This is a genomic window from Streptomyces sp. NPDC052496, from assembly GCF_040679095.1.
Taxonomy (GTDB): domain Bacteria; phylum Actinomycetota; class Actinomycetes; order Streptomycetales; family Streptomycetaceae; genus Streptomyces.
In genome coordinates this window covers 57,672-98,845 of the sequence record NZ_JBFAUH010000032.1, presented here as the reverse complement: position 1 = coordinate 98,845, position 41,174 = coordinate 57,672, and the positions used below count along the sequence as shown (strand labels likewise).

30 protein-coding genes and 1 pseudogene (1 of these 31 only partly in view) are annotated in these 41,174 nt (G+C 74.3%); 18 read left to right on the top strand and 13 right to left on the bottom strand.

The window, feature by feature from the left end:
• Positions 1-214: 214 nt before the first annotated feature.
• A complete protein-coding gene (locus tag AB0L45_RS33525) occupies positions 215-388 on the bottom strand; it encodes a CsbD family protein (protein ID WP_365846780.1) in 174 nt (57 codons plus the stop codon).
• 299 nt (positions 389-687) lie between these two features.
• Here AB0L45_RS33525 and AB0L45_RS33520 point away from each other — a divergent pair, with 299 nt between their 5' ends.
• From AB0L45_RS33520 to AB0L45_RS33500, 5 genes are all read left to right on the top strand, one after another.
• Positions 688-1,755, top strand: coding sequence for a type I phosphomannose isomerase catalytic subunit (locus AB0L45_RS33520; RefSeq protein WP_365846778.1), 1,068 nt, complete (start codon positions 688-690; stop codon positions 1,753-1,755).
• Positions 1,756-2,073: 318 nt separating this feature from the next.
• Positions 2,074-3,141 (top strand): polyprenyl synthetase family protein, encoded by a 1,068-nt coding sequence (locus AB0L45_RS33515; protein ID WP_365846776.1) that lies wholly within the window; start codon positions 2,074-2,076, stop codon positions 3,139-3,141.
• Positions 3,142-3,220: 79 nt separating this feature from the next.
• Complete coding sequence (locus tag AB0L45_RS33510; RefSeq protein WP_365846774.1) at positions 3,221-4,120, top strand: UbiA family prenyltransferase; 900 nt, start codon at positions 3,221-3,223, stop codon at positions 4,118-4,120.
• Between the two features lie 14 nt (positions 4,121-4,134).
• Positions 4,135-4,770: an ABC transporter ATP-binding protein gene (locus AB0L45_RS33505; protein ID WP_365846772.1), complete on the top strand. Its 636-nt coding sequence runs from the start codon at positions 4,135-4,137 to the stop codon at positions 4,768-4,770.
• Positions 4,767-5,591: a hypothetical protein gene (locus AB0L45_RS33500; protein ID WP_365846771.1), complete on the top strand. Its 825-nt coding sequence runs from the start codon at positions 4,767-4,769 to the stop codon at positions 5,589-5,591. Before AB0L45_RS33505 ends, AB0L45_RS33500 begins: the two co-directional genes overlap by 4 nt.
• On the opposite strand, the gene shc is transcribed toward AB0L45_RS33500, so the two are convergent.
• The 6 genes from shc to AB0L45_RS33470 form a co-directional block, all read right to left on the bottom strand.
• The gene (shc, locus tag AB0L45_RS33495) at positions 5,588-7,615 is read right to left on the bottom strand and encodes a squalene--hopene cyclase (RefSeq protein WP_365846769.1); all 2,028 of its coding nucleotides are present in this window, start codon (positions 7,613-7,615) and stop codon (positions 5,588-5,590) included. The two genes, AB0L45_RS33500 and shc, sit on opposite strands and share 4 nt — an antisense overlap.
• A gap of 128 nt (positions 7,616-7,743) precedes the next feature.
• Entirely contained in the window at positions 7,744-8,118 is a 375-nt protein-coding gene (locus tag AB0L45_RS33490; RefSeq protein WP_365846767.1) for a DUF2752 domain-containing protein, read from the bottom strand.
• 2 nt (positions 8,119-8,120) lie between these two features.
• Entirely contained in the window at positions 8,121-8,516 is a 396-nt protein-coding gene (locus tag AB0L45_RS33485; RefSeq protein WP_365846765.1) for a CD225/dispanin family protein, read from the bottom strand.
• Between the two features lie 99 nt (positions 8,517-8,615).
• Positions 8,616-9,080 carry a hypothetical protein gene (locus AB0L45_RS33480; RefSeq protein ID WP_365846763.1) on the bottom strand — a complete coding sequence of 155 codons (465 nt, stop codon included), beginning with the start codon at positions 9,078-9,080 and terminating at the stop codon, positions 8,616-8,618.
• Positions 9,077-11,641 (bottom strand): CHAT domain-containing protein, encoded by a 2,565-nt coding sequence (locus AB0L45_RS33475; RefSeq protein WP_365846761.1) that lies wholly within the window; start codon positions 11,639-11,641, stop codon positions 9,077-9,079. The genes AB0L45_RS33480 and AB0L45_RS33475 overlap by 4 nt, the downstream gene beginning before the upstream one ends.
• Positions 11,642-11,663: 22 nt before the next feature.
• The gene (locus AB0L45_RS33470) at positions 11,664-12,425 is read right to left on the bottom strand and encodes a hypothetical protein (protein ID WP_365846759.1); all 762 of its coding nucleotides are present in this window, start codon (positions 12,423-12,425) and stop codon (positions 11,664-11,666) included.
• 192 nt (positions 12,426-12,617) lie between these two features.
• Here AB0L45_RS33470 and AB0L45_RS33465 point away from each other — a divergent pair, with 192 nt between their 5' ends.
• Both AB0L45_RS33465 and AB0L45_RS33460 read left to right on the top strand, forming a co-directional pair.
• Positions 12,618-15,413, top strand: a complete 2,796-nt coding sequence (locus AB0L45_RS33465) for an AAA family ATPase (RefSeq protein ID WP_365846757.1) — start codon at positions 12,618-12,620, stop codon at positions 15,411-15,413.
• Positions 15,414-15,764: 351 nt separating this feature from the next.
• A complete protein-coding gene (locus tag AB0L45_RS33460; RefSeq protein ID WP_365846755.1) occupies positions 15,765-16,691 on the top strand; it encodes an ANTAR domain-containing protein in 927 nt (308 codons plus the stop codon).
• Between the two features lie 13 nt (positions 16,692-16,704).
• Here the strand turns inward: AB0L45_RS33460 and AB0L45_RS33455 are convergent, their stop codons facing one another.
• From AB0L45_RS33455 to AB0L45_RS33440, 4 genes are all read right to left on the bottom strand, one after another.
• Positions 16,705-17,703 carry a 3-oxoacyl-ACP synthase gene (locus tag AB0L45_RS33455; RefSeq protein ID WP_365846753.1) on the bottom strand — a complete coding sequence of 333 codons (999 nt, stop codon included), beginning with the start codon at positions 17,701-17,703 and terminating at the stop codon, positions 16,705-16,707.
• On the bottom strand, positions 17,700-23,486 hold the full coding sequence (locus AB0L45_RS33450; RefSeq protein WP_365846751.1) for a condensation domain-containing protein: 5,787 nt from the start codon (positions 23,484-23,486) through the stop codon (positions 17,700-17,702). The genes AB0L45_RS33455 and AB0L45_RS33450 overlap by 4 nt, the downstream gene beginning before the upstream one ends.
• Positions 23,487-23,555: 69 nt before the next feature.
• Entirely contained in the window at positions 23,556-26,618 is a 3,063-nt protein-coding gene (locus tag AB0L45_RS33445) for an amino acid adenylation domain-containing protein (protein ID WP_365846749.1), read from the bottom strand.
• A gap of 277 nt (positions 26,619-26,895) precedes the next feature.
• Positions 26,896-28,797 carry a helix-turn-helix domain-containing protein gene (locus AB0L45_RS33440; protein WP_365846747.1) on the bottom strand — a complete coding sequence of 634 codons (1,902 nt, stop codon included), beginning with the start codon at positions 28,795-28,797 and terminating at the stop codon, positions 26,896-26,898.
• 257 nt (positions 28,798-29,054) lie between these two features.
• Here AB0L45_RS33440 and AB0L45_RS33435 point away from each other — a divergent pair, with 257 nt between their 5' ends.
• The gene (locus AB0L45_RS33435) at positions 29,055-29,390 is read left to right on the top strand and encodes a hypothetical protein (RefSeq protein ID WP_365846745.1); all 336 of its coding nucleotides are present in this window, start codon (positions 29,055-29,057) and stop codon (positions 29,388-29,390) included.
• Positions 29,391-29,435: 45 nt separating this feature from the next.
• Here the strand turns inward: AB0L45_RS33435 and AB0L45_RS33430 are convergent, their stop codons facing one another.
• Both AB0L45_RS33430 and AB0L45_RS33425 read right to left on the bottom strand, forming a co-directional pair.
• Positions 29,436-29,594, bottom strand: coding sequence for a hypothetical protein (locus AB0L45_RS33430; protein ID WP_365846743.1), 159 nt, complete (start codon positions 29,592-29,594; stop codon positions 29,436-29,438).
• Positions 29,595-29,697: 103 nt separating this feature from the next.
• Positions 29,698-29,922, bottom strand: coding sequence for a DUF5133 domain-containing protein (locus AB0L45_RS33425; RefSeq protein ID WP_365846788.1), 225 nt, complete (start codon positions 29,920-29,922; stop codon positions 29,698-29,700).
• A 198-nt stretch (positions 29,923-30,120) separates the two neighbouring features.
• On the opposite strand from AB0L45_RS33425, the pseudogene AB0L45_RS33420 reads away from it, so the two are divergent.
• The 10 genes and pseudogenes from AB0L45_RS33420 to AB0L45_RS33375 all read left to right on the top strand — a co-directional run.
• Positions 30,121-30,660, top strand: a pseudogene (locus tag AB0L45_RS33420) (SDR family oxidoreductase); the annotation flags it as partial.
• Between the two features lie 58 nt (positions 30,661-30,718).
• A complete protein-coding gene (locus AB0L45_RS33415; protein WP_365846741.1) occupies positions 30,719-32,038 on the top strand; it encodes an erythromycin esterase family protein in 1,320 nt (439 codons plus the stop codon).
• Between the two features lie 124 nt (positions 32,039-32,162).
• A complete protein-coding gene (locus tag AB0L45_RS33410) occupies positions 32,163-33,446 on the top strand; it encodes a helix-turn-helix domain-containing protein (RefSeq protein ID WP_365846739.1) in 1,284 nt (427 codons plus the stop codon).
• A 267-nt stretch (positions 33,447-33,713) separates the two neighbouring features.
• The gene (locus AB0L45_RS33405; RefSeq protein WP_073762659.1) at positions 33,714-34,475 is read left to right on the top strand and encodes a DeoR/GlpR family DNA-binding transcription regulator; all 762 of its coding nucleotides are present in this window, start codon (positions 33,714-33,716) and stop codon (positions 34,473-34,475) included.
• A gap of 249 nt (positions 34,476-34,724) precedes the next feature.
• Positions 34,725-36,041 carry a sugar ABC transporter substrate-binding protein gene (locus AB0L45_RS33400; RefSeq protein WP_365846786.1) on the top strand — a complete coding sequence of 439 codons (1,317 nt, stop codon included), beginning with the start codon at positions 34,725-34,727 and terminating at the stop codon, positions 36,039-36,041.
• 115 nt (positions 36,042-36,156) lie between these two features.
• Positions 36,157-37,017: a sugar ABC transporter permease gene (locus AB0L45_RS33395; protein ID WP_365846784.1), complete on the top strand. Its 861-nt coding sequence runs from the start codon at positions 36,157-36,159 to the stop codon at positions 37,015-37,017.
• On the top strand, positions 37,014-37,880 hold the full coding sequence (locus tag AB0L45_RS33390; protein WP_365846737.1) for a carbohydrate ABC transporter permease: 867 nt from the start codon (positions 37,014-37,016) through the stop codon (positions 37,878-37,880). The genes AB0L45_RS33395 and AB0L45_RS33390 overlap by 4 nt, the downstream gene beginning before the upstream one ends.
• Positions 37,877-38,869 (top strand): zinc-dependent alcohol dehydrogenase family protein, encoded by a 993-nt coding sequence (locus AB0L45_RS33385; RefSeq protein WP_365846735.1) that lies wholly within the window; start codon positions 37,877-37,879, stop codon positions 38,867-38,869. Before AB0L45_RS33390 ends, AB0L45_RS33385 begins: the two co-directional genes overlap by 4 nt.
• Positions 38,870-39,442: 573 nt before the next feature.
• A complete protein-coding gene (locus tag AB0L45_RS33380) occupies positions 39,443-40,390 on the top strand; it encodes a GNAT family N-acetyltransferase (RefSeq protein WP_365846733.1) in 948 nt (315 codons plus the stop codon).
• Positions 40,387-41,174 carry the 5' portion of an extracellular solute-binding protein gene (locus tag AB0L45_RS33375; protein ID WP_365846731.1) on the top strand. The gene runs 535 nt beyond the window's last position, so the window shows 788 of its 1,323 coding nt (coding positions 1-788); the start codon lies at positions 40,387-40,389; the stop codon falls past the right edge of the window. The genes AB0L45_RS33380 and AB0L45_RS33375 overlap by 4 nt, the downstream gene beginning before the upstream one ends.

Genomic DNA, 41,174 nt, shown 5'->3' with positions numbered 1-41,174 from the left:
GGGGGCGCGCGGGCGGCGCCTGTCGTGTGGGCTGCGCGCTCCCCCATCCCGCGCGGGGGGGGGCGGGGGGCGGGTTGGGCCGCGCCCCCCCCCCCCGGAACTCTGTCGCGCACACGAATCCGCTGAATACGCGTGCATTTCCAGAGGGTGGTGCAGGGGGCACAAAGAGTCGCATCAGGCGCTTGCGCCGAAGGGCAGGGTCACACCGGGGACGTCACCGCTTGAATGCGTCCTTGGCCTTCTCGCCGGCCTCGCGCACATCGCCCTTGGCGCGTTCCGCGCGGCCCTCCGCCGTCATGCGTTCGTTGCCGACCGCACGGCCGACGTTCTCCTTCACCGCGCCCTTGGCGCGCTCGGCCTTGCTGGAAGCCTTCTTGTCGGCGGTCATGGTCGCGCTCCTTTTCGGTCGAGCCGTTTCCTTGACAGTCAGTCGCGTGCCCGGGCACCCGGCCGGTAAACGGGCGGATTTCCGTGCGGAGGAAATTCCCTGCGCCGAAGGGACGCGGGCGGGCGTTTTCGGGCGGTGCTTCGGACACGGGATACCGGCACGGGATTCGGCCGGTGTGCGGCGGGCACCTGATACGCGCCACGCCGCGCCGCCGCGCACGCCGTACGGCAGGGCCCGGGGCGCGCCAGTGGTCGGAGTAATGGATCCGGACCGGCGGAAAGCAGGGGTGTACTCGGACGATGAACTGGTATCCGATGCGGCTGACCACACCGGTCAAGCAGCACGTCTTCGGCGGCCGGGCCGTCGCCGAGCGGCTGGGCCGGACCGGGCTGCCCGACGGACCGGTGGCGGAGACGTGGGAGGTCAGTGATGTCGAGGGGGAGCACTCGCACGTCCTGAACGGGTCACTGGCCGGCCACACGCTGCGGGAGCTGGCCCTGAGCCACCCCGACGACCTGGTCGGGCGCGGCTGGCGCGGCCCCCGGTTCCCGCTGCTGACCAAGTTCATCGACGCGCACCGGCCCCTGCCGGTCCATCTGCACCCCGACGACGCGGCGGCCCGCGAGCGGGAGGGCGAGCCGAACGGCAAGACGGAGGCCTGGCACATCCTGTACGCGCCGCCCGGTACCACGGCGCTGGCCGGCGTACGGCCCGGCGTGGACCACGACCGGCTGCGGCAGGCGCTGCTCGACCAGGATTTCGACGCCGTGCTGCGGCGCCTGCCGGTACGCGCGGGCCAGACCCTGTACGTACCGGGCGGCACGCCGCACAGCTTCGGGCCGGACACCCTCGTCTACGAGATCGAGCAGACCTCCGACCTGCAACAGCACGCGATGCGCCACCGTATGGAGGACGGCGCCCCGATCGACGACGGCCAGTGGCGGGCCAACGTCGAGGCTCTGCTGTGCGAGTGGAAGCCGGAGCACCGGCCGGACTTCCACCCCGGGCTGCGGCTGCCGCCGGAGGGCGGGGCGGAGCGCCGGATGCTGTGTGCCGGGCCGTACTTCGCGCTGGAGAACTGGCGGGTGCGGGCGCCGGGCACCGCGGTGCCGAGGTTCGACACGTGTGTGGTGCTCAGCAACATCGGGGCCGCGACGGAGGTGACGTGCGGGCCGGTCCGGGAGATCCTCGGCCCGGCCGAGACGCTGCTGCTGCCGGCCGCCACGTCGTCGTGCGTCCGCGTCCACGGTCCCGCCGACGTCCTGCTCGGCTACCTGCCCGACCTGGAGCGCGATGTCCGCGCGCCGCTGCGCGCGGCGGGCCACTCCCCCGACGCGGTCGCCGCGCTGGGCGAGGGCCTCGGCTGACCGGACCGCCGGGCGGCCTCCCCGTCGAACGCCTACGACAATCAGGTAGAAAACTGTCGCGTAGGGCGTTTCGCCATGGACTTCGGTGTACATCAAGTATGGCCCCGTTTCGTACGGAGGCATGTGCGCGTGATGACCGAAGGACTGGATGAATGCACAGAAAGCACTGCTGGTCGGCCGAGATCCCGCCGACCCTGACCGCCCTGCCGAGCCATGTCCGCAGCGGCCGCGAAGGCCCTCCTGGGCGTTTCCGGGGACCGCAGCCGCCGGGTCCGGCGGCGCCCGAACCGGCCCCCGGACCTGGGACGCGCCTGTCCGATGCGTACTGAGACGCTTCCGGTCGAGTCCGACTTCTTCGCTCCCCGTGCCGCCATCGACGACCTGCTGAGTTCGTTCCTGACCGAAAGAGCGCAGAGCTCCGCGGTCCCCGGCCAGTCGGCGCTCGTCCTTCTGCTGCGGGACTTCATCGACGGCGGCAAGCGGGTCCGTCCGCTGCTGTGCGTGGCCGGCTGGCGTGCGGCGGGCGGGGAGGGTGACCCCGCGCAGGCCGTCCGGCTGGCCGCCTCCATCGAATTGGCGCACGCCTGCGCCCTCGTGCACGACGACATCATGGACGCGGCCGACAGCCGGCGCGGGCGTCCCTCGGTGCACCGGCTGCTGGCCGAGCGCCACCCGCTGCCGGACATGGCGGACCGTTTCGGCATCAGCGGCGCCATCCTGGTGGGCGACCTCGCCCTGGTCTGGTCCGACGAACTGCTGCACACCACGCCGATGCCCGACGCCCACCGCGTCGCCGTGCTGCGCGTCGTGGACCTCGCGCGGGCCGAACTGATCGCCGGCCAGCACCTGGACCTGCTCACCACCGGCGATCTCGACGTGAGCATGGAGACGGCGCTGACCGTCGTCCGCTACAAGACCGCCAAATACACCATCGAACGGCCCCTCCAGGTCGGAGCCGCCCTCGCCGGCGCCGACCAGCGGGTCATGGACGCCTGCACCGCCTACGGGGTGCCCCTGGGCGAGGCGTTCCAGCTCCGGGACGACGTGCTCGGGGTGTTCGGCGACCCGGACCGGATGGGCAAGTCCCGCCTGGACGACCTGCGTGAGGGAAAGTGCACCAGTCTCATCGTCCGCGCCCTGCGGGTCGCCCCTTCCGCGCAGGCCGGACGGCTGCGCGCGCTGATCGGCGACCCCGGACTGGGCGAACCGGAAGCCGCCGAGGTCCGCGAGATCCTCACCAGCACCGGGGCCCGGGCCACCGTCGAGCGGATGATCGAGGAGCGCTACCGGCAGGCCCTGGAGGTCCTGGACGCGGCGCCGTTCACCCCGGACGCGGTCCGTACGCTCAAGGCCGTCGCGGAGGCGGCCGTCCACCGCGCGGCGTGAGCCGGGCGGGCCGGTCCGGCCACCGCACCGCCGGGCGGGCGGACCGGGAACCACTGCCCGAACAGTACGGAGCCGCCCCATGACGACCCCGACGACGAGCGCTCCCACGACGGTGGCACAGTCCGTCTGGCGGGAGATCCGCCTGAGCTGGCTGTTCATCCGCGTCGACCGCTGGACCACGGTCTTCCCCGCCACCTGCTTCGTCGTGGCGGCCACCGTCCACGCCCGGCTGTCCCTGACCGCGGCCGCGGTCACCGCAGCCGCGGGAGCGCTGTACTTCTGGCTGTTCATCTACGAGCACACCCTGGCCAACCAGCTGGTCGGTGTCGAGGAGGACCGCCACAACAAGCCCTACCGGCCGCTGGTCACCGGCGAGAGCACCATCCGGGGCGCCCGGCTGCGCCTGGCCGCCGTACGGATCGCCTTCCCCGTGTACGGCTACTGCCTGGGCGTCCTCAAGTGGGCGCTGATGTGGCAGATCCTCTCCCTGCTCCAGCACGAGTACGGCTGGGGCCGCCACTGGCTGGGCAGGAACCTGTACGCCGGGATCGGGGTCATCGCCCAGCTGATGGCCGCGTGGGAGATCGTCACCGCGCTCACCCCGGACGCCTGGCGCTGGATCGTGACGCTGACGGTCACGGTGACCTTCCTGATGTCCGTCCAGGACCTGCGCGACATGCACGGCGACCGCGCGGTCCGCCGCTCCACGATGCCGCTGGTCTTCGGGGAACTGCCGACCCGGATCTTCCTGTGCGCCGGCTTCGCCGTCGGTCCCGTGTTCATCCACTGCTTCCTGATGGCCCCGGCCGGCGCGCACTGGTGGCTCGTCGCCACCGACGTGTTCCTCGGCGGCCTGAGCCTGCTGCTGGCGGCCCGGGTGCTGGTGCTGCGCGGCCCGGAGCACGACCAGCGCAGCTACCGCCTGGTGGAGCAGTGGTACACCTTCGCCCTCGCCGCCTCCATCTACACACTTCGCTGACGAAAGGGCCCGATGTGCCGCCAGAGGGTACGCAACGGCAGTCACGGCTGCGGATCGACGGCGTGTGGAAGGCGTACGGCCGCAGACAGGTCCTGCGCGGCGCCGATCTGGACGTGCCGCCCGGGGCGCTGGTGGGTGTCGTCGGTGAGAACGGGGCGGGCAAGAGCACGCTGCTGCGCATCGCCGTGGGGCAGCTCACGCCCGACCGGGGGACGGTCGAACGCAGCGGGGCGGTCGGGTACTGCCCGCAGCGCGCCGTACTGAACGACTCCTTCACCGTCCTGCAGCACCTGCGGCTCTTCCAGGTGGCCTACCGGCTGCCGGACCTGGCGCGGGCCCACGAGCTGATGGACGTGCTGGCGTTCGCCGACTGCGGACGGCGGCGGACCGGGGAGCTGAGCGGCGGGACGCGGCAGAAGCTGAATCTGCTGGTCGCCCTGATGCACGACCCGCAGCTGCTGGTGCTGGACGAGCCGTACCAAGGCTTCGACTGGGACACCCACCAGCGTTTCTGGGCGCTGGCCGCCCGGCTGCGCGACGCGGGCCGCTCGATCGTCGTGGTCTCGCACCTGCTGCACGACCTGCATCACTTCGACGCGGTCGGCCATTTGCGCGAGGGCCGCCTGGACGTCGAGGAGCCGGTCCGATGAGGCCGTACCCGGCGGCGTTCGCCGAGATGCTGCGCTGCACCCTGCTCGGCCAGCTGCGCAACCGTACGGCACTGCTCCTGGCGGTCGCCTTCGTCCCCGCGTGGATCGCCGTGGCCCGCCTGTGCGCTTCGGACCGGGCGGTACGTTTCCCCATGGGCTCCCTCGGCACCGACGCCGTCGCGCCGGCCAGCGACATCAGTCAGATCGTCAACGCGCTCGCCGCCGTCACCCTGGTCACCGGGTTCGTGACGTTCATGGAGACGTACAAGGCCGGGGAGATGGACCGCCGGCTGCTGCTGGCCGGTTACCCGCGCCTCCCGATGCTGCTGGCGAAGGTCGCCGGGGTCGCCCTCATCACCACGGTGCTGGCCCTGTACACCGTGGCCGTGCTGTGGGCCTCCGTGCCCGTACGGCAGTGGGGCCCGCTGACTCTCGGCCTGCTGGGCGCCGGTCTGGCGTACGGCGGCATCGGGCTGCTGCTGGGGTCGCTGGTCCGCGGTGAGCTGGAGGGCTTCTTCCTCGTCATCATGCTCAGCCTGGTCGACACCGGCCTGCAGAACCCGGTCTTCACCGTGGTCGACCTGTCCGGCCTCGAAGCACTGCCCCTGTACGGCGCGAACCAGCTGGCGCTGGCCGCGTCGTTCACGTCCCGCACCCCCTGGTCGTACGGCCTGTTCTCGCTCGCCTGGTCCGCCGGCACCAGCGCCCTGGCCCTCCTCGTCCTCCACCTCCGCACCCGCTCCCACTGCGCGGACCGGGCCGCCGCGGCCACCGGGGTGCCCGCCCAGGTGACCGCGGCCGGGCCGCCGGGCCGTCTCTAACGGCCGTCTTCCGGACCCCGGTGGTCGTCTTCCGCGCCCTGGTGGCCGTCTTCCGGGTCCTGGTGCCGTGCGTAGCGGCCGAGGGCCATGAGGGGGAAGACGTGCCGGTAGTTCCCGTAGTGGCAGGCCACGGCCCGGGGGACGAGCACGCCGGTGAAGTGCGGTTCTTCCCAGGTGCCGTCGTCCGTCTGCTGTCCGGCCAGCCGGCGCACCCCGGAGCGCACCGCGTCGCTGTCGCGTTCGCCCGCCGCGAGCAGTCCGAGCAGCGCCCAGGCGGTCTGGGACGGTGTGGAGGGGCCGCGCCCGAGGAGCGCCGGGTCGGCGTAGGACTCCCAGTCCTCGCCCCAGCCGCCGTCCTCGTTCTGCACCGACGTCAGCCAGGTGACGGCACGCCGGACGGCGGGGTGGTCGCCGGGTGTGCCGGCGGCGGCGAGCGCCTGGAGGACGCAGCCGGTGCCGTAGACGTGGTTGACACCCCAGCGCCCGGACCACGCCCCGCTGTCCTCCTGCTGTTCGAGCAGCCAGCGCACGGCGCGGTGGGCGGCGGGGGCATGCTGCATGCCGAGGGCTGCCAGCGTCTCCACCATGTGGGCCGTGACATCGGGGGTCGGCAGGTCGGCGCAGTACTCGCCGAAGTCGAAGAAGGGCAGCTTGCTGGGCAGGGTGCTGGTGTTGTCGGCGTCGAAGGCCGCCCACCCGCCGTTCCCGCTCTGCATCCCCACGCTCCACCGCACCGCCCGGCGCACGGCGTCGTCCAGGCGTGCCGGTTCGGGGTGGTCGACGCGGAGCAGCGCGAGGACCACTTCGGCGGTGTCGTCGAGGTCGGGGTAGTTCTGGTTGTGGAACTGGAAGGACCATCCGCCAGGGGCGAGGTGGGGCCGCCGGACGGCCCAGTCGCCGGGCCGGTCGGTCTGCCGGTCGAGCAGCCAGTCGGCGGCCTTGACCAGCGCGGGGTGGCCGGCGGGCAGGCCGGCGTCGCGCAGTGCGGTGGTGGACAGGCAGGTGTCCCAGACCGGACTGTGCACGGTCTGGAGTCTGCGTACGTCCTTCTCGGGCCAGGAGGCGCAGTCGTCCAGGAAGCCGAACGCGGCCTGGAGCGCCGGGTGGCCGGGCGGGTAGCCGTTCAGGTGCAGGGCGAGGATCACCCAGGTGGTGATGGGGGTGCACGCTCCCCAGCTGCCGTCCGCCTCCTGCCGTTCGAGGAGCCAGCGGGCCCCCGCGTTCATGGCGGTCCTGCGCACCGGGCCGGGGATGACCCGGCGGCCCGCGCGCAGCAGGGTGTTCACGCGCTGGAAGACGCCTTCCCAGCTGAGGACCGGAGCCGGCGTACGGCCGGTGTCGGTGCCGTCGGACGGGGCGAGGAGTTCGTCGATGCCGAAGGGGACCGGCCGCACGAACCGGTGCGCGCTGATGATGCTGAGCGAGACGAGCGCCTGGCGCATCACGAAACCGAAGGAATAGATGTTCAGCGGCGCCCACTTGGGCAGCGCGATGATCTCCGGCGGGACCTCGGGCAGGCCGTCCCAGCCGTACAGGCCGAGCAGGGCGAGCCAGACGCGGGGTTCCAGCTGGGCCGCTGTGACACCGCCCTGCGCACGTACCCAGGCCGCACACCGGAGCATGTGCTCCTCGTCCGGGCCGTGTCCGGCGAGCCGGAGCGCCACGTACGCCTGGACGGTGGTGCCCAGGTGACCGGACCCGTCGAAGACGAGGGGCCAGGAGCCGTCCGCGCTCTGCTGCGAACGGATCCACCGGCCGCTCGCGGCGGCCACCCGTTCGTCCAGGACGCCCAGCAGGTGCCGCAGGAACAGGTCGTGGGCGTCGTAGCTCACGTCCGTGCTGAAGAACTCCTTCCACCAGCCCTCGGTGTGCTGCCGGGCCAGCAGGTGGTCCGTGGCCCGCAGCACCGCGCGCCGCGCCGCCTCCTCGGTCTCGTCGGACGGGGGCGAGGCGAACGTGAGGCCCGCCTCCCCTGCCGGGAGCGGGCTCGTCTCCCGTGGCGCGTCGTCGGCTGTCGTCGTCATGGGGCTCCTGCATCTCGCTGATGGGCCGGTCACCAGGAAGCTGCCCACGATCCCCGAGCGGCCGCACCAGGTACCCGGGATATCACCTGTCTGCCCCACGCAGGGCACCGAGGCGTCCGGCCCACGGGTCATACGCAGTTGCGCACGACGCCCCAGAGGAGCAGTACGGCCCCGGCGCTCACGCCCGCCCAGGCGGAGGTCAGCAGGGCCGGCCGGCCCCGGACCGCACGCAGCCAGGAGAACAGGGCCAGGGGCAGGACGGCGACGAAGAGCGCGTTGTGCGCCAGGGCGGCGGTCACCTCGCCCCGGGTGAGGTCGTGCAGCGCCCGCAGGGTGCCGCAACCGGGGCAGAGGAGGCCGGTCAGGGAGCGGAAGGGGCAGCTGGGGTAGTGGCCGGGCGCTTCGGGGTCGCGGAGGGCCACGAGCACGGCCAGGGCGGCGAACAGGGCGGCGCCGGACCAGGCTTCGCGCGTCCGGCGCCGGACGGAACGCGGGGCGGGCACGGTCAGTAGCCGCCGCCCGCGGCACTGCTGACCAGGACGATGACGCCGACGAAGAGACCGACCCCGAGGCTGATGAACGTCCACAGCTTCGCCTTCTTCGACGCCTCCTCGGCTCCGGCCCAGTCACCCGCGCTGACCTTGGCGTTGGTCTGGGTGGCGAAGACGATGGCCGCGATGCCGGTGGGCAGGAAGCAGAAGAGCGTCACCAGGACCGCCGGGACCAGGTAGCTCTGCGGCGGCTTGGCGTACTGCGGGTAGCCGGGGCCGTACTGGGCCTGGTAATGCGGCTGGTACTGGGGCGGTGGCGGCGGCCCGGTGGGCGGTGGCTGCTGGGACTGTCCGGTCCACGGGGTGTCGCCACCCCAGTCCTCGCCGGGCGGGCCTTGCGGATAAGCCATGACGGCCTCCTTGTCCATGCGGTGGGCCGGCCCTTAGGGGCTGCCGGTGGTGACAGTGATATTGGTGGTGACAGTGGTGCCGGTCGTACGGTGGCCGGATCAGCCGGCGGGTCCGCCGGCCGCGGCCCGTTCCTCGAAGCGGACCCAGGTCTGCCGGTCGTCCTGCCAGGCCCACCGGCCCGGGGTGGTGCCGGGGTCGAGCGCCAGGGCCTGCCGGTAGGCGGCGTCCGGGAGGCCGTGGGTGAAGACGAACTGGGCGCGGGTGCTCACGCATTCGAAGACCACCGCGCCGGGGGCGTCCGCGGCGGGCTTGCGTCCGATCAGGCCGCTGACGAAGGTCCGCAGTCCGGAGTACGCGTCCGCGCCGACCCGTTCGAACACGGCCCGCAGGAAGGGCTGGAGCGTGTGCCCGGCCAGGAGCACGAGGGCGTACGTCTCCGGGCCGCGGCGCATCGGCGCGCGCCGGTAGGTGGCCTGGATGCCGGACTCGCGCAGCAGGGCGTCGGTGGTGTGCACCGCGTCGAGCGGATACGCGGCGGGCCAGAAGATCTCGACCTCGGTCATGGTGCCCCTCCGGTGTCCGGCCCCGTGGGGGCGGTGGTGCGGGGGTGCAGCCGTACGACGCCGTCGTCGGCCGCGGTCAGCACCGCGCCGTCCCGGCCGGTGAAGGCGACGCAGACCGGGCGCCCGGTCTGCTCGGTGCGGTCCTGCGGCGTGCCGTCGCGGTCCCAGCGGACCAGGGCCCCGTCGTCGCTCGCCGCGGCGAGCACCGTGCCGTCCGCCGCGTACGCCAACTGCCGTACGGCGCCGCCCTGGTGGACGCGGTGCAGCAGCCGCCCGCTCCAGGACCAGGCGCGGATCCGGCCGTCGGGGCTGCCGGTGGCGAGCCGGTCGGTACACACCGCGAAGGCGCAGACGGGCTGCGGGTGCGGCCACTGTGCGGTGGTCCGCCCGTGGACGTCCAGCCGGCGTACGGCGCCGTCGGCGGTGCCCGCCAGCAGGTGCCGGTCGCCGGGCGCGAAGGCCAGGCAGGGCACCAGCGGCGCCGGGGCGGCCACCAGGCTGCGTACCGTACGGCCGTCGGTGTCGTGCACCTGGATCCGGTCACCGCCCGCCGTGGCCAGCCAGCGCCCGTCACCGCTGAAGGCCAGCGCGCTGGTCTGCCCGGCGGCTCCCGGCAGGGCCCGTACGGGCACCTCCGTCTCGATGTCCCAGACGACGGTGGTGCCGCTCTCGTGGAGTGTGGCGACATGGCGCGGCCAGGGGCTCCACGCGAGGCGCAGGACCGGGCCGTGCTGCCGGAGGGCGCACTCCGCCAGCAGTTGCGGCGGGTCCAGCCGGAAGACCCGCAGCGAGCCGTCGGCGCAGGCGGCGGCGAGCAGGTCGCGCGGGCCCAGGGCGGCCTGCACGCACGGGCCGAGACCGGGCAGCAGCCCGGGGGCACGGGGCCGGTCGGCGGGGCGCGGGGTGAAGACCGGAGGTGTCTGTGCGGGCGCCGCGGCCGGTGCCGTGGGGGCGGACGGTGTACCGGGAGGCGGCTGGGAGGTGTGGGCGCCCCGGGTGGTGGGCGGGGAGCCGGGCGGCGGAGCGACCGGTTCGGCCCGGATGTAGCGCGCGAACTTCTCCCGGACGCCGGCCATCCAGGGTTGTTCGCGGGAAGGCTGGGGTGGCTGGGATGGCTGAGATGGGTGGTGTGTCTGGGGTGACGGGGGCGGCTGGGACGGCGGGTACGACGGGTACGCGGGCGGAGGCTGTGCCGCGGGGCCGGGTGTCGGGCCCGGACCGGTCGTCGGGCCCGGACCGGTCGTCCGCTGGGACACGGTGCGTTCGGACGCCACGTCCCCCACGGAGCCCCGTGCCGCCTCCGGCCCGGCGGACGGGGGCGCGGCCGGCTGTCCCGTGCCGGACGGGGGCGCCTGCCCGGCCAGGCCAGGCGCCCCGCCCTCCCCCGCCGTCCCCGCACCGGCAGCCGCTCCCGTACCCGTACCCGGATCCGTCTCCTTCCCCTTCCCCTTCTCCGCCTCCGCCTCCGGTACGACGAACAACTGCGTCTCGTCGGACCGCAGGAACAGCACCGGCGTGGCCCATTCCAGGCTGCCGGGCAGCGTCATCTTCACGCTCTCGCGGGCCAGCGTCATCGCACGGTCCACCGGCAGGCCGCGGGCCATGCCCGTGTAGAAGGACGAGGCGAAGGCGAGCGCGGCCGGGTCGGTGATCTCGTACTGCATCGCCACCACCGCGGGCACGCCCTCCCGCATGATCTTCGCAGCGGTGCTGCTGAAGACGCCCTCGGCGCCGCTGGTCGCCGACTCGCAGGCGTTCAGCACCACCAGCCGCAGCTGCGGGCTGTCGTGCATCAGGCGGCCCAGGTCCGTACCGGAGACGTGCAGCGCGGTGCCGTCCTCGGCGGACAGTTCCAGGTACCCGGCCTCGGTCTCGGGGTCGAAGCCGCCGTGTCCGACGAAGTGCAGGACGTGCGGGGCGCTGGTGCGGACCGCCTCGGCCAGTTCGTGCCAGCCGTCGCCCTGCAGCCAGTCGACGGCGACGTCGGTGCTCAGCCGCTGCAACGCCTGGGTGATCTCGTCGCGTTCGCGGTCGGCCTGGAGCGCGGGCAGGTCGGTGGGCCGGGAGATGACGCCCAGCACGCGCAGCGGCGGCGTCATGCGGACCGGCGCCGGGGCGTCCATGAGCTGCGGAGAGCGGACGACCGGCACCCGCAGGCCGAGGTAGCTGTCGCGCGCGTACGGGTCGATGGCGAACTCCCAGGGGATGCCGGAGACCTGCGGGCCGTCCAGGCCGAGGACGACGCGCAGTGGCTCGCCCTGGCGCCGGGCGTGTTCGCGGCAGCGGTCGAAGAGCAGCCGGATGTCACCGGTCAGCACGGTGTCGGAGAGCCGCTCGCCGAAGTCCCGGACGCTCTTCTCCACCAGGGAGGCGCGGCGGGTGATGACCGGGCTGGCCGACCGGATGAGGGCCATTCTGATCTCGGCGAGCATCAGCGGCAGCGCGTCGGGCGGGTACGGCGGGCGCACCTTGGCGCTGGTCCGGCCGAGCGGTGACGTACACATGATCACCCACTCGTCCCGGACCTCGAACACGTCCAGGCGGAACGGCAGTCCCCCCATGCTGCCCACCTCCCCCGCGTTCTCACGCGTCTCTCGTCAGCGCCTCCAGGACGCGCCGGGTCTTGCTCTCCTGTTCCAGGTCCGGTTCCAGGCCCAGCTGCCGCAGCAGGGCCAGCAGTGACGCCCGGACGACCTCGGCGCCCTCCGGCTCCACCCGTTCGGAGACCTCCAGCCAGTCCAGCGGCGGCCCGGTGCGCGGGGCCAGTGACCAGCGCTCCACGGTCAGCTCGTGGTGCCGGCGGCGGACGCCGCGCCAGCGCTGGGCGCGTACCGGCCCGTGCACGGTCAGCTGCCCGAAGTCGACGGCGAGGTCGGCGCAGTCGTCCAGGAAGCGTTCCTGGGTGCGCGAGAAGGCGGTGTGCAGCGGGCGGTGCCCGGCGGTCACCTCGTCGATGTCGCGCCGGTCGCGGGTGCCGGTGAGGGCGGCCGCGAGGACCTGGCGTTCGCCCGCCCAGTCGCTCTCCAGGCGGAACTCCTCGTCGCCGTCCTGGTGGAAGTCCAGCCAGTGGGCGGGGACACGGGCCCGGCGGCAGGGCCGGAGTTTGACCGTGGCGTCGCCCTTCCTGCCCTGCCGTGACCGCAGGCGCAGGATCACCCCGGCCTCCAGCAGCGGGAGTTCGCCCGGGTGGCGGTGGCGGGGCCCTTCGCAGAAGAAGACCTGGCACCAGACGCCCCCGTCGTCCGGTGCCAGAGCCTTGGCGGCCACCTCCGCCCGCGCGCCGGAGAACGTGACCTTGAGCTCGACCGCATCCAGCCGAGGACCGGGCCCTGCGGAGCCTGTCATGACGTGCCCCCCGTGTTCTCCGTGTCCGCGCGTGCTGTCACTCAACTCCTTCCGCCGGGGCGCCGCTTCCGGGAGGTCCCCACATGTGCCCGCAGAATGTGCGAGGCCCTTCAGGGGCGCTCCGCGGGGGAGCATGATGGTCCCGGCGGAGTACGGGCCGCACAGGGCACCTGCGAGCGCCCGGGGGGCGACATGGACGTCAGGCGACGGACTTCCGGCTGGTCCCGGCTCTCCCGCCCGGCGGGCCCGGGGCTGGTGGGACGCGGGCGCGAACGCCGTCTGCTCGACGACCTGCTGGCCGCCGGGGCGGACGGGGGCGCGGCGCTGCTGCTGTGGGGAGAGCCGGGGGTGGGCAAGACGGCGCTCCTGGAGTACGCCGCGGAGCAGGCCGGGGACGCCGCGCTGTGGGCGCGGGGCATCGAGTCGGAGACGGTGCTGCCGTTCGCGGCGCTGGCCGACCTGTTGCTCCCGTTTGCTGCGGAATTCAGGGAACTCCCCGGGGTGCAGCGCGCGGCGCTGGAATCGTGCCTGGCCCTGTCGGGTGAGCCGCTGGCCAACCCGTACGCGGCCTGCATGGGCGCGCTGAACGTGCTGGCGTCGCTGGGTGAGAAGAAGCCGGTGGCGGTGCTCGTCGACGACCTCCAGTGGGTCGACCCGTCCTCCCAGCGGGTGCTGTTGTTCGTCGCGCGGCGGGTGGCGGGCGAGCGGGTGGCGCTCGCGTTCACCTCGCGCGAGGAGCACGGTGAGCCGGGCGCGCCGCACAGTCTGCCGTCCGTCGAGGTCACTGGGCTGTCGCGGAGTGAGTGCGGGCAGCTGCTGCGGCGGGCGGGCGTGGTGACCGCGCCGGCGGTGGAGGCGGACCTGGTCACGGTCAGCGGCGGCAATCCACTGGCCCTCCTGGAGGCCGCCCGCTCGCTGACCCCGGAACAGGCACGCGGCGAGGAGCCGATGCACAACCCGCCGTCGCTGGGCCGGCACCTGGAACACGCCTGGTCGGCCCGGATCAACGCGCTCCCCGAGGCCACCCGGCAGGCGCTCACCGTGCTGGCCGCGCACCGGTCGACGGCGCTGGCCGGGCTGTGCGAGGCGCTGGAGGTGCTCGGCCTGTCGCTGAAGGCGCTGTGCCCGGCCGAGGAGGACGGCCTCGTGACCTCGAACGGTGACGGGCTGGACTTCCGCCACCCCGTGCTGCGTCCGCTGGTGCTCGGGCGGGCGCCGCTGGCCCACCGGCTCGCCGCGTTCGGTGCCCTCGCCGAGGTCACCCGCGGGCCGCTGCACGCGTGGTACCGGGCGGCCGCCGCCACCGGGCCCGACGAGCGGGCCGCCGCCGCCCTGTCGGAAGCGGCGGAAGAGGCGCGCCGGCGCAGCGCGTTCGAGGAGTCGGCGCTGGCCTGGCGGCGCGCCGCGGAGCTGACCGGGGACCGGGCGGCGCGCGCGGGCCTGCTGCACCGTGCCGCGTCCGACGCCTTCCTGGGCGGCTCGGCGTCCAGTTCGCGCTGGTGCGAGGAGGCGCTGCGTACGACGACGGAGCCCTCCGTGCGCGCCGACATCGAGCTGCTGCTGGGCCGTATCCACACCTGGAACGGCGAGCCCGCGCGCGCCTACGAACTCCTCGTCGAGGCCGCGCGGAACATCCGCCGCACCGATGCCGTACGGGCCTGTGTCCTGCTCGCCGAGGCGGTGGTGCCCGCGAGCATGGACGGCCGGGTGGCCTCCGCCGTACGGATCGCCGAAGATTCGTTCCGCCTGGCCTCCGAGTCGGGGCCGGACCGCTGGCTGAGCATGGCGCTGCTCGGATCGGCGCTGACGCTCTCCGGGCAGATCGGCCGGGGCGTGGCCATGCTGGGCGCCGCCGACGGGCACTGTACCGGCGATCCCGTACGTAACCAGCAGCTGTACGCGCTGGCCGGGCAGGCGTGGACCTGGGTCGAGGACCGCGACCGCAGCCGCCGGCTGCTCAACTCCGCCGTGGAGTCCGCCCGCCGGCACAGCGCGCCCGGCGTCCTGCCGTTCACCCTGGCCGTACGCAGCGACCTGGAGGCCCGCGTCGGCCACTGGAACGCCGGGTACGGCGACGCCACCGAGGCCCTGCACTGGTCCGAGGAGCTGGGCCAGATCTCCTGCGTCGGCTACAGCCTGGCCTGCCTGGCCCGGCTGGACGCGCTGCGCGGCGACCGGGTGCGGTGCGAGGAGCAGGTGAGCCGCGCCCGGCGGGAGGTCGGCGGGTACGGCATCGGCTGTCTGGAGATGCACCTGACCGCGGCCCTGGGGCTGGCGGCCCTCGCGCACGGCGACCACTGCGCCGCCGCCGGCCAGCTGGAGCAGAGCTTCGCGCTGGTCGTCGCGCAGGGGGTGGGCAACCCGCTGGTCGTGCCGTGCGCCGCCGACCTCGTCGAGGCGCAGCTGCGTACGGGCGACACGGCGCGCGCCGCGGAGGTAGCGGCGTGGCTGGAGGAGCGGGCGCGGGCCACCGGGCTGGCGTCCGCGGAGGCCGCCGCCGCCCGCTGCCGGGGACTGCTGGCCGCGTCGCACGAGGCGGCGCGGGCCGCGTTCGCCGCGGCCCGGGCGGCGCACGAGCGCGTCCGGGAGCCGTTCGAGCAGGCCCGTACGCTGCTGTGCGAGGCGGAACTGCTGCGCCGCTACCGCCGTCCCGGCGCCGCCCGCGCCCCGCTCACCTCGGCGCTGGCGCGCTTCGAGAGCCTGGGCGCGCTGCCGTGGGCGCGGCGCACCGCCGGTGAACTGGCCGCCACCGGTGCCCCGCCGACGGCGCCGGCCGCGCCGGACGGGGTCTGGGAGCAGCTGACGCCGCAGGAGTTCCAGGTGGCCCGCGCGGTGGCGCGCGGCCTGAACAACACCGAGGCGGCGGTCTCCCTCTTCGTCTCCCGCAAGACGGTCGAGGCCCATCTCACCCGCGTCTACCGCAAACTGGGCGTGCGCTCCCGCACCGAGCTGACGCGGCTGATGGCGTCCGGCGAACTGGTCGACTGAAGCCGGCCGCGCGGGGCACCGACTGGCAGTGCACCTACGAGACGGCCTACGGGCACCAGCTGCGGGCCGCCTTCCCGCCCCGGAACAGCGAGCGGGCGCGCCGCGCGGTGCTCGCAGCCGTGGCCGCGGCCGGCTGCGAGGTACGCCGCCTGCGGACGGTGCACGGTACGTCCGTCCGGGCGGCACCCGGCAGCTGAGTGAGCCCTGCCACAGAAGGCCCGGAGGGGCCCGCGTCCTGCGAGACCCGCGCGGGGGATGGGTTAGGTTCGCAAAGGCCGAGGTGCCGACGGACAGCCGCCCCCGACGGCTCGTCGCGCCCCGGTGAACGGCCTGATCAGGGAGAGAATCGCGATGCAAGAGCCAGTGGACCCGCCGGCGGCGGCGCACCAGCCGGACCCGGCCGCCGGACCGCCGGACGCCGGCGGCGCCCTGGGCGACGGGCCCCGGGACGACACCCGGGCAGAGCTCGACCGGCTCCGCCGGGAGGTGCGGGACCTGCGCGGCAAGCTGCTCGCGCATCCGCTGATATCCCAGGCGCAGGGCCTGCTCCAGGAGCGCTACCGGCTGCCGGACGCGCAGACCGCGTTCGAGCTGATGAAGCGCTGTTCGCAGCAGCACAACCTGAAACTGCGCAACCTGGCGTCCGCCGTGGTCTCCGTCCCCCGCCCCGACGACGAACGGGGCCTGTGGTTCCCCGGCCGGACCGCCAGCACCCCTCCCCCGCTCCGCTTCCTGCCCGGCCACCGGCCCGACACGGTCAACCGCAGCACCGTCCTGCGTCAGGTGCTCCACCAGGCGCTGGCGTGCACCGACGCCCCGATGGGCGACCTGCAGACGGTGGAGCCGCCCGTCGGGCTGCGGATGGAGCACCACAGCGGGCTCAGCGAGGAGTTTCTGGACTTCTTCGCCGTGGTCGAGGAGGGCACGTCCTGCTCCCTCGCCGCCCGCCGCCGGGTCCGCGTCGCCGCGGACGTGGCCACCGATCCGGCCATCAGTGATCCCGCCCGCGAAATGATCCTGTCGGTGGGCAGCCGCACCGCCCACAGCATGCCGATGCTCTCGTCCGCGGGCCGCACCGTCGGCGTGTTCTCCCTCCACCTCCCCCGCGCACGCCAGTCCCTGACGCGCCCTCAGGCCCAGGCCCTGGACGGGATGGCCGCCCAGGCCGGCCGGTGGCTGGAGTGGCACCGCCACACGGTCCTGCAGGACGCTCTGGAGGACCTGCACCGGCGCGGCAAGGCCCTGCGGGCGGATCCGAGGCGGGGGTTCGCGGATTAGGGCGCGTCCGTGTTCAGAGGCATACGGCACCGCCCTCCCCCGTACCGTGTTCGACGAGCATCGCGCTCCATGCCGCCGCCGGGCTCATGTTGAGTACGACGGCGAGGCCGCCTTCGGGCAGGTGGCCGCGGTCGATGGCGGTGGCCAGGTTGAACAGGGCGTCGTTGGGGCCGAGGTGACCGTTGTCCCGTAGGTTGTCGGCGCACGCGTCGGAGAGTTTCACGTCCAGCGACTCGGCGACGATCCGCAGCGCGGCGGCCGACAGGTTCTGTCCGATGTAGCAGGAGACCGCGTCCCGGTCGACGCCGTTGCGCTCCAGCAGCCGCCGGGTCAGGGCCGCGATCCGCTTGCGGGACTCGACCGCGAGGCGGAACGCGTACGTGGGGATGTCGGTGCACTCCTCGCGCCACCGGTCCGGTTCCCGGCCCCGGTAATCGACGTGGAACAGGTTCCAGTACGCGCCGCTGGTCTCCAGCAGGATGTCGCGGACGCGCAGCGGTCCGTCCCGGGCGACCAGGACCGCCTGGCCGCTGTCGCCGTTGACGGTGACCGGGTGCCGGTAGCGGCGGGTGGTGACCGGCGTGCTGCCGTGCACGACGAGGATGCGGGCGGCGGCCGGGTCGGTGGCGAGCCGCCCGGCCGCGGCGAGCAGGGCGGGTACGACCGAGGCGCAGCCCAGGCCGCCCACCGAGAACGCCCAGGCCCGGTCCGCGCCGAGCAGCGCTTGCAGGCGGGTCGTCTCGGACGTGGCGAACGCTTCCGGGGCGCGGGGCTCGATCATGATCAGGCCGTCCAGCCGGTCCGGGGCGAGCCCGGCCGTGGCGAGGGCCTGCTGTCCGGCCCGGGCCGCCAGGTCCACGGCGGACAGGCCGTCGCCGACGGCCACCCGTTCGATGCCGAGGGCCAGGCAGGCGGCCCGTTCCGGATCGCTGAGCGCGGCCAGTTCCGGCAGCCCGGCCAGGGCGGTCCGGCCCGGCAGGTGGGTGGCCGTGGTGTGCAGGGCGATGGTCATTCCCCGATCCCCGCTTCCAGCTGTTCGATCTGGTGCTGGCTCAGCGCGACCAGGGGGAAGTCCGACGGCACGTGTCCGCCCGCGCCGGGCCGGTCCGTGTACGCCGCCAGTCCGGTCAGCAGGGCGGCCCAGCCTTCGCACAGCTCGCGGGCCGCTTCCTCGGCGACGAGATTGCGCGAGCACGCGACGGCGAGGTGCAGTTCGGCTCCGTCCGGTCCGTCGACGACCGTTCCGGAGGCCTCCAGCGCGTGGCCGGGGGGCACGCTCTCCGCGCCTTCGCCACTGTGGTGGAGCATCCGCCAGCCGCCGGCCGCGTCGTCCCGCGCCGCGCCGTCCGGGCCGGTTGCGCCGCCGGTGAGGGCGCCGAGGTAGTTGAACCCGATCGACGGGGCGGCCAGTCCGGCCAGCGCGCTGCCCGTGTCGCGGCCCAGGTAGCGCAGCGCGCCGTAGCCCAGGCCGTTGCCGGGGACGGCACCGAGCTGTTCCTTGACGCGTTTGACGAGGTGCCCGGCGGCGGGCCCGCCGGCCCGTACCTCGGCCAGGTCGACCGTGGCGGGGTCCAGCCGTACGGGGTAGGCGCAGGTGAACCAGCCCACCGTACGGGTCAGGTCCATGTCCTCGGTGAGCGGTTCGCGGCCGTGGTCCTCCACGTCGACCAGCACCGGCCCGGTGCCCTCGCCGCGCGCCGCCCGCCATTCGGCCACCGCGGCGGCCAGGGTGGCCAGCAGGAGGTCGCCGGTCCCGGAGTAGAACGCTGCCGGTACGGCGGTGAGCAGCGCGGTGGTCACCGCCGTCGGCAGCAGCAGGGACACGCGTCCGGTGTCGGCCGGGCCGTCGCGGTCCGGGTCGAGGGGCCGGCCGCCGGGCAGCGGTGCGCCGGGGGCGAGGATCCGCTGCCACACGGGGAGTTCGGCCTGCCAGTCCGGGGTGCCGGCGAACTTCGCCAGGGTCCGTACCCACCGCCCGAAGGAGGTCGGCACCGGCGGCAGCGCCGCGGGCCCGCCCGCCGCGAGCGCGTGGTACGCCGCTTCCAGGTCGTGCAGCAGGATCTTCCAGGACAGTACGTCGGTCGCGAGGTGGTGGGCGGCGAACAGCAGCCTGCCGTCCTCGGCGGTCCCCCGGTCCAGCAGGACGAGCTGGGTCATGACGCCGGCCCGGGGGTCGAGCCGCCCGTACGCCGCCCGGCTCTCCCGCTGTACGAGGGCGTCGAGTTCCCGCGCGTCGGTACCCGCCGCGTCGACCCGGCGCAGTTCGGCACCCGTACCGTCCGCGTCGGGCTCCCGCACCGTCAGGGACCAGGTGGTGGGGTCGGTGCCTTCCTCGCCCGTCAGCCGGGCCCGCAGCATGTCGTGCCGGCCGAGCACCGCGCGGTAGGCGGCCGTCAGGGTGGCGGGGTCGGTGCCGGCGGGGACGGCCAGGGTCGCCGACTGGGCGAACCGGGCCGGGATGCCTGCCCGTCCGGCGAATTCGCGCATCACCGGGGTGAGCGGGATGCCGCGGCCCGCGCCGCCGTCCGCCTCCGCGCCGTCGTCCGCCTGCGGGCGGCCGGGCACGGCTTCGGCCGCCGCCGCGATCGCCGCGGCGGTCCGCTGCTCGAAGACGTCGCGCTGCGTGATCTGCACACCGCACCGGCGGGCGCGGGCCACCAGCTGGATCGACATCACCGAGTCCCCGCCGATGGTGAAGAAGTCGTCGTCGGCGCGGGCCGGGCCGGTGCCGACCAGCTCGCCGAAGAGCCTGCACAGGACGGCCAGTGCGTCGCCGGGGGCTTCGGCGGGTTGTGCGGTGCCGGGTGTCCCGTCGCCGGGTGTTGCGGAGCTAGGTGTTGCGGTGCCGGGTCCGGGCACCGGCCGCGCTGCCGGCTGCGGCTCCGCCCGCTGCGCAGGCCCGGCGTCCGCGGCCGGCTCGACGGCCGGTGCCGGGGCCGGGTCCGCGGCGGGCTCCGGCCGTACCGTCCGCTGCCGTCGGAGCTCGCCGATCGGCCGGCCCGGGTCCGCCACGGCGGCCGCGACCAGCTCGGGGAACCACTGGACCAGGCGGTCGGCGGTGGACCGGTCGAAGAGGGCCGTCGCGTAGTCGAGTTCGCCGGCCATCGGCCCGGCTCCGGTGTCCGCGATCCCGAAGGACAGGTCGAACTTGGCGGTGCCGGGCACCACCCCGCCGACGTCGGTGTCGGTGAACCGGCTGATCTCCACGCCGGCCATGCCGCCCTCGTACTGCGGCACGTTCTGGTAGGTGTACGTCACGTCGTACAGCGGGTGCCGGGCCAGGTCGCGCCGGGCGCCGCCGGCCGTGACGATCTGGCCGACCGGGATCTCCTCGTGGTCCAGGACGCCCGCGACGGTGCCCGCGCAGCGCCGGACCAGCTCGTCGAAGGTCAGGTCCGCCGTGGTGTCGGTGCGGAACGGCGGGAGGTTGTTGAAGTAGCCCAGGACCTCCTGGACGTCGGGGTGGACCCGGCCGGAGGTGGCGACGCCGATGACGATGTCGCGGTGTCCCGACCACAGGTGGACCAGCGCGTCGAGCGCGGCGAGCATGGTGACGAAGGTGGTGACCCCGTGGTGGCGGCTGTACTCCCGCACCCGCCCGGCGGTCACGGCGTCGACGTGGAAGGGCAGCACCTCCCCGTCGTACGACTGGACGTCCGGGCGCGGCCGGTCCAGCGGCAGTTCAGGGCGGCTGAGGCCGTCGAGTTCCGCGCGCCAGAATTCCAGGCTGCGCCGCCACTTGCGGCCGCCCGGCAGGGCGCGGTGCCAGGCGGCGTAATCCTGGTACTGGACGGGCAGTTCGGGCAGCCGGGCCGGGGTGCCGGTGGTGCGCGCCCGGTAGAACTCGGCGAGGTCGCGGGAGAAGATCGCGGTGGATCCGCCGTCGAAGACGGTGTGGTGGAACGTCAGGACGAGGACGTGGTCCTCCTCGCTCCGTTTGATCAGCAGGACCCGCAGCAGGGTGTCCCGGGTGAGGTCGAAGGGCTGCGCGACGGCGTCCCTGATGAGGGTGCGGACGCGCGGGCCGCGCTGGTCCTCCGGCAGCCGGCTGACGTCCAGGACGGCCAGCAGCGGTTCCGGGGCGGTGAACGTCACGTACGGGGCGCTGTTCTCATCGGTCAGGAAGGTGCTGCGCAGTACCTCGTGGCGGCCGGCCATGTCGGCCAGCGCGTCCTGGAGGGCGGCCGGGTCCACCGGGCCGGTCAGATGCAGCGGTGCGGGCACGTTGTAGAGCGGGCTGCCCGGGTTGACCTGGTCGAGGTACCACAGGGGTTCCTGGCCGAAGGACAGCGGCAGCGGCCCGTCCCGTCCGATGCGGGGGATCGGCCGGCCGGTCTGCTCGTCCGTCGCGTCGGCGTCGTCGGAGTGCCCGGCGCCACCGGCGGTTTCCGTGGCGTCCGCCAGTTCGTGGAGCCGGCCGGCGAGGGCGCGGACGGTGGGGTGTGCGTACAGGTCGGCGAAGGTGACCTGCACGCCGAAGTCCTGCTGGAGGCGGCGGAGCAGGCCGACGCCCACGAGTGAGGTGCCGCCGAGCATGAAGTAGTCCGAGTCGGGCCCCGCGTCCGGCCGGTCGAGCAGGTCCGCCCATACTTCGGCGACGCGCCGTTCGGTTTCCGCGAGGCCGGGCGGCGCCACGGCGCGCGGCGCGGAGGGCGCGGCCGGGCCGCGGCCGGTGGCGGGCCGCCCGGAGCGGAGCCGGGTCGGCTCGAAGGGGTACGTCGGTGCCTCGATGCGCCGTACGGTGGTGTCGCGGTAGTACCGCTCCCAGTCGAGGGCGGCGCCGAGCGTGTACAGGCGGCCGAGGCGTTCCAGGACGCCGGCGAGCGTGCCGTCCCCGGCGAGGTCCACCACCGGCAGCTCCGGGGCCAGTGCGGCGATCTCCCGCGTGAGGACGCCCCCGGGGCCGAGTTCCACCAGCAGGGCGCCGTCCCGCACGAGCCCGGCCACCACCGGCTCCAGCCGCTCCCGGTCGGGCACCGCGGACAGGTGCTGTTCGCACGCCTCGGTGACGGCTGTGGCGAGCGGGAGCTTTCCGCGTACGGCGCGTACGGCCAGGTTGCCCGCGCCGGAGCCGATCAGGCTGAAGTCCGCCAGTCCCAGCGACTCGGCCACCCGGTAGAGCGCGTACTGCCGCACGACGGTCCGGCCGGCCGGGTCCGGGGTCGCGGCGTCGAGTTCCGCGCATGCGGCGGGTACGGGGAAGTGGGCGCGCAGCCGCGCCCAGACCGCGTCGTCCAGGAGCGCGTCCCCGGAGAACAGCAGGACGGGCCGCGGCGCGTCGGCGGCGGGTGCTTCGGGGACGGTCACCGCCCGCAGCCGGGCGGCCAGTTCGCCGGTCGTCCCGGCGGTCACGGCCAGCCGGTACGGGTGGTCGTCGCGGCCGCGGTTCAGGGTGTGCGCGACGGCCCGCAGCGGCTGGTCCGTACGTGCGGCGAACGCGGCGACCCGGGCGCGGTAGCGGTCCAGGGCACCGGCCGAGCGGGCGGACACCGTGACCAGTTCCGCGGCCGGCACGGCGGCGCCGGAGGCCGGGACGGCGGGCGCCTGTTCCAGTACGGCGTGCACATTGGTACCGGTCATGCCCCAGCTGCTCAGTCCGGCGCGGCGGACGGCGGTCCCGTTCTCCCAGGGCCCCGGCGCGTCGTCGACGTACACCGGGCCGCTGAAGTCGATCAGCGGGTTGGGGGCGGTGAAGTTGACGGCCGGGTAGCGGGTGCCGTACCGCAGCGCCGCGATGACCTTGAACAGGCCGGCGATCGCCGCGACATTGCCCAGGTGCCCGATGTTCGCCTTGACGGAGCCGATGGCGCACTGCCGGCCGGTCACGCCGGCGTCGGCGAACGCCCGGCGCAGCGCGTCCACCTCGACCACGTCGCCGAGCGGCGTGCCGGAGCCGTGGCACTCGACGTAACCGATCGTGCGGGCCTCCACGTCCCCGTCCCGCCACGCCCCGGTCAGCACGTCCGCCTGGGCGGCCTGGCTGGGCGCGGCCATGGTGGCGGCGCGGTAGCCGTTGTGGTTGACGGCGATGCCTTTCAGGACGGCCAGGACGGGGTCGCCGTCGGCCACCGCGGCGGACAGCGGTTTCAGTACGACGACACCGCCGCCCTCCCCCGCGGTCATGCCGTTGGCGTCGGCGTCGAAGGGACGGCACCGCTCGTCGCTGGACTCCAGGCCCGGCAACGGGGACCAGTCGGCCCGGCGGACCATCATCGGCAGCAGGCTGACGCCGCCGACGATGGCCATCGGGGCTTCGCCGCCGCGCAGGTGGCGGACGGCGAGGCTCAGGGCGGTCAGCCCGCTGCTGCACGCGGTGTCCACCACGAGGGCGGGCCCCCGGAGGTCGAAGAGGTAGCTGAGGCGGGCGGCCAGCGCGGCCGTCGACGTGCCGAGCAGGCCCACCACGTCGCGGTCCTCGTCCTCCAGCCAGGTGGGGGCGGCCTCCACGGCCGCGAGGAGCACCGCGGTCGCCGAGCCGCGCAGCGCGGCCGGGGCGTAGCCGGCGGACTCGACGGCCTGGTGGGTGAGCTGGAGCAGCATCCGCTGGTTCGGGTCCATCAGCTCGGCCTCGCGGCGCGGAATGCCGAAGAGTTCGTGGTCGAACAGGTCGATCCGGTCCAGGTAGCCCATGGAGAGGTACCGTTCGCCGGGGTCGTCACCGGGCCGCAGCCGCTCGGGGCCCGGCCGGCCGACGCTGTGGCGGCCGGTGCGCAGGTTGTGGTGGAACGCCTCCAGGTCCGCCGCGTCGGGAAAGATCCCGGCAGCCCCGATGATCGCGACGTCGCCTGTCCTCATGTGTCTTCTCCGATGTTCCGGCGGTCCGGGACCGCGGGGTGGGGGCCGGTCCGGCCTGTGCTGCGGGTGCTACAGCTCGTGGCTGTGGTCGTCGTCGACGGGGAGCAGGCGGCGCCGGTCGACCGTCTCCGCCATCGCCTCGATGGTCGAGTGTTCGAAGAACAGCGCGACCGGCAGGTCTGCGCCGCTATAGCGGGCGAGTTCGTTGCGTACGGCCAGAAGGTTCAGCGAGGTGCCGCCGGTGTCGAAGAACTTCTCGCGCACGCCGAACTCCGGGCGCCCCAGCACACGGCACCAGATGCGGTGGACGGCGCGTTCGGTCGCGGTGCGCGGGCCGCGGTCCGCCGGCGGGCGGACCGGGTCGGGCGCGGGCAGCGCGGCCCGGTCGACCTTGCCGCCGGGGGTCAGCGGGAACCGTTCCAGGACGACGGTCGCCGACGGCCGCAGGTACTCCGGCAGGTGGTCGTCGGCGAACCGCCGGACGGCGTCCGCGACCGGCGCCCCCGGGTGCGCGGGCACGACGTACGCGATCAGCCGCTTGTGCCCGGGGGTGTCCTCCCGTACGGTCACGACCGCTTGGGCGGCCTCCGGGCAGCGGGCCAGGACGGCGGCCGTCTCGTCCGGTTCGACGCGGTAGCCGCGGATCTTGACCTGGTGGTCGGTGCGGCCGAGGAACTCCAGGTGCCCGTCGGCGTTCCAGCGTACGAGGTCGCCCGTACGGTACGCGCGTCCGCCGTAGGGGCAGGCGACGAACCGTTCCGCGGTGAGCGCGGGCCGGTCCAGGTAGCCCCGTGCGACGCCGAGGCCGCTGAGGTACAGCTCCCCGGGGACGCCGGCCGGCACCGGCCGCAGCACCGGATCCAGGACGTACAGGCGGACACCGGCGCGCGGGCCGCCCAGCGGCAGCGTGTCCGGCACCCGGTCGCCCGGGCGCAGGGTGTGCACGGTCGCGCACAGGGTCGCCTCCGTCGGCCCGTACAGGTGGCGGATCTCCAGGTCGGGGCAGGCGCGGGCGACGCGTGCCACGGCCTCGGCGGGCACCACGTCGCCGCCGGTGAGCAGGTGCCGCAGGCCGGCCAGGCACGCGGGTGTCTCCTGCGCCAGTGCCCGGAACAGGCCGGCCGTCAGGTGGACGGAGGTCAGCCCGGCGCCGGCGGCCAGGGAGGTCAGCAGGTCTGAGTCGGCGACGCCCTCGGGGGCCACCACGACGCAGCCGCCGTTCAGCAGCGGCACCCAGACCTCCAGGAAGGAGGCGTCGAAGGTGTGCGGGGCGTGGAAGAGCATCCGGCCGGTGGCGCACCCGCCCCAGCAGGGGTCCGCGGCCAGCGCCGCGACGCTGCCGTGCGTCGCCGTCACGCCTTTCGGCTCACCGGTGGATCCGGAGGTGTACATCACGGAGAACGCCGAGCCGGCCGTCACCGCGGCCGGTACGGGGCCCGTCCCCGGGAAGGCGAGCGCTTCCGCCAGGGCGCCTTCGGTCACCTCGAAGGCCGGTGCCGCGTTCCCGGTCATCAGGGCGGTACGCCGGGCCGGGCCGCCCGGGTCGACGGGCACGTACGCCGCACCTGCCTTCAGGACGCCGAGGAGCACGGCCGGCAGGTGCGGCGACCGGGGCAGCCGCACCGCCACCCGGTCCCCGTCCCGGACCCCGCGGGACCGCAGGAACCGGGCGACGGCGTCCGCCCTGGCGTCCAGTTCCCCGTACGTCAGCGTGGTGTCCCCCTGCACGACCGCTTCCTGGTCCCGGCAGCGCGCCACCACCCGCGCGAACATGCCGGTCACCGTCTCCCCCGCCGTGCCGGGCGGCCCCAGGTTCACCCCTGTGGTCAGCCGCTCCCGTTCGCCGTCCAGCAGGGCGTCGATCTCCGACGGACGGACCGGGGCGTCCCCCACCAGCTGTTCCAGCACCCGCAGCAGGCGCCGCGCCACGGTTTCGGCCGCGTCCCGGTCGAACAGGTCCGGCCGGTAGGTGAGCAGGAAGTCGTCGGACAGGGCGTTGAGGGCGAGGGGGTAGTGGGCCGCGGCCCGGCCGGTGACCTGGTCGAGCCGGACGCCGCCGCCGAGGTCGCGGGCGGGCAGCTCGCGCGGCAGGTTCTGGCAGACCACCAGCGTGTCGAACAATTCCGGTACGCCGGTGAGCGGGCGCAGCTCCCCCAGGCCGACGTACTCGTGGGCGAGCAGCGCGCCCTGCTCCCGGACCAGCCGGCGCAGGAAGCCGTCCAGCGGCTCCCGCGCGCCCCACCGCACCCGTACGGGAAGCGTGTTGATGAACATGCCGACCATGCCCTCGACGCCCGGCACGTCCGGCGGCCGGCCGGCGGTCGTCGTGCCGAACACCACGTCGTCACGCCCGGTCAGCCTGCCGAGCAGGATGCCCCACGCGGCGCGCACCAGCGTGCTCACCGTCACGCCCAGGTCCCGTGCCCGGCGCTCCAGCCCGGCACTCAGCGCCGCGCCCACACCGACGGAAAGCTCGACCGGTTCCGCCGGGGCGCGCTCGCCCCGGGCGCCCGCGACCAGCGTGGGCCGTACGTCCGCGAGCGCCTGCCGCCAGGCCGCGAGAGCGGCGTCCCGGTCCTGCGCGGCCAGCCAGGACATGTACGCGGCGTACGGCGTCACGGGCGGCAGGCAGGCGGCGTCCCCCGCGTGCTCGTACAGCGTGGCCCATTCCTCCAGAAGGGTCGCGAGGGACCAGCCGTCGCAGAGAATGTGGTGCAGCCCCAGCAGAATGCGGTACCGGCCGGCGGCGCGCCGTAGCACCGTCACCCGTATCAACGGGGATTCGGCGAGATCGAAGCGGCGCGCCCATTCCCGGTCGGCCACCTGTTGCACGCGGGATTCGTCCGCCGCGCGCAGATCGGTCTCCGTCCAGGGAATGTCCACCTCACGGAGCACGCACTGCACGGTTTCCCCGGAGTCGAGGGTGCGGAATACCGCCCGCAGGGGTGCGTGCCTGCGAGTGAGCTGCTGGAGCGTGGAACGCAGCAGGCCGGTGTCGACCGGCCCGAGGAAATCCAGCGTGGTCTGGCTGCGATAGACATCGGTGGCCCGCGCATCGTGACCGGCGTGGAAGAACATGCCTTTCTGCACGGCCGTCAGCGGCCATATGTCAGCTAATTCCGGCTTTCCCATGGGCGCGGCCCCCGCTTCACTCAGCGTCCGCTCAGCACGGCATGCCGGTCATGTTATCCAGCTCCGCGCCGCGAAAGGGGACGTCCAACTGTGCAGTGGCCGCGCGTCATTGAGGTGTTCGGGTCAGCCGTCCCGGGCGGTGGCGGCCCGGGCGCGGAGCGCGGCCGGCCCGCGGACGGCGGTCTCCTGGCGGGGACCGCCGAGCCGTACGCAGGTCAGGAGCGGCGCAGCGGCCGGGGACCGCCGAGCACAGGGTGCGGGCCGGCCGGTTCGGGGCTCACCGGGGCCTGGCGGGTGCCACGGTGACGCCGTAGAGCCGGATCTTGCGGTAGATGGTGGCGCGGGAGATGCCCAGCTGCCGGGCCGCCGCGTCGCGGTTGCCCGCGGCGTCGTGCAACGCGCGGACGATCGCGTCGCGTTCGGCGGTCTCCCAGGGCGTGAGCGTGCGGCGGCAGGAACTGTGGCACTCCGGTGCGAGGTCGTGCGGCCGCAGGTCGGCCTGCCGCCGCCCGCGTGCCGCCTGCTGGAGCACCCGGCTCAGGTGGCGCACGTTGCCCGGCCAGTCGAAGCGGGTGAGGACCTGCATCGCCGCCGGGGTGCAGGCCACGGCGGTGCCGTGGCCGTGGCGGGCCAGCAGCGCCGGGACGAGGTCGCGGATGTCCTCGGGCCGGTAGCGCAGCGGCGCCACCGCCACCGTGCACGGGAAGACGGCGCTGTCCAGGGCCGGGGGCACGGCGTCCGCCGGGACGGGCCCCTGCCCGGGGACCGTGTACAGTCCCGCCACCCACGGGCCGGCGCCCCGGTTGCGCCGCGCGCCGGCGAGCAGCGTCTCCAGCCGGTACATCAACTCCCGGCCCGCGACCTCCAGATGCTGGAGCACCACCGTGCCGTCCTCGTCCCGGAGCGCCTCCTCGGTGCGGGTCAGGACGTCCGGCGTGCGCCGGTCCGCCGTCAGGTCCACCACGTGCAGCCGGTTGCGGGGCCGCACCCAGTGGTGGGCGGCGCGGACCAGTGCCAGCTTGCCGACCCCCGCCTCGCCCACCACACGGACCGGCAGCCGCTGCCGGCAGGCGGCCACGACGTCCCGGCTCGCGGCGCGCCACGGCGGCGAGCTGCCGGCCAGGCCCGGCAGCAGCACCGGCAGCGGCGCCGGGGACGGCTGCGGGCCGGTCCGGGCGCCGGGCCTGCGGACCTCCGCGGCGGCACTCCCGCGGATCTCCGGCACGGTCATGCCGACGACGCAGCCCGCCGGCCGCCCCGGCGGGCCGACCAGGGTGCAGCGGGCCCGTACGTCCGCGCCGGAGGCCAGCCGCAGCGACACGTCGACGCGCTGCCGGCGGCTGCCCGCCGGGGCGGCGAGCAGGTCGGCGGCGAGCGCGCCCACCTGGCGCAGGTCCTGCGGCTCCAGGAGGCGGACCGCCTCGGTGTTGGCCGTACGCAGGGTGGGCGTCACCAGCAGCACCGGGCCGCTGGTGCGCCGGCCGGCGGCGAGGAACGCGTCCAGGGCCGCGCGCTCGTTGCCGGAGTACCGGTCCAGCAGCCGCTCCTCGATGTCAGCGGCGGCCTGCCGTACCACCGCGGCCATCAGCGGGGAGGCGTCCTGCCGCAGGCACGTCAGATTGACGACGCCTTCCTGCCGTCCGGTGAGCGGGTTGCGTACGGGGATGCCGGCGCACGCGGCGCGCTGCAGCGGCTCGGCGAAGTGCTCGGCTCCGAAGACGGTGCTCAGGCGCCGTTCGGCCAGCGCGGTGCCGATCCCGTTGGTGCCGACGGCCTCCTCCGCGTAACTGAAGCCGGGGGCCAGGTGCACCCGGTCCATCAGGCGGACGACCGCGGGGTCACCGCCCCGGCGGGTCAGGACCCGGGCCGCGGCGTCCGCGAGGACGACGCCGGCCGTGCAGTCGGCGAGCAGCTGCTCGACGCGGTCCAGGACCGGCGCCGCGGCGGACAGCAAGCGGCTGTCCCAGTCGATGTGTTGCCCGACGTGCGGGACGTGCAGCCGGTCGGCGTCGACCGCGTGCAGGCGGCAGCGTCTCCAGGAGGAAAGGACGGCGTCCCTGGCGCGGGGGTACGCCGCTGCCGCCGGCGCCGCCGTCTCCTGGGCGCCGTTCAGCATCCGCTCGCGTGCCCGCATGACCGCCTGTTCGGGGATGTCCCGGAATTCCATGGATGCAGTCATGCCCCGAGCGCGGAAGCGCGAGTCCCGCGAGCGGGCCCAATCGCCCCTGTGGGTACGGCACTCCGCCACCAAAGGTGGAAAGTCCGCCGGGACCAGGGCAGTTGCCGCCGTACCGTCTCAGAGTGAGACAGCGCGCCTGACCGGCCGCGTGCTGTAATTCCGAGTACGGCCGGACCTCCCCGCGTACGGCCGGTGCCCGCCGCGCACGGCCGACCCGCTCCCCGCGTCGCACGCCGACATCCACCCGAGGACCGCCCATGCCGAGCAGGCCGCAGGAGCCGACCGGGACGCCGTGCCGGAACGGACGCCCCGTCACCTTCGACGCGAGCCGGTCCGTGGACCCGTACGCGGCCCGGCTGGCCGAGGCGAACCGCAGCGCGCTGGCCGACCTCTACGCGTCGCTGGACATGCTGGAGAACCTGATCGGCCAGATCCGGGACCACGCGCACGACACGGTGGCGGGCGCCCACACCTGTCTCGCCCAGTCCCTGCACCATGTGCAGACGAGCCTGGCGACGGTGGAGGCGCTCACCGGTCTGACCCGCCACCTGCGGCCCAGGCCGGTGCCGCCGCGGGACAGCGGCCGGGCCTGAGCGGGGTCCGCACCGGGGCGGTGCCGCCTGTGCGGCGGCCGGCCGTCAGTCCTGGCCGGAGCGCAGTTCGCTCCAGTCCAGCAGTTCGTCGGCCTCGCGCTCCATCTCCTTGGCCAGCTGGCGGACCTGGGCCGGTACATCGCCGTGCTTCTCGATGAGGCTGTCGTAGATCGGTGGGCCGGCGGGCAGGCGGGCAGCGGTCATGTGGGGTCAGTCCTCGAACCATTCAGCCGCACCGTCCCCCGCCCGCGGCGGGGGTACTGACGCGGAAACTACAACGACGCCGGAACTGCGGGCCGAGCGCGTGTCAGGCGGCGAGGAGGGAATCCTCCCGCACGCCCGTGCCGGGCAGCCGGTGCCCGGCCGCGACCAGTGCCGCATCAACATCCTTCGTTCCGGTGGAAACGCACAGCGAGTAGGCGAGATCGTCCATCCGCCTGCGCAGCTCAGGACTGCCGTCCTCAGCACGCAGCACCCGCGGTGTCTCGTACTGCTGAACGACATTACCCAACACCACCGGGTGCGCCAACAGCGTCCTTTTCCCCCTTCATCACATGATCACCTCAGCTTTCGGCGGCAGTTACCCGCTCCATGGGACTCCATGCACCGAAGAGAAGGAGATACATCACACGGCTCCCCGCACACACCGCGCCCCGCGCACCCCGCACACCCGGCGCGCCGCACCGGCGATGCCGGCTCCCGACGCACGCAACAGGAAGGGAGCTCGACCCTGCGCCTCGGCCTCTCCGACCGCACGGCCGTGGTGACGGGTTCGTCCCAGGGCATCGGCCACGCCATCGCGACCGGCCTCGCGCGGGCGGGCGCGGCCGTCGCGCTGACGGGGCGCCACGCCGGACGGCTCGACGAGGCCGCCGGGCAGCTGCGGGAAGCGGTGCCCGGCGCCACGGTGTCCGGGGTGCGGGCCGGCCTCGTCACCGAGGCCGGTGCGCGGGCGGGCATGAAGGAGCGCGGCGGGGGACGCGTACAGAACATCGCCGGCGACTCCGCGGTCGTCAACTCCGTGATCGCCGGGGCGACGCGCACCGGCGGCGTCGAGGGCTTCGTATACCAGTTGGCCGACCGTGATCTTCCGTGGGACGCTGCCCAGCGCGAGTTCATGCGGCTGCGCCGCCCGCAGTCGTTGCTGGAACGCCTCATCGAGCCCGAGGAGACCGCCGACATGGTCGTCCACCTCAGGTCACCGCAGGCGTCGGCGACCACGGGCGGCGCGCTGCGCGTCGACGGCGGACACGTGGACGCGATCCTGCCTCGGAGCCCGTGTCCGACGCCGCCGGTTTCCGCCCCTGACCGAGAGATGAGCACCCGACATGCCCGACACCCACCACGATGCGCGCCACGCCGACGAGCGCGCCGGCGCCGGGAGCCGGTTCGCCGGCCGGCTGCGCGAGCGGGCCGCGGTGCTCGCCACCCTCGACCCCGAGGAACCGCTCGACGACCTGGAGCCGCTGCGGGAGCTCATCGGTGACGCCCGCGTCGTCGCGCTCGGCGAGAACTCCCACTTCATCCGGGAGTTCGGCCTGGCCCGCGAACGGGTGCTGCGCTTCCTCGTCCAGCGCTGCGGATTCACCGTGCTGGCCTTCGAGTTCGGCTTCAGCGAGGGCTTCGCGCTGGACGCGTGGGTGCAAGGGGAGGGCGCCGAGGAGGACTTCGCGCGGCAGACCGCGGCGAACATCCCCATCGGCCTGTCCGGTCCGCTGCACTGGCTGCGCCGCTACAACCGGACCGCGACCCTGCCCGTACGGTTCGCCGGTGTCGACGTGCCCGAGGCCGGGGGCTCGCTGCTGCCGGCCCTGGCGCCGGTAGCCGAGTACCTGCGCGAGGTGGACCCGGACGGACTGCCGCTCGTACAGGAGGCCATGAAGACCGCCGAGCGGTTCGGCGGTACGTCCATGGCGCTCGCCGCACCCGCCTGGGCCCGGCTGGACACCGGGGAACAGGACGCCCTCAGCGCGCGGCTGGTGCGCCTGCGGACCCGGCTGCGGGCCATGGAGCCGCTGTACGTCGAGCGGGGCGGCCGGTCCGCGTACGACATCGCGCTGCACCGCGCCGAGGCGGCGTGCCACACCGACCACCAGTTCCGGGCCATGGCCGCGCTGTACGCGGGCGAGACCGCGCCGGCCGACACCTCGGCCCGCGAGGTGTTCATGGCCGACTCGGTCCGGTGGCTGCTGGACCGCTCGGCGCCCGGTACGCGGGTCGTGCTGCCCGCGCACAACGCCCACATCCAGCGGACGACGGTCTCGTTCGACGGCCGTCTCACCGCACTGCCCATGGGCCTGCACCTGAGCCACGCCCTGGGCGCGGACTACTTCGCCCTCGCCATGACCAGCGTGGGCGGCCGTACCGGCGAGATGCATCTCGACGAACAGAGCCCCTTCGGCTTCCGCGTCGAGGACACCGCCCTCGGCGTACCGGAGCCGGGGAGCATCGAGGCCGCTGTCGTGGACGCCGGGCTGGACGCGGACATCAGCCTCGCCGGGCTGCGCGGACCGCGGAGCACGGACGGCTCCGACGGCCCCGACCGTATCCGTATGCAGAGCGGCTATCTGCACACCCCCGTGGCCGACGCCTTCGACGGCATCCTGACCGTCCCGGCCTCCACCGTGGTCGACGACCTCGGCTTCTGAGCACCGCCCGTCCGCCCCGCCGCGCACCCGTCCTGCCCCGCCCGATGCCGGGACAGCGGCCGGGTGCGGGCGGCACGATGGAGGCCCGTGCATCGCGCGGGGCTCGTCGGGGAGCGAGGCTGTCATGGCGTACCGGCTGGTGGTGGCACGCGAGGCACGGAGCCGGCTGAACGGCCTGCGCCGCGACGACGTACGGGCGGCCCGGCTCGTCGGGGAGGCGGTGACCGCGCTGCTGGAGCAGGGCCTGCGGCTGGGGCCTCCCCTGCTGGTCCCGGTCGGCGCCGCCCTGCGGGCGGCAGAGCCGCGCGAGGCCCTGGACCACTGGTACCAGCGGCAGCTCACGCTGCTGCTCGAGGTGCGGCGGGCGGTGGCCGACGTGACGCTGGTGCGCCGGCGGCTCGACCAGGAGATCGGCGAGTTGGGGCGGCAGGCCCGGCGGCTGGCCGATCTGGGGGCGCGGGCCGCCGTCTCGGGCCGGGAGGGCCTCGCGCGGGAGGCGCAGGAGCGGTGGTCGGTGGTACGCCACCAGCAGGAGCTGCTCGGCGCGTCACGTGCCGAGGTCCGCGAGCGGGAGGCCGCGCTGGCCGGGATCGGCCGGCGGGTGCAGAACCACGTCGACGTCTTCCGGTCCCGCCGGATGGGTGTGGAGGCGGTCCAGCGGGCCGGCCAGGCCCAGCAGGGCGTGCACGCGGCGTGCGCCGAGGCGGACGGGCCGGCCGGTACGGACGCGGCCTCGTGCGCCGCCGCGGACAGCGCGGTGGTCACCGCCCGTGCCGCGGCGCACGCCATGGTCACGGAGGCCGGGCGGCTGGAGGGTGAGGTGCGGGAGGCGCTGGGCGGGCCGCCACCGGCGCTGGAACTGTACGAGCTGCGGCTCGGCGCGCTGACGGGCCGGGACGTGCGGGTCCTGTGCACCGTGGAGGCCGGGGGAGCCGGAGAGGCTGGGGAATCCGGGGAGGCCGTCGCGGCCGTGGTGCTGCTGGCCGTTGCCGTGGACCGGGACCAGTGGTGGGACTGGTACGCGTACGCCCTGCCGACGGCTCGTGCGCGCATGGCCCGGCGGGCGTTGCTGGGCCGGGCGCCCGGCGCGGAGGACGACACCTTTTTCGGCAGCCCTGCCTTCCTCCGCGACTGGTACCCCGGCGGAGACGAGGCGCGGCGCAGCGGTGCGGCCCTGCTCACGGCGCGGAACCAGGGGCAGCGGCTGGCGGCGGTGCGCCGTCGCCGGGGGCTGACGCGTGATCAGCTCGCCGTACGGATGGGCGTGCCGGCCGCCCGGGTGGCGGCGGTCGAGGAGGGCGAGCCGGGCGCCGTGGAGGTGCGTACCCTCGCGGCCTATGTCGCGGCCCTGGGCGGACGGCTGGAGGTCGTCGCGGATTTCGACACGGAGCGGCTGGTCCTGGGCTGACCGTCCGGGGAGCGGCGCGTCCGCGTACCGGGACCGGTGTCTCCGCGTACCGGAGAACGGGCCCGCCGGAGAGGCGAACGGGCAGCGCCGGGGCGCCGGAGCCCGCGACGGCGCGGTGCATGCGGGCAGAAACGGGCGGGTTTTCCGCCATGACGGGCAGCGGAACGCGCCCTTCTGCTTGCTATAAACCTGGTGCCGGGCAGAAACGGGCAGGACCATGACCGAACGGAACGCCGTGGAACCGAGGGAACCGAGCAGGAGTGCGCCGTGAGAGCCGAGGAACGCCAGCACCGCATCCTCGTGCTGGCCCGCCAGGCCGGCCGGGTGGACGTCACGGACGTCGCCGGGGAGTTCGGGGTGGCGCGCGAGACCGTACGGCGGGACCTGAGCGAACTGGAGCGGCGCGGCCTGGTCCGGCGCACCCACGGGGCCGCGTATCCGGTGGAGAGCGCCGGCTTCGAGACCACGCTGGCCCGGCGGGAGACCCAGCAGGTGGCGGAGAAGCGGCGGATCGCGGCGGCGGCCGTGCAGCTCGTCGGTGAGGCCGAGACGGTGTTCGTCGACGAGGGGTACACGCCGGAGCTGCTGGCGATGCTGCTGCCCACCGACCGGCCGCTGACCGTGGTGACCTCCTCGCTGCGGACCGCGTCGCTGGTCTCCGCGTCCGACACCACCACCGTGCTGCTACTCGGCGGGCGGGTGCGGTCCGGTACGCAGGCGGCGGTGGGCTCCTGGGCCCGGGACATGCTCGCCGGGTTCGTCATCGACCTGGCGTTCCTCGGGGCGAACGGGGTGTCACGGGAACACGGCCTGACCACTCCGGACCCGGCCGTCGCCGATGTGAAGGCGCAGGCGGTGCGGTCGTCGCGGCGGCGGGTGCTGATCGGGGTGCACAGCAAGTTCGGGGCGAGCAGTTTCTGCCGGTTCGCCGCCGTACGGGACCTGGACACGATCGTCACCGACACCGGGCTCTCCGCCCCGGAGGCGCACCGGTACACCCTGCTGGGCCCGCAGGTACTGCGGGTCTGACGCCACAGCGCGCACCGCGCGCGGGGAGCGCACACGTCCGGTGCGGACGTGCGGTCCGCCGTGCCCGCTGCCCGTACCACCACGCGGTCCAGGCCGCACCGGCCGGTGTGTGTTCCCGGCATGTCCCCACAGTTCCCAGCAGAGAGGTGTCGAGCCGTGCGAGCACGATCTCCCGGGAGGACCGCCGCCCCGCGGCGCTCCGTCCCGCCCACCGGACGGCGGGGCCCGCTCGGCCTGGCGGCCGTCGTGGTGGCCGTCTCCCTGGCTCTCGGAGGCTGCTACCGGGGCGCCGGTGCCCTCGGCAACGAGGGCCGGGACACGATCAACGTCCTGATGGTCAACAACCCGCAGATGGCGGACCTGCAACGGCTGACCGCCGAGCACTTCACCGCGCGCACCGGCATCAAGGTCAACTACACCGTGCTGCCCGAGGACGACCTGCGCGACAAGATGAGCCAGGACTTCTCCAGCCAGGCCGGCCAGTACGACGTGGCCAGCCTCAGCAACTACGAGACGCCCATCTACGCTCGCAACGGCTGGCTGACCCCGCTCGGCGACCGGGCCGCACGCGACACCGGCTTCGACCAGGCGGACCTGCTCGCCCCCGTACGGAAGTCGCTGACCGCCGCCGACGGGAAGGTCTACGCCCAGCCGTTCTACGGGGAGTCGTCGTTCCTGATGTACCGCAAGGACGTGCTGCGGGACCTGGGGCTGACGATGCCCGCGAAGCCGACCTGGAAGCAGGTCGCGGCGCTCGCGGCGCAGCTCGACGGCGCGCGTCCGGGCATGAAGGGCATCTGTCTGCGCGGCCAGCCCGGCTGGGGGCAGCTCGCGGCGCCGCTGACCTCGGTGGTCAACACCTTCGGCGGCACCTGGTTCACCAAGGACTGGCAGGCCCGGGTGGACAGCCCGGAGTTCACCGCCGCCACCCGCTTCTACGTCGGCCTGCTGCGTACGCACGGACAGGCGGGCGCCCCGCAGGCCGGGTACACCGAGTGCCTGAACGACATGCAGCAGGGCAAGGTCGCCATGTGGTACGACGCGACCGCCGGCGCCGGTTCGCTGGAGAGTGGCGACTCCAAGGTCGCCGGGAAGGTCGGGTACGCGCCGGCGCCGGTCGAACGGACGGAGAGTTCGGGCTGGCTCTACACCTGGGCGTGGGGCGTGCAGAAGGCCAGTACCCACCAGGACGCGGCCTGGAAGTTCATCTCGTGGGCCTCCGGCAAGGACTACGAGCGGCTGGTGGGCGAGCGGCTGGGCTGGTCGAAGGTACCGGCCGGGAAGCGCGCCTCCACCTACCGCGACCCCGATTATCTGCGGTCCTCCGGAGCGTTCGCCGCGGCGACGAAGGACGCGATCGCCTCGGCCCGTCCCGACGACCCGGGGGTGCAGCCGCGGCCCGCGCCCGGCATCCAGTTCGTCGGCATCCCCGAGTTCTCCGACCTGGGCACCAAGGTCTCGCACGAGGTCAGCTCGGCGATCGCGGGGCGGCAGAGCGTCTCCGAGGCGCTCGACAAGAGCCAGCGGCTGGCGGAGGAGGTGGCCCGTGCCTACGCAGAGCGTTGAGATCCGTGAAGAGCCGGGCGGACGCGGCGGCACACGCCGGCCCGAGAGTGCCGCGCGGCCGCGCGGGGGTGTCCGTACGGCCCGGCGTGCAGCGGGCTGGGCCCGGCGCGCCCCGCTGCTGCCCGCCCTGGTCTTCCTGGTGGTGGTGACCCAGCTGCCCTTCGTCGCCACCGTCGTCATCTCCTTCACCCGGTGGAACGCGCTGGCACCCGACAACCGCGGATTCGCCGCCCTCGACAACTACAAGGCCGTCTTCACCGACCCGGCGATGCGTTCGGCCATCTGGACCACGGTCCTGCTGACCGTGACCGTCGTCCTGGTCAGCCTGGTGCTGGGCCTGGGCCTCGCGTTGCTGCTGGACCGCACGTTCTGGGGGCGCGGCGTCGTCCGTACGATGCTGATCACCCCGTTCCTGGTGGTGCCGGTGGCCGCCGCGCTGCTGTGGAAGCACGCGCTGTACAACGCTTCGTACGGGCTGATCAACGGCACGCTGACGTGGATATGGGCGCTGTTCGGCAGCGCGGACCCGCCGCAGCCGGACTGGATGACGGCCTCGCCGCTGGCGGCGGTCGAGGTGGCGCTGATCTGGCAGTGGACACCGTTCATGATGCTGATCCTGCTGGCCGGGCTGCAGAGCAGGCCCGCCGACGCGGTCGAGGCGGCCCGGGTCGACGGCGCCTCCGCCTTCGACGTGTTCCGCTACCTCACCCTCCCCCACCTGCGCCGCTACCTGGAGCTGGCCGCGCTGCTCGGCACCGTTTACGTGGTGCAGAACTTCGACGCGGTGTTCACCATCACCTCGGGCGGCCTGGGCACGGCCAACCTCCCGTACACCCTCTACCAGACCTTCTACCAGGCCCATGACTACGGGCGGGCCTCCGCGCAAGGCGTCGTGGTCGTCGTCTGCTCCCTGCTGGTGGCGACCTTCGCGCTGCGCACCGTCTCGTCCCTGCTCCGTGAGGAGGTCACCCGATGAGCGCGAGCACGGTACGGGCCGCCGCGCCCGCCGTACGGCGCCGGCGGCGCACCGGGAGCCTGCTGGGCCTGGCCGCCTGGCTCTGCGGCATCGCCTTCTTCCTGCCGGTGGCGTGGATGGTGCTCACCTCCTTGCACAGCGAGGCGGACGCGGCCACCAACCCGCCGGGCGTCGGTGCCGGGCTGACGCTGGACGGCTACCGCGCGTTCTTCGGCGCGGGCACCGGCGTCAGCCCCTGGCCGCCGCTGATCAACTCGCTGACGGCCTCGGTGGCGTCCACCCTGCTGGTGCTGGTGCTCGCCGTCCCGGCGGCGTACGCGCTGTCCATCAAGCCGGTGCGCAAGTGGAGCGACGTGCTCTTCTTCTTCCTGTCCACCAAGATGCTGCCGCTGGTGGCCGGGCTGCTGCCGGTCTACCTGATCGCCCAGAACACCCGGATGCTGGACAGCATCTGGCTGCTCGTCATCCTCTACACCTCGATGAACCTGCCGATCGCGGTGTGGATGATGCGGTCCTTCCTGGCCGAGGTGCCGGTGGAGATGCTGGAGGCGGCCTCCATCGACGGCGCCGGGCTGCCGACGACGCTGGTACGCATCGTCGCGCCGGTCGCGCTGCCCGGCATCGCGGCCACCGCGCTGATCTCGTTCATCTTCAGCTGGAACGAGCTGCTGTTCGCCCGGGTGCTCACCGGCATCGTCGCCGGCACCTCACCGGTCTTCCTGACCGGGTTCGTGACCAGCCAGGGCCTGTTCCTGGCGAAGGTGTGCGCCGCCGCCACCGTCATCTCCCTGCCGGTGCTCGCCGCCGGGTTCGCCGCCCAGGACAAGCTCGTCCAGGGCCTCTCCCTAGGAGCCGTGAAATGAAGGCCGCCGTCATCAGCGCCCCGGGCCGGGTCGAGATCACCACCGTCGACGATCCGGCGCCCGGGCCCGGGGAGGTCGTCGTCTCCGTCGCGGGCTGCGGGCTGTGCGGCACCGATCTGCACATCCTCCAGGGCGAGTTCGCGCCCACGCTGCCCGTCGTGCCCGGGCACGAGTTCGCCGGTACGGTCGTCGCCACCGGCGCCGGGGTCACCGGACTGGCGGAGGGCGACCGGGTGGCCGTCGACCCGTCCCTGTACTGCTACGCGTGCCACTACTGCCGCATCGGCCGCAACAACCTGTGCGAACGGTGGGCCGCCATCGGGGTGACCACGGCGGGCGGCGCCGCCGAGTTCGCCGTCGCGCCGGCCGCGAACTGCGTCAAGCTGCCCGAGCACGTACGGACCGAGGACGCGGCGCTCATCGAGCCGCTCTCCTGCGCCGTACGGGGCTACGACATCCTGCGCTCCCAGCAGCTCGGCACCCATGTGCTGATCTACGGCTCCGGGACGATGGGCCTGATGATGCTGGAGCTGGCCAAGCGCACCGGGGCGGCGGGCGTCGACATGATCGACGTCAATCCGCAGCGGCTGGCCACCGCGCGGCAGCTCGGCTGCGGGAACGCGGCGGCCTCCGCCGACGAGCTGGACCGGCCGCGCGGCTGGGACGTGGTCATCGACGCCACCGGCAACGAGCGGGCCATCCAGGACGCGCTGGGCCGGGTCGGCAAGGGCGGGACGTTCCTCCAGTTCGGCGTCTCCGACTACGCGGCGCGCGCCGTGATCGAGCCGTACCGGATCTACAACCAGGAGATCACCATCACCGGTTCCATGGCGGTCCTGCACAGCTACGAACGGGCCGCCGAACTCTTCGCCGCGGGCGTCCTGGACCCGGAGGTCTTCATCAGCGACCGGCTGCCCCTGGACCGGTACCTGGAGGCGATGGACCGCTTCAAGGCGGGGCAGGGGCGGAAGATCCAGGTCACGCCCTGAGCGACGGCCGTTGTCAGACCCCTGCGGCATGATGCGGTGGTGGGCCCGGGACGTCATCGGGACGGTCCGGGCCGCTGCGCTCATGGGGGGAGAGCATGGCGGGCAAGAAGCGTTTCGTCCTGGTCCCGGGAGCCGGGGGCGTGCCCTGGCACTGGCACCTGGTGGAGCGGGAGGTGCGGCTGAGCGGAGGGTGAGCGGGCCCGATCGGGGGATTGACGGCGGCCGTTCGCCGTCGGCGCGCACGTCCTGAAGGCGGTGGTGCCCAAGGTGTTGGAGCCTGTACGGAAGGCGGGGACCATGGCCCTGCCGGCTCGTACGGGACGTGGACGAGAGGACGCCGATGGACGACGCGGGCACGAGCGCGGGGCGGGTGCGGTGACCGGGCCGGTGACGGGCGTCGCGGGTCGGCGGGAGGGGTCGGACGGACGGGACGGACGGGACGGACGGGAGGCCGCGGAGGGGGCCGGCGGTACGCCCGTAACCGGTACGCCCGCGCCCGGCACGTCTGCGGCCGACAGGCCCGCACCCGGCACGTCCGTACCCAACGCGTCCGCACCCGGCGTCCCCGTCCGCGTGCGGGACTTCGCCGCCGGGGACGGCGCCTCGCTCGTCGCGGCGTGGGCGCGCAGTGCTCCGTACGACCCGGTGACTCCCGAGCGCTTCCGCCGCTGTGTCCTGCTCGACCCGAACTTCGATCCGGCGGGCCTGCGGGTGGCCGTGCGGGACGGGGAGGTGGTCGGGGCCGCGTACGGGGTGCGCCGGACCGTCGCGGTGGCCGGGGAGGACCTGGAGCCGGAGCAGGGGTGGGTGCCGTTCTTCTTCGTGGACCCGGCTGTCCGCCGCGGCGGGCTGGGGCGCCGGCTGCTCACCGGGGTGCTCGACTGGCTCGCCGGGCACGGCCGCACCCGCGTCGACTTCGCCGCGTACACCCCGCACTACTTCCTGCCCGGCCTGGACCGGGACGCCTACCCGGAGGCCGCGCGGCTGCTGACGGCGCTGGGCTTCCGGCCCCGGCTCGAAGCGGTCGCGATGGACCGCGCCCTGGTCGGCTACCGGGTGCCCGACGCGGTGCGCGAGCGGGCCGCCGCGCTGGCCGCCGGGGGCTACCGTTTCGGCACGCCGCGCGACGACGACCTGGTGGGGCTGTTGCGGCTGGCCGGACAGGAGTTCGGTCCGGACTGGCCCTACGCCATCCGGCGCGCCCTGGACCGCGGCGCGCCCATGGACCGCATCGTGACGGCCCACGACCCCTCGGGCCAGGTCGTGGGCTGGGCGATGCACGGGGCGTACGAGGGGCCGGCCGAGCGGTTCGGGCCGTTCGGGGTGCGGGCGGACCAGCGCGGCACCGGGCTGGGCACGGTGCTGCTGCACCTGACGCTGGAGCGGATACGGGCGGCGGGCGCGCACGGGGCGTGGTTCCTGTGGACGGGCGAGCGGAGCCCGGCCGGGCGGCTGTACCGGTCGGCGGGGTTCGTCACGACCCGTACGTTCCAGGTCCTACGGCGGGAGGTACGGCCATGAGGCGGCGCCGGGTGCTGGCGGGACTGGCCGGAGCGGCGGTGACGGCGGCGGGCTGCGGCGCCCCCGGCCGGAGCGGGAGCGGCCGCCCCGGCGACCCGGTCGTGCTGACGCTGCTGTCGCACTATGCGACCGAGCCCCTGAAGTCGGCGCTGCAACGGGCGGTGGACACCTGGAACGCCGGACACGACCGGGTGCACGTACGGACGACGGCGGTCCGCTTCCAGGACCTGCTGACCACCCTGATGGTCCGGCAGGCCGCCGGGCAGGGCGCGGACATCATCCACCCGTACAGCCTGTGGGCCGGGCAGCTGGCGCAGGCCGGGGTGGTGCGCCCGGCCCCGCCCGAGGACGCCGAACGGATCACCCGCGGCTTCGCCCGCGCCGCGGTCCGGGCGGCCTCGGTGCGCGGCCGGGTCATCGGCTATCCCACGGAGGTGCAGCCCTACGCGCTGTACTGCAACCAGCGGCTGCTGCGGGCGGCCGGGCTGGCCGGGCCGCCGCGCACCTGGCGGGAGCTGGAGGAGGCCGCGTACCGGACCGCGCGGCGCGACCGGCACGGCAACACGCTGGTGCAGGGCTTCGGGCTGTCGCGGACCGACGACGCGACCGTGGTGAACCAGACCCTGGCGCTGCTCGCCTCGCGTGGCGGATCGTTCCTTCACGCGGACGGCTCGCGCAGCGCCCTCGGCTCCCCCGCCGGCCGGGCCGTCTTCGCGCTGGAACGGCGGCTGATCGACCGGGGCGCGAGCGACCCCGGCGTCGACCTGATGAAAGCCTTCCCCGC

What these genes read in the sequence shown, in the direction of transcription:
- AB0L45_RS33525 (WP_365846780.1), bottom strand. Translation starts at nt 388, where the DNA reads ATGACCGCCGACAAGAAGGCTTCCAGCAAGGCCGAGCGCGCCAAGGGC.
- AB0L45_RS33520 (WP_365846778.1), top strand. Translation starts at nt 688, where the DNA reads ATGAACTGGTATCCGATGCGGCTGACCACACCGGTCAAGCAGCACGTC.
- AB0L45_RS33515 (WP_365846776.1), top strand. Translation starts at nt 2,074, where the DNA reads ATGCGTACTGAGACGCTTCCGGTCGAGTCCGACTTCTTCGCTCCCCGT.
- AB0L45_RS33510 (WP_365846774.1), top strand. Translation starts at nt 3,221, where the DNA reads ATGACGACCCCGACGACGAGCGCTCCCACGACGGTGGCACAGTCCGTC.
- AB0L45_RS33500 (WP_365846771.1), top strand. Translation starts at nt 4,767, where the DNA reads ATGAGGCCGTACCCGGCGGCGTTCGCCGAGATGCTGCGCTGCACCCTG.
- shc (WP_365846769.1), bottom strand. Translation starts at nt 7,615, where the DNA reads ATGACGACGACAGCCGACGACGCGCCACGGGAGACGAGCCCGCTCCCG.
- AB0L45_RS33485 (WP_365846765.1), bottom strand. Translation starts at nt 8,516, where the DNA reads ATGGCTTATCCGCAAGGCCCGCCCGGCGAGGACTGGGGTGGCGACACC.
- AB0L45_RS33480 (WP_365846763.1), bottom strand. Translation starts at nt 9,080, where the DNA reads ATGACCGAGGTCGAGATCTTCTGGCCCGCCGCGTATCCGCTCGACGCG.
- AB0L45_RS33475 (WP_365846761.1), bottom strand. Translation starts at nt 11,641, where the DNA reads ATGGGGGGACTGCCGTTCCGCCTGGACGTGTTCGAGGTCCGGGACGAG.
- AB0L45_RS33470 (WP_365846759.1), bottom strand. Translation starts at nt 12,425, where the DNA reads ATGACAGGCTCCGCAGGGCCCGGTCCTCGGCTGGATGCGGTCGAGCTC.
- AB0L45_RS33465 (WP_365846757.1), top strand. Translation starts at nt 12,618, where the DNA reads ATGGACGTCAGGCGACGGACTTCCGGCTGGTCCCGGCTCTCCCGCCCG.
- AB0L45_RS33460 (WP_365846755.1), top strand. Translation starts at nt 15,765, where the DNA reads ATGCAAGAGCCAGTGGACCCGCCGGCGGCGGCGCACCAGCCGGACCCG.
- AB0L45_RS33455 (WP_365846753.1), bottom strand. Translation starts at nt 17,703, where the DNA reads ATGACCATCGCCCTGCACACCACGGCCACCCACCTGCCGGGCCGGACC.
- AB0L45_RS33450 (WP_365846751.1), bottom strand. Translation starts at nt 23,486, where the DNA reads ATGAGGACAGGCGACGTCGCGATCATCGGGGCTGCCGGGATCTTTCCC.
- AB0L45_RS33445 (WP_365846749.1), bottom strand. Translation starts at nt 26,618, where the DNA reads ATGGGAAAGCCGGAATTAGCTGACATATGGCCGCTGACGGCCGTGCAG.
- AB0L45_RS33440 (WP_365846747.1), bottom strand. Translation starts at nt 28,797, where the DNA reads ATGACTGCATCCATGGAATTCCGGGACATCCCCGAACAGGCGGTCATG.
- AB0L45_RS33435 (WP_365846745.1), top strand. Translation starts at nt 29,055, where the DNA reads ATGCCGAGCAGGCCGCAGGAGCCGACCGGGACGCCGTGCCGGAACGGA.
- AB0L45_RS33430 (WP_365846743.1), bottom strand. Translation starts at nt 29,594, where the DNA reads ATGACCGCTGCCCGCCTGCCCGCCGGCCCACCGATCTACGACAGCCTC.
- AB0L45_RS33415 (WP_365846741.1), top strand. Translation starts at nt 30,719, where the DNA reads ATGCCCGACACCCACCACGATGCGCGCCACGCCGACGAGCGCGCCGGC.
- AB0L45_RS33410 (WP_365846739.1), top strand. Translation starts at nt 32,163, where the DNA reads ATGGCGTACCGGCTGGTGGTGGCACGCGAGGCACGGAGCCGGCTGAAC.
- AB0L45_RS33390 (WP_365846737.1), top strand. Translation starts at nt 37,014, where the DNA reads ATGAGCGCGAGCACGGTACGGGCCGCCGCGCCCGCCGTACGGCGCCGG.
- AB0L45_RS33385 (WP_365846735.1), top strand. Translation starts at nt 37,877, where the DNA reads ATGAAGGCCGCCGTCATCAGCGCCCCGGGCCGGGTCGAGATCACCACC.